The organism is Campylobacter sp. BCW_6460 (assembly GCF_001762705.1).
Classification (GTDB): Bacteria; Campylobacterota; Campylobacteria; order Campylobacterales; family Campylobacteraceae; genus Campylobacter_D; species Campylobacter_D jejuni.
The window spans coordinates 169,768-227,438 of sequence record NZ_MJXI01000002.1; the positions used below are offsets into that span (position 1 = coordinate 169,768).

The 57,671-nt window shown below is 29.0% G+C and carries 54 protein-coding genes and 1 pseudogene (2 of these 55 only partly in view); 19 read left to right on the forward strand and 36 right to left on the reverse strand.

What is annotated here, in order from left to right; genetic code table 11:
- The 10 genes in view from AJ881_RS01570 to yajC are tightly spaced (at most 11 nt apart) and all read right to left on the reverse strand, a layout consistent with a single transcriptional unit that may run on beyond the window.
- On the reverse strand, positions 1 to 669 hold the beginning of the coding sequence (locus AJ881_RS01570; protein ID WP_070282342.1) for a DEAD/DEAH box helicase. 2,268 nt of this gene lie to the left of the window's left edge; the window shows 669 of its 2,937 coding nt (coding positions 1–669); it begins with the start codon at positions 667 to 669; the stop codon falls past the left edge of the window.
- Positions 669 to 1,064 carry a polymer-forming cytoskeletal protein gene (locus AJ881_RS01575; RefSeq protein WP_002868630.1) on the reverse strand — a complete coding sequence of 132 codons (396 nt, stop codon included), beginning with the start codon at positions 1,062 to 1,064 and terminating at the stop codon, positions 669 to 671. The genes AJ881_RS01570 and AJ881_RS01575 overlap by 1 nt, the downstream gene beginning before the upstream one ends.
- A complete protein-coding gene (locus AJ881_RS01580) occupies positions 1,001 to 1,903 on the reverse strand; it encodes a M23 family metallopeptidase (RefSeq protein ID WP_044780205.1) in 903 nt (300 codons plus the stop codon). The genes AJ881_RS01575 and AJ881_RS01580 overlap by 64 nt, the downstream gene beginning before the upstream one ends.
- Complete coding sequence (locus AJ881_RS01585) at positions 1,890 to 3,074, reverse strand: folylpolyglutamate synthase/dihydrofolate synthase family protein (RefSeq protein ID WP_079396817.1); 1,185 nt, start codon at positions 3,072 to 3,074, stop codon at positions 1,890 to 1,892. Before AJ881_RS01585 ends, AJ881_RS01580 begins: the two co-directional genes overlap by 14 nt.
- Entirely contained in the window at positions 3,040 to 4,437 is a 1,398-nt protein-coding gene (locus AJ881_RS01590; RefSeq protein WP_070282340.1) for a hypothetical protein, read from the reverse strand. The genes AJ881_RS01585 and AJ881_RS01590 overlap by 35 nt, the downstream gene beginning before the upstream one ends.
- Positions 4,421 to 4,933: an LPS assembly lipoprotein LptE gene (gene lptE, locus AJ881_RS01595; protein ID WP_002860199.1), complete on the reverse strand. Its 513-nt coding sequence runs from the start codon at positions 4,931 to 4,933 to the stop codon at positions 4,421 to 4,423. Before lptE ends, AJ881_RS01590 begins: the two co-directional genes overlap by 17 nt.
- Positions 4,930 to 7,359 carry a leucine--tRNA ligase gene (leuS, locus tag AJ881_RS01600; RefSeq protein WP_070282339.1) on the reverse strand — a complete coding sequence of 810 codons (2,430 nt, stop codon included), beginning with the start codon at positions 7,357 to 7,359 and terminating at the stop codon, positions 4,930 to 4,932. The genes lptE and leuS overlap by 4 nt, the downstream gene beginning before the upstream one ends.
- Before the next feature lie 11 nt (positions 7,360 to 7,370).
- Positions 7,371 to 8,342, reverse strand: coding sequence for a protein translocase subunit SecF (gene secF, locus AJ881_RS01605; protein WP_070282338.1), 972 nt, complete (start codon positions 8,340 to 8,342; stop codon positions 7,371 to 7,373).
- Positions 8,342 to 9,922, reverse strand: a complete 1,581-nt coding sequence (gene secD / locus AJ881_RS01610; protein WP_070282337.1) for a protein translocase subunit SecD — start codon at positions 9,920 to 9,922, stop codon at positions 8,342 to 8,344. Before secD ends, secF begins: the two co-directional genes overlap by 1 nt.
- Complete coding sequence (yajC, locus tag AJ881_RS01615; protein WP_070282336.1) at positions 9,915 to 10,187, reverse strand: preprotein translocase subunit YajC; 273 nt, start codon at positions 10,185 to 10,187, stop codon at positions 9,915 to 9,917. The genes secD and yajC overlap by 8 nt, the downstream gene beginning before the upstream one ends.
- On the opposite strand from yajC, the pseudogene AJ881_RS01620 reads away from it, so the two are divergent.
- A pseudogene (locus tag AJ881_RS01620) lies at positions 10,160 to 11,486 on the forward strand (apolipoprotein N-acyltransferase). The gene yajC and the pseudogene AJ881_RS01620 overlap by 28 nt on opposite strands.
- Positions 11,487 to 11,722: 236 nt before the next feature.
- Here AJ881_RS01620 and metK read toward each other — a convergent pair.
- Positions 11,723 to 12,919, reverse strand: a complete 1,197-nt coding sequence (gene metK, locus AJ881_RS01625; RefSeq protein WP_070282332.1) for a methionine adenosyltransferase — start codon at positions 12,917 to 12,919, stop codon at positions 11,723 to 11,725.
- Positions 12,920 to 13,058: 139 nt separating this feature from the next.
- Between metK and sstT the strand changes: the two genes are divergently transcribed.
- From sstT to aat, 13 genes are read left to right on the forward strand one after another with little or no spacing between them, the layout of a single operon-like run.
- The gene (gene sstT / locus AJ881_RS01630) at positions 13,059 to 14,282 is read left to right on the forward strand and encodes a serine/threonine transporter SstT (RefSeq protein ID WP_070285332.1); all 1,224 of its coding nucleotides are present in this window, start codon (positions 13,059 to 13,061) and stop codon (positions 14,280 to 14,282) included.
- 9 nt (positions 14,283 to 14,291) lie between these two features.
- Entirely contained in the window at positions 14,292 to 15,179 is an 888-nt protein-coding gene (locus tag AJ881_RS01635; protein ID WP_052857573.1) for an aspartate carbamoyltransferase catalytic subunit, read from the forward strand.
- Between the two features lie 3 nt (positions 15,180 to 15,182).
- The gene (locus tag AJ881_RS01640) at positions 15,183 to 16,904 is read left to right on the forward strand and encodes a M3 family oligoendopeptidase (RefSeq protein ID WP_070210257.1); all 1,722 of its coding nucleotides are present in this window, start codon (positions 15,183 to 15,185) and stop codon (positions 16,902 to 16,904) included.
- The gene (locus AJ881_RS01645; RefSeq protein ID WP_070282329.1) at positions 16,898 to 17,335 is read left to right on the forward strand and encodes a hypothetical protein; all 438 of its coding nucleotides are present in this window, start codon (positions 16,898 to 16,900) and stop codon (positions 17,333 to 17,335) included. The genes AJ881_RS01640 and AJ881_RS01645 overlap by 7 nt, the downstream gene beginning before the upstream one ends.
- Positions 17,332 to 19,407, forward strand: coding sequence for an ATP-dependent helicase (locus AJ881_RS01650; RefSeq protein ID WP_070282327.1), 2,076 nt, complete (start codon positions 17,332 to 17,334; stop codon positions 19,405 to 19,407). The genes AJ881_RS01645 and AJ881_RS01650 overlap by 4 nt, the downstream gene beginning before the upstream one ends.
- Positions 19,404 to 20,222 carry a tRNA pseudouridine(55) synthase TruB gene (gene truB / locus AJ881_RS01655; RefSeq protein WP_070282325.1) on the forward strand — a complete coding sequence of 273 codons (819 nt, stop codon included), beginning with the start codon at positions 19,404 to 19,406 and terminating at the stop codon, positions 20,220 to 20,222. The genes AJ881_RS01650 and truB overlap by 4 nt, the downstream gene beginning before the upstream one ends.
- Entirely contained in the window at positions 20,216 to 20,443 is a 228-nt protein-coding gene (gene csrA / locus AJ881_RS01660) for a carbon storage regulator CsrA (RefSeq protein ID WP_002852854.1), read from the forward strand. The genes truB and csrA overlap by 7 nt, the downstream gene beginning before the upstream one ends.
- Positions 20,440 to 21,207: a 4-(cytidine 5'-diphospho)-2-C-methyl-D-erythritol kinase gene (locus AJ881_RS01665; RefSeq protein ID WP_070282323.1), complete on the forward strand. Its 768-nt coding sequence runs from the start codon at positions 20,440 to 20,442 to the stop codon at positions 21,205 to 21,207. Before csrA ends, AJ881_RS01665 begins: the two co-directional genes overlap by 4 nt.
- Positions 21,204 to 21,656, forward strand: a complete 453-nt coding sequence (smpB, locus tag AJ881_RS01670) for an SsrA-binding protein SmpB (RefSeq protein WP_070282321.1) — start codon at positions 21,204 to 21,206, stop codon at positions 21,654 to 21,656. Before AJ881_RS01665 ends, smpB begins: the two co-directional genes overlap by 4 nt.
- 10 nt (positions 21,657 to 21,666) lie before the next feature.
- Positions 21,667 to 22,269, forward strand: coding sequence for a TlpA disulfide reductase family protein (locus AJ881_RS01675; RefSeq protein ID WP_070282318.1), 603 nt, complete (start codon positions 21,667 to 21,669; stop codon positions 22,267 to 22,269).
- Positions 22,269 to 22,559 (forward strand): ATP-dependent Clp protease adaptor ClpS, encoded by a 291-nt coding sequence (locus AJ881_RS01680; RefSeq protein ID WP_002856038.1) that lies wholly within the window; start codon positions 22,269 to 22,271, stop codon positions 22,557 to 22,559. The genes AJ881_RS01675 and AJ881_RS01680 overlap by 1 nt, the downstream gene beginning before the upstream one ends.
- Positions 22,556 to 24,685, forward strand: coding sequence for an AAA family ATPase (locus AJ881_RS01685; RefSeq protein WP_070282316.1), 2,130 nt, complete (start codon positions 22,556 to 22,558; stop codon positions 24,683 to 24,685). Before AJ881_RS01680 ends, AJ881_RS01685 begins: the two co-directional genes overlap by 4 nt.
- Positions 24,660 to 25,307 carry a leucyl/phenylalanyl-tRNA--protein transferase gene (aat, locus tag AJ881_RS01690; protein WP_002826100.1) on the forward strand — a complete coding sequence of 216 codons (648 nt, stop codon included), beginning with the start codon at positions 24,660 to 24,662 and terminating at the stop codon, positions 25,305 to 25,307. Before AJ881_RS01685 ends, aat begins: the two co-directional genes overlap by 26 nt.
- A gap of 22 nt (positions 25,308 to 25,329) precedes the next feature.
- On the opposite strand, the gene cetZ is transcribed toward aat, so the two are convergent.
- From cetZ to AJ881_RS01705, 3 genes are all read right to left on the reverse strand, one after another.
- A complete protein-coding gene (gene cetZ / locus AJ881_RS01695; protein WP_002861827.1) occupies positions 25,330 to 26,619 on the reverse strand; it encodes an energy taxis response protein CetZ in 1,290 nt (429 codons plus the stop codon).
- Positions 26,620 to 26,699: 80 nt separating this feature from the next.
- Complete coding sequence (locus AJ881_RS01700) at positions 26,700 to 27,326, reverse strand: MarC family protein (protein WP_074486966.1); 627 nt, start codon at positions 27,324 to 27,326, stop codon at positions 26,700 to 26,702.
- A 14-nt stretch (positions 27,327 to 27,340) separates the two neighbouring features.
- Positions 27,341 to 27,700: a methionine-R-sulfoxide reductase gene (locus AJ881_RS01705; protein ID WP_002861829.1), complete on the reverse strand. Its 360-nt coding sequence runs from the start codon at positions 27,698 to 27,700 to the stop codon at positions 27,341 to 27,343.
- Between the two features lie 89 nt (positions 27,701 to 27,789).
- Between AJ881_RS01705 and AJ881_RS01710 the strand changes: the two genes are divergently transcribed.
- On the forward strand, positions 27,790 to 28,587 hold the full coding sequence (locus tag AJ881_RS01710; RefSeq protein WP_070210262.1) for a ferritin-like domain-containing protein: 798 nt from the start codon (positions 27,790 to 27,792) through the stop codon (positions 28,585 to 28,587).
- On the opposite strand, the gene pssA is transcribed toward AJ881_RS01710, so the two are convergent.
- The 18 genes from pssA to AJ881_RS01800 form a co-directional block, all read right to left on the reverse strand.
- Positions 28,578 to 29,306 carry a CDP-diacylglycerol--serine O-phosphatidyltransferase gene (gene pssA / locus AJ881_RS01715; protein WP_002859122.1) on the reverse strand — a complete coding sequence of 243 codons (729 nt, stop codon included), beginning with the start codon at positions 29,304 to 29,306 and terminating at the stop codon, positions 28,578 to 28,580. The genes AJ881_RS01710 and pssA overlap by 10 nt on opposite strands.
- Before the next feature lie 9 nt (positions 29,307 to 29,315).
- Positions 29,316 to 29,933, reverse strand: a complete 618-nt coding sequence (locus AJ881_RS01720; RefSeq protein ID WP_070282314.1) for a phosphatidylserine decarboxylase — start codon at positions 29,931 to 29,933, stop codon at positions 29,316 to 29,318.
- A complete protein-coding gene (gene ftsH / locus AJ881_RS01725; RefSeq protein WP_070282313.1) occupies positions 29,930 to 31,867 on the reverse strand; it encodes an ATP-dependent zinc metalloprotease FtsH in 1,938 nt (645 codons plus the stop codon). The genes AJ881_RS01720 and ftsH overlap by 4 nt, the downstream gene beginning before the upstream one ends.
- Entirely contained in the window at positions 31,867 to 32,715 is an 849-nt protein-coding gene (locus tag AJ881_RS01730; protein WP_002861833.1) for a 50S ribosomal protein L11 methyltransferase, read from the reverse strand. The genes ftsH and AJ881_RS01730 overlap by 1 nt, the downstream gene beginning before the upstream one ends.
- Before the next feature lie 21 nt (positions 32,716 to 32,736).
- On the reverse strand, positions 32,737 to 33,129 hold the full coding sequence (locus tag AJ881_RS01735) for a chemotaxis response regulator CheY (RefSeq protein ID WP_032603349.1): 393 nt from the start codon (positions 33,127 to 33,129) through the stop codon (positions 32,737 to 32,739).
- Between the two features lie 112 nt (positions 33,130 to 33,241).
- On the reverse strand, positions 33,242 to 34,135 hold the full coding sequence (locus tag AJ881_RS01740; protein WP_044793933.1) for a PDC sensor domain-containing protein: 894 nt from the start codon (positions 34,133 to 34,135) through the stop codon (positions 33,242 to 33,244).
- Positions 34,135 to 35,907 (reverse strand): UDP-N-acetylglucosamine 4,6-dehydratase (configuration-retaining), encoded by a 1,773-nt coding sequence (gene pglF, locus AJ881_RS01745; protein WP_070282310.1) that lies wholly within the window; start codon positions 35,905 to 35,907, stop codon positions 34,135 to 34,137. Before pglF ends, AJ881_RS01740 begins: the two co-directional genes overlap by 1 nt.
- Before the next feature lies 1 nt (position 35,908).
- Positions 35,909 to 37,069, reverse strand: coding sequence for a UDP-N-acetylbacillosamine transaminase (gene pglE / locus AJ881_RS01750; protein ID WP_070282308.1), 1,161 nt, complete (start codon positions 37,067 to 37,069; stop codon positions 35,909 to 35,911).
- Between the two features lie 97 nt (positions 37,070 to 37,166).
- The gene (pglD, locus tag AJ881_RS01755) at positions 37,167 to 37,757 is read right to left on the reverse strand and encodes a UDP-N-acetylbacillosamine N-acetyltransferase (RefSeq protein WP_070282527.1); all 591 of its coding nucleotides are present in this window, start codon (positions 37,755 to 37,757) and stop codon (positions 37,167 to 37,169) included.
- Positions 37,744 to 38,346, reverse strand: coding sequence for an undecaprenyl phosphate N,N'-diacetylbacillosamine 1-phosphate transferase (gene pglC, locus AJ881_RS01760; protein WP_002861839.1), 603 nt, complete (start codon positions 38,344 to 38,346; stop codon positions 37,744 to 37,746). The genes pglD and pglC overlap by 14 nt, the downstream gene beginning before the upstream one ends.
- Positions 38,339 to 39,469, reverse strand: a complete 1,131-nt coding sequence (gene pglA / locus AJ881_RS01765) for a N,N'-diacetylbacillosaminyl-diphospho-undecaprenol alpha-1,3-N-acetylgalactosaminyltransferase (protein WP_070282306.1) — start codon at positions 39,467 to 39,469, stop codon at positions 38,339 to 38,341. The genes pglC and pglA overlap by 8 nt, the downstream gene beginning before the upstream one ends.
- A 9-nt stretch (positions 39,470 to 39,478) precedes the next feature.
- The gene (pglB, locus tag AJ881_RS01770; protein ID WP_070282304.1) at positions 39,479 to 41,620 is read right to left on the reverse strand and encodes an undecaprenyl-diphosphooligosaccharide--protein glycotransferase; all 2,142 of its coding nucleotides are present in this window, start codon (positions 41,618 to 41,620) and stop codon (positions 39,479 to 39,481) included.
- A 3-nt stretch (positions 41,621 to 41,623) separates the two neighbouring features.
- Positions 41,624 to 42,721, reverse strand: coding sequence for an N-acetylgalactosamine-N,N'-diacetylbacillosaminyl-diphospho-undecaprenol 4-alpha-N-acetylgalactosaminyltransferase (gene pglJ, locus AJ881_RS01775; RefSeq protein ID WP_070278149.1), 1,098 nt, complete (start codon positions 42,719 to 42,721; stop codon positions 41,624 to 41,626).
- Positions 42,709 to 43,638 carry a GalNAc(5)-diNAcBac-PP-undecaprenol beta-1,3-glucosyltransferase gene (gene pglI, locus AJ881_RS01780; protein WP_002852770.1) on the reverse strand — a complete coding sequence of 310 codons (930 nt, stop codon included), beginning with the start codon at positions 43,636 to 43,638 and terminating at the stop codon, positions 42,709 to 42,711. The genes pglJ and pglI overlap by 13 nt, the downstream gene beginning before the upstream one ends.
- The gene (gene pglH / locus AJ881_RS01785; RefSeq protein WP_083259440.1) at positions 43,631 to 44,710 is read right to left on the reverse strand and encodes a GalNAc-alpha-(1->4)-GalNAc-alpha-(1->3)-diNAcBac-PP-undecaprenol alpha-1,4-N-acetyl-D-galactosaminyltransferase; all 1,080 of its coding nucleotides are present in this window, start codon (positions 44,708 to 44,710) and stop codon (positions 43,631 to 43,633) included. The genes pglI and pglH overlap by 8 nt, the downstream gene beginning before the upstream one ends.
- Positions 44,707 to 46,401 carry an ABC-type lipopolysaccharide transporter PglK gene (gene pglK, locus AJ881_RS01790; protein ID WP_070282300.1) on the reverse strand — a complete coding sequence of 565 codons (1,695 nt, stop codon included), beginning with the start codon at positions 46,399 to 46,401 and terminating at the stop codon, positions 44,707 to 44,709. Before pglK ends, pglH begins: the two co-directional genes overlap by 4 nt.
- On the reverse strand, positions 46,395 to 47,381 hold the full coding sequence (galE, locus tag AJ881_RS01795) for a UDP-glucose 4-epimerase GalE (RefSeq protein WP_070282298.1): 987 nt from the start codon (positions 47,379 to 47,381) through the stop codon (positions 46,395 to 46,397). The genes pglK and galE overlap by 7 nt, the downstream gene beginning before the upstream one ends.
- Before the next feature lie 57 nt (positions 47,382 to 47,438).
- Positions 47,439 to 48,233, reverse strand: coding sequence for a 3'-5' exonuclease (locus tag AJ881_RS01800; RefSeq protein ID WP_070282296.1), 795 nt, complete (start codon positions 48,231 to 48,233; stop codon positions 47,439 to 47,441).
- Positions 48,234 to 48,298: 65 nt separating this feature from the next.
- Between AJ881_RS01800 and waaC the strand changes: the two genes are divergently transcribed.
- From waaC to AJ881_RS01815, 3 genes are read left to right on the forward strand one after another with little or no spacing between them, the layout of a single operon-like run.
- Complete coding sequence (waaC, locus tag AJ881_RS01805) at positions 48,299 to 49,327, forward strand: lipopolysaccharide heptosyltransferase I (RefSeq protein ID WP_070282294.1); 1,029 nt, start codon at positions 48,299 to 48,301, stop codon at positions 49,325 to 49,327.
- Complete coding sequence (gene htrB / locus AJ881_RS01810; protein ID WP_070282292.1) at positions 49,317 to 50,204, forward strand: lipid A biosynthesis lauroyl acyltransferase HtrB; 888 nt, start codon at positions 49,317 to 49,319, stop codon at positions 50,202 to 50,204. Before waaC ends, htrB begins: the two co-directional genes overlap by 11 nt.
- Positions 50,201 to 51,751: a glycosyltransferase family 2 protein gene (locus AJ881_RS01815; RefSeq protein ID WP_070282288.1), complete on the forward strand. Its 1,551-nt coding sequence runs from the start codon at positions 50,201 to 50,203 to the stop codon at positions 51,749 to 51,751. Before htrB ends, AJ881_RS01815 begins: the two co-directional genes overlap by 4 nt.
- Here AJ881_RS01815 and AJ881_RS01820 read toward each other — a convergent pair.
- From AJ881_RS01820 to AJ881_RS01830, 3 genes are read right to left on the reverse strand one after another with little or no spacing between them, the layout of a single operon-like run.
- On the reverse strand, positions 51,720 to 52,607 hold the full coding sequence (locus AJ881_RS01820; protein WP_070282286.1) for a glycosyltransferase family 2 protein: 888 nt from the start codon (positions 52,605 to 52,607) through the stop codon (positions 51,720 to 51,722). The genes AJ881_RS01815 and AJ881_RS01820 overlap by 32 nt on opposite strands.
- A complete protein-coding gene (locus tag AJ881_RS01825) occupies positions 52,600 to 53,814 on the reverse strand; it encodes a glycosyltransferase family 2 protein (protein ID WP_070282284.1) in 1,215 nt (404 codons plus the stop codon). The genes AJ881_RS01820 and AJ881_RS01825 overlap by 8 nt, the downstream gene beginning before the upstream one ends.
- Positions 53,807 to 55,750, reverse strand: coding sequence for a hypothetical protein (locus AJ881_RS01830; protein WP_070282282.1), 1,944 nt, complete (start codon positions 55,748 to 55,750; stop codon positions 53,807 to 53,809). The genes AJ881_RS01825 and AJ881_RS01830 overlap by 8 nt, the downstream gene beginning before the upstream one ends.
- Positions 55,751 to 55,856: 106 nt before the next feature.
- On the opposite strand from AJ881_RS01830, the gene AJ881_RS01835 reads away from it, so the two are divergent.
- Positions 55,857 to 56,879: a hypothetical protein gene (locus AJ881_RS01835; RefSeq protein WP_070282280.1), complete on the forward strand. Its 1,023-nt coding sequence runs from the start codon at positions 55,857 to 55,859 to the stop codon at positions 56,877 to 56,879.
- On the opposite strand, the gene AJ881_RS01840 is transcribed toward AJ881_RS01835, so the two are convergent.
- Positions 56,869 to 57,671, reverse strand: partial view of a glycosyltransferase gene (locus tag AJ881_RS01840; RefSeq protein ID WP_070285333.1) — the 3' portion only. Its footprint extends 79 nt past the window's final position; the window shows 803 of its 882 coding nt (coding positions 80–882); its start codon lies off the right edge, out of view — the gene reads right to left on this strand; it ends in the stop codon at positions 56,869 to 56,871. The two genes, AJ881_RS01835 and AJ881_RS01840, sit on opposite strands and share 11 nt — an antisense overlap.

Genomic DNA, 57,671 nt, shown 5'->3' on the forward strand with positions numbered 1-57,671 from the left:
AATACACCAAAACCCTAAAGAATTGATATCATGTATTAAAGTATCACTTTGAAAATCTTCTAATTTTTCTTTAAAAATTTCATAATTTTCTTTGTCAAAATATTTTAAAAAAGGACAAATTTCAAAATGTTCTAGTTCATTAGGAATAGACTTTTGACTTTGCAAATCAAAATATCTTATGCTTTCAATCTCTTCGCCAAAAAGTAAAATTCTAATAGGATTTTCTTCATTGATACAAAAAATATCAATAATATCCGCACGAATTGAAATTTCACCTTTATCCTGAACTATATCTACAAATTCATATCCTAATCTTGAAATTTCATCTTCAAAACATTTCAAATCAAAATTTTGTTTTTTATCGATATGATAATTTTGTAAATGTTTTTTTGAAGGAAGTTTTTTTAAGACAGTATTTAAAGGAGAAATAAGGATTTTTTTTTCTTCTTCTTTATGATAAGCATTTAAAATCTTGCAAAGATCAAAAAGTTCTTTGGAAAAAGCCCTTAAATCATCTCCAAACTGCGCTCTAAAATCAGGTAAAACAAAGGTTTTTAAACCCTTAAATCGTGAAACTTGAGCAAGTAAATCTGCTTGTTTTTCATCTTTACAAAGCAAAAGTTCACAAATTTTTGGATTTTGTAGGTATTCATAAAATGAAGCTTGCATTATTCTTCGTTGTTATTTTCAATAAGTTTGATAGTATCTTCTTTAATTTTACTAGTTCCATTAAAGCGACCGCCATTTTCTATAGAAATTTTTTGCGTTGAAATATCGCCATTAACAACTCCGCCCGCTAAAATTTCTAAACTATTAGCCTCAAGCTGCCCTTCAAAATATCCATTTACTACAATTTTATCTGCTTGTAACTCACCTTTTAAATTTCCATTTTTTCCGATAACTACAATACTTTCAGAATGAATAATACCACTTAACTCTCCATCAACATGAAGCATAGAAGCAAAATAAAATTTACCCTCAATTCTCGCACCTGAAGAAATTACTGTTGTTTCTGAGCTAGAGCTGGATGTTGGGCTGATACCGCCTTTATTAAAGATTGCCATGGAACTCTCCTTTCTTGATTAAAAAAATCATTCATATTTTTTCTTTGCAAATTTAAAAAGTACAAAGGTTCTAAAGTTTTATTAATAAACCTTACCTCATAGTGCAAATGCGGTCCCGTAGAAAGACCTGTGTTGCCACTATAACCTATCAACTGCCCTTTATTAACAAATTGACCCGCTTTGACTACTTCTTTGCGCATCATATGAGCAAATACTGTTTTAAAACCAAAATTATGCAATAAAATTACATTATAACCATAGCCATTATCATTATAACCTGAAAATTCCACCACTCCACTTGCTGGTGCATAAATAGGAGTACCAATTTCTGCTCTTAAATCAATGCCGGGATGAAATTCCCTTCTTTTTAAAAGCGGATGCTCTCTCCAGCCAAAATTTCCCGTAATGCCTTTATTTTCAATAGGCCATCCATTAGGAATTTGTCCCAAAATTCCAAGTTGCTGCTCATTGGTAAGCTGAAGATTATCAAGTCTTGCACTAATTGTAAGATTATTTTCTGCTTCTAAGCCTAAAGCCTCTTCAAAAGAAGCTATTTTATCTTCTATAGCCGCATACTGCTGAGTTTTTTCTTCTATGCTTTTTTGCATTTGCGAATTAGATAATTCCAATTCTTTGCTTTTTTTCAAAAGCTCCTCACGCTTTTCGCTGATATCACTAAGTTTGCTATCGAGATATTTGATATAAAAACCACTAAAAACTAAAAATAAAACAATAAAAGCAATAGTATAAAAAACTATTTTTTTGATTATTTGATTTAAATAAAAATGTCTTGAACCGTTAATATCTGTAATGGTAATAGTGAATTTATTTTTTACCACACCACTCCTTTAAAAAATTTTCTACCAGCATAAAAGAGCCAAAAACTAGATTTTTTTTATTTTCTTCTAATTTTACAAATTCTTTACATTGTATGCCTAGCTTTGATGCAATACTATAAATTTCATCATCAGCCAGCTTTCGTTCTGAACTTTTATATTTATATATTTGTATTGTATCAATAATAGGCTTTAATACATTTAAAATTTGAAAAATATCCTTATCCAAATAAGTATTATAAATAAGATTTATTTTTTCTCCTTGAAATTTATCAAGCATAGCCTTAGCAGCCATGGGATTGTGACCCACATCAACAAAAAAATTTGGAGAAATTTCTTGGCATCTTCCTTGTAAATTTAACTCTTGTAACTTTTTTAAAGCTTCTAAGGTTTTTTCTTGCGAAGTTAAAATTTCACAAGCCTTTAATGCAAGCTTTAAATTATGCTTTAAAAAACAAGGTAAAACAAACTTTTTACAATAAATCTCAAAATTTTCTTTCAAAAAAGGATTTAAGGAAGAAACTTGCAAATCAGCTTTTTTTAAAAAAGCAATTTTTTTTGCTAAGTTTAAAACATTTTGCTCTTGCTCATCACTTATAAGTGCTATAGGTGCCATAATTTTAAGCTTGGTTCTTGCAATATCTTCTAAAGAATTGCCCAAAATTTGAATATGGTCAAATCCAATTCTTGTAAAAATATTCATTCTTCTTTCAAAAACAGAAGTAGCATCATATTCTCCACCCACTCCTGCTTCTAAAACAATGAAATCGCATTTTTGAAATAAAATCATAGCTAAAAAAGTAGCATATTCGAAATAACTTAATTTTTGCAAGTCTTGTTTAAAAATTTCTTCAAGTCTTATATGAGCTTGTTCTAATTCTTCATCATTTGCAATCTTACCATCAAGATAAAATCTTTCATTAAAACTGAAAATGTGGGGGCTAGTATAATGCCCTATTTTATAATTTAAATTTTCTAAAAGTTGGGTTAAATATCTACCTGTACTACCTTTACCATTTGTGCCTATAAGTTGAATTATAGGAATATTTTTAAAATATTTCTTATATTTTTCATACATTCTAAACATCAAAAAACGATCAATTTTATCGTAATTTATACTTTTTTGGGCTAAAAAATTCTCAACTTTCATTATATTGTTCATTAACCGCTGCAATTTGCTTTATTAACTCATCTAAAATATTAATACTTGGTTTACTTTGCTTATCAAGATAAGCCACGTGAATTTTAGGGGTTATAATATCTTGCTTATAAATAAATCTAAAATTTTCTATAGTTTTAAGATTTGTATTTACAAGCTGTGTAATTTCATCTTTGCTTTTTCCTGGCGAAACAATCAAATAACTCTTTTCATCTATCATCCACAGTTCATCAAATTCGCTACAAGAATCTTTTAAAATTTTTTTAAATCGAACAAAAATTTCATTCAAACTTCCCATACCATATTTTTCCATAATGAAACGGTAATTTACTATAGAAAATAAAGCTAAAGAATAATTAACTTTATACTTATTAAAATTTTCATCCATTTTATCAAGCTCTTTAAGAACACTCCAAGCCTCTCTCTCCTCCAAATTTTGCGTGAATTCAATTTGATTATTTAAAGATGTAATTTTTTCTCCAAGTTGTTTAAATTTTAGTTTTAAATCCTCAAAACTAAGTTTTACTTCCCCATTTTCATCTGGTTTTAAGGTATTAATAAAATCCATGTTTTGTTCATTCGATTTATTAAGCAAAACAAGTAATTCATAGATTTTTTTTAGATTATCATTAAAAAAATTTAAATTTTTTTGGACATACATATTATCAACCATTATGCGATGATTGATAAATTCCATTAATTCGTTCTTAAAATTTTCTTCGCCTATTACAAAAGGCTTTTGTGTTAAATTTTGTATAAAACCTTGAATTTTTAAATCTTCTACCAATGAAGGATTTAAACCCAAGCATAATAATTCACTAAAGTGCTCATAACTACGCTCTTCAAGTTTAACTAAGAGTTTTTTAATCACGCTATCATAATCATCATATTTACTAATGCCATATTTACGAGCTTGTTCTTCTAAATTATTTTCATCATAATTTCTTTCAAGCTCTTTCCATTTTTTGGTAAGCAAATAAATACTTTCACTATCCATAGTTTTAGAAATTCTAATCGAAGTCACCTTAGCCAAATCTCTTATCTTTTTATCCTTACTTATTTGCAAAGTTTTAGATATGGTATATAAAAAATCAAAAAATTCACTAAATTGTTTTCCGCTTTGTCTATTTAAAACAGAAATTAAAAAACTAATTAGTTCTTCTAAACTTCTTATAGTTTTAGAATTTAATTCTTGTTGATAAATCGGTAAAAGTAAGGTTTTGTATTTGTCAAGTTTAGCTTTATTTGAGCTTGTGATACCATATTTTAAAGATAGTTCTTCAAAAATTTCCGTATAATTTTCAGGAGTTGGTTTTAGTTTTCTTTCTTTTAATGCAATTAAAGTTTGCTTTGCTATTTCATTAGTATTTGGAATCACGTTTTTGCCCTTTAATAGCAATTACGGAAATAAACTCATCAAATGCCTCGCTTGAAGCTGCTCGAATAGCCTCATACCTTGCAGAATCACTAATAATACTATTTGGAGAAATTTCAAAATTATAACTTCCACTTGTACTAAAAGCCTGACTTGAACCATCTTTAAAGACAACATTAAAATCTAAATTTAATTTAGCTTTATAACTAATGACATAGCCATTTTTATCATAAGCTAAAGGAATAAATTCTAAATTATTCATTTTAACATTAATTACATCATCTGCCTCGTGTTTTAAAGCAAGCTTGCGCCCTAATTTTGAAATTACCATTTCTTTTAAAGTATCGGCAACATAGATACTATTTTTTGGGTCTTGTTGACTTAATTCAACATTAACATAAACTTTCTCATCGAAAATATTATTAGCGATTTTTGATGTAGGAACATATCCACAAGCACCTAAAAATAAACCTATGCAAAAAATTAAAATCTTTTTCATTTAATCACTAGATTAACTAGCTTTCCTTCCACATAAATTTCTTTAACTATACTCTTACCTTCAAGCCATTTAGCAGTATTTTCTTTTGCAAAAGCTAAAATTTCTTCTTTACTCGCACTACTTGAAATTTCAAATTCAGCCCTTTTTTTACCATTAATACTTACAGCTAAATTTAAAGTATCTTTTACAAAAACCTCTTCTTTAAGTTCTAATTTTTTGAAATTTTTACATTTAAAAAGCTCCTCGCTAAGCTCAAAACAAACATGAGGAATAATAGGCTCTAAAATATTTAAAATAATATAAAAAGCCTCTTGCTCCAAAGCTTCATTTTTACAAAGCGCTAAAGCATTTAAAGCCTCCATACAAGCTGCAATTAAAGTATTGAAAGCAAAACTTTGATGATAAACTTCAAAAGATTTTTTCAAAGCTTCATATACCTTTAATCTTGCATATTTTTCTTCTTTATTTAAATTTTCTTGTTTTAATTCTACAAGCTCACCTTTTTTAATATTTTGCGCCCTATCATAGAGTTTACAAATAAATCTATAAGCCCCTTCAACCGCATCATCATTCCATTCAAGCTCTTTAGCCGGAGGCGCAGTAAAAAGTATAAAAAGTCTTGCGGTATCAGCACCGTATTTTTCTATAATCTCATCAGGATCTACAACATTGCCTTTTGATTTTGACATTTTAGCTCCATCTTTTAACACCATACCCTGAGTTAAAAGTCTATCAAAAGGTTCATTTTGTGTTAAATAACCCAAGTCTCTTAAAGCTTTTTGGAAAAATCTCGCATAAAGTAAATGCAAGATTGCATGTTCAATACCACCTATATATTGATCCACACTCATCCAATACTTTACACTTTTTTCATCTAAAGCTTTTTCCTGCCAAGTTCTCTCATCACTTGCAAAACGTGCAAAATACCAAGAACTTTCAAAAAAAGTATCTAAAGTATCACTTTCTTTTTGAGCCTCTTTGCCACATTTGGGACAAATACAATTTTTCCAAGTTGGATGTTTATCAAGTGGATTACCCTCACCTGTAATTTGCACATCTTCAGGTAGGGTAATAGGTAAATTTTCTAGTTTTTGAGGCACTATACCACAAATTTGACATTTAATCATAGGAATAGGCGCACCCCAATATCTTTGGCGTGAAACACCCCAATCACGAATTTTAAAATTTACAACCCTTTTTCCTATATTTTTAGCTTCAAACTGAGAAATGATTTTTAATCTTGCCTCATTACAATCAAGATTATCAAACTCTTGGCTATGGATTAATTTTCCTGATTTTTGCGTATAAGGTAAATTTTCTTGAGTTTGAATAACTTGTTTGATGGCAAGATTATATTTTATTGCAAATTCAAAATCTCTTTCATCATGAGCTGGAACAGCCATAACCGCTCCACTACCATAATCAGCCAAGACAAAATTAGCCACCCACAAAGGAATTTTTTCTCCGCTTAAAGGATGAATGGCATAAATTCCTAGAAAATAACCTTCTTTTTCAGAACTTTGTCTTTCTCTTGGGCTTTGATTTTGAATAGCTTTGATTTTATTTAATACATCTTGATTTAATAAATTTTGCGAAAGCAAATTTTGAACGATCTTATGTTCTGGAGCTAAAGCGATATACGAAACTCCATAAATTGTATCTGCTCTTGTAGTAAAAACTTCTAAAGAACTTTCTTTGGCTTTTTGCTTGCTTTCTTCGTCTAAATTTAAAGAAAATTCTAAACCTTCACTTTTACCAATCCAATTTTCTTGCATAGTTAAAACTTGATTAGGCCATTTATCTTTTAATTTTTCTAAATCTTTTAAAAGTTCCTCAGCATAAGAAGTGATTTTTACATAATAACCTGGCATTTTTTTCTGCACCACTTCATGACCACAACGCCAACATTTTCCATCTTCAACTTGCTCATTAGCCAAAACCGTTTGATCTTGTTCACACCAATTTACATTTGCTTCTTTAGTGTAAATCAAACCTTTTTCAAACATCTTAATAAAAAATTCTTGCTCAAATTTTGTATAAAGTGGATCTGAAGTAGCAAGCATTCTTTTTTTAGAAAAAGAAAAACCTAAAGAAAAAAGCTCTTTTTTCATATAAGCTATATTTTCATAAGTCCATGACTTAGGATGAATTTTATGTTTAATAGCTGCATTTTCAGCAGGCATACCAAAACTATCAAAACCTATAGGATGTAAAACATTAAAACCTATCTTGCGATAATATCTTGCCAAAGCATCACCTATAGTATAATTTCTTACATGCCCCATATGAATGCGCCCGCTAGGATAAGGAAACATCGATAAAATATATTTTTTAGGCAAATTTAAATCATCTTTTGGCTCAAAATATTCATTTTCATCCCAAATTTTTTGCCATTTTTTTTCTATTAAACTTGCTTCATAAGCCATAAAAATTCTCCTTACACTGTTCCTTTTTCATACATTGCACGATTGCGTTCTTTATCTTGTTTTCTTTTTGCTTTTTCAATTTCTTTATTTCTAAACTCAAGCACACAAAATTTAAACCATAATAATGTCGGACTTGCTACAAAAATAGAGCTTAAAGTTCCCGCTATAATACCTACAATCAAAGCCAAAGAAAATCCTTGTATCATTTCCCCGCCAAAGAAATAAAGTATCACAACAGTTGCTAAAGTTAACCCTGAAGTTAAAACCGTTCTTGATAAAGTTGCTGAAACACTTTCATTGATAATAGGTGCAAGTTCGGTTTTTTTACTTGTTTTAATACCTTCTCTGATTCTATCAAAAATAATAATTGTATCATTCAAAGAGTACCCAAGTACAGTTAAAACAGCAGCCAAGGTATCTAGATTGACATCAATTTTAAATAAAGAAATTGCCCCTAAAGTAATCACAACATCATGAATTTCACTGATTATAGCCGCAAGAGCAAAACGCCACTCAAAACGCAACGCTATATAAATTAAAATTGCTATCAAAGATACAGCTATGGCCATAAGTCCTTTATTTCTAAGTTCATCACCTACTTTTGGACCCACCACATCGGCACGACGCACTTCAAATTTTCCCGTATCTTTTAAAAGAGTACTTATATGCTCGCCTATATCATTGCTTACATTATCATTACTTCCTAAAAAGCGTATGGTTACTTCCTTATTGCTTCCAAATTCGGTTACAGATAAATTTTGAAAAGTTCCTTGATTTTCTAAAATTTCTCGAATTTGTGTTATAGGAGCTGCATTTTCATATTTAAGCTGAACTAAAGTTCCTCCGCTAAAATCAATGCCATATTGCAAACCCCTATCCCAAAGCAAATAAATAGAACCAAAAAACAAAATAAAAGAAAGAGAAATAGCAGTAAAACGCATTCTCATAAAATCATAAATTTTCTTTTCGCTAAAAAACTGCATTATCTTCTCCTATAACCAAACCAAAATCTTGTATTATTACTTTTTTCTATGCGTTGCATAAAATAATCAAACATTCCGTGAGTTCCTAAAATAGCTGTAATCATAGAAACAACGATACCAATTCCCAAAGTCACAGCAAAACCTTTAACCGCTCCTGTTCCATAAGCATAAAGTGCTACCGAAGTAACTAAAGAAGTGATATTTGAATCTATAATCGCACTCATAGCATTTTTATAACCTTGCTCTATACTAGCTCTTATATTTACTCCATCTCGCAAGAGTTCTCGTATGCGCTCATTGATAATCACATTTGCATCTACTGCCATACCCACAGTTAAAACAAGTCCTGCCATCCCTGGTAAAGTTAAAGTTGCTCCAAACATAGCCATAACAGCCACTACTACCAAAACATTAACTAACATTGCAATATTTGCAAAAATTCCTGCCACACCGTAATACATCATCATAAATATTACAATAAAAACCGATGCACCAATTAAGGCTATCATACTCATTTTAATACTATCAGCACCTAAAGATGGTCCTATACTTCTTTGTTCAAGTAATTTTACAGGCGCAAGCAAAGCTCCACTTCTTAAAGCTACCGCCACATCACGCGCTTCTTCTTGGGTAAAAGCTCCACTGATTTGCCCACTACCTCCACCTATGCGTTCATTGATAGATGGGGCAGAATACACTTTATTATCAAGTACAATAGCAAGACGCTTTCCAACATTTGCTCCTGTATAATCAGCAAATTTTTTAGAACCCTCGGCATTTAAAGTAAAATTAATCACAGGATAATTACTCTTATCACTAATCCCTACTCTAGCATCAGTAAGCATAGATCCATCTAAAATAGGTATACTTTTTAAGGTATATTTTAAATTTGGATTTCTAGAATCAGGCACTAAAATCAGTCCATAACTCGCAGCCTCAGCGTCGCTCATTGTGGAAGCTTGACCCATTTTAGAATCATCAACTTCCATAAGTTGTAAATGTGCTGCTTTTGTGATGCGTTCTTTTGCTCTTAGTTCATCTTCTTTGGTTTTAATCCCTGCAAGTTCAACCAAAATCTTATCATTACCTTGTTTAGCAACTGTTGGCTCTGCTAAACCAAATTGATCAAGCCTATTTCTTATGGTTTCAACTGCTTGCAAAAGTGCAAAATTTTCTATATTTTTTACTTCTTCTGAGGTAAAAGAAATTTTATAGTGCATATTTTCACTTTGTATATTAATTCCTTTTATTTCTTTAAGCAAATTTTCAACTTTTGCAATATCCGCATTATCAAGCAAAGTAAATTCTAAAATATCATCATGGGTATTTAAGCCATCATTTAAAATATTTTCTTTATTAAAAGAATAACTCAATGAAGATGCAATTGATTTTATTTTAGATTTTACAGCTTCTTCATTATCTACACCTAAGAGCATATAAAGCCCACCTTGCAAATCAAGCCCTAAATTAATCTTCGCACCACGTTCTGACTGCAAAAAAGAAGGGAGTGAAAAAGCTACTCCAAAAATAAATACCGCTATAAAAATAATCAAGCGATAATTGATTTTAGAATTACGCATCAATTTTCTTTGCTATAAATTCTCTTGAAATTTTTGCAGTAAAATTGTCTTCATTAAGCTTAACTTTGATAAAATCCTCCTCTGGTTTTACGACTTCACAAATAAGTCCGCCATTAGTGATGATTTTATCTCCCTTTTGCAAAGACTCGAGCATTTGTTTATGTGCTTTTGCTTGTTTTTGTTGCGGTCTGATCACCAAGAAATAAAAAATTGCAAATAACACTACAAGAGGTAACAATGAAGTTAAAATTGAATTTTCTGCCATATTTTTCCTTTATTCCAAAAAAATTAAACACTAATTCTATCATTTTTAAAATAATAAAAGTCTTTTTTATTGCAATTTTACTTTCAAATTCTATTTATCTATCATTTTTTGAAAATATTTTTACACAAACCATTAGCCCATTTTTAGCTATTTACGGGTTAGTTTTACTTCTAAAAAGTAAAAATTCTAAACAATATTTTTGGATAGGTTTTTTTGTAGGGATTCTTTGGTTTTGGTGGATTGGCTTATCTTCAATTTATTTTAATCTAAACTATTTAGTACCAATTATACCAATTATCATTGGTTTTATTTATGGACTACTTTTTAGATTATGTTATTTATTAAAATTTGATTTTTTAAGACTTTGTGGAATTTTTTGCATAAGTTTTATCCATCCTTTAGGATTTGATTGGCTTAATTGGGGAATTTTTACAGTTTATGGTTTTTTTGACCCAAGTTATCGTGGTATTATTTGCATATTTTTAATAGCATATTTCATCTATGAGGGTTATATATCAAGATATTATAAAATAGCAATTGTTCTTGTTTTATTCTTTAGTGGATTTCAATATAATGAAAAACAAGCTCAAACTCTTAATTTAAACTACAAACTCATCAATACTAATATCTCTCAAGATCAAAAATTTTTACAAGAAAATTTAAAATCAAATTCTGATATCTTAATTCACGATATACTTCAAGCTATAAATGAAAACAAAGAACTTGTAATCTTGCCTGAAACCGCTTTTGCTTTTGATTTAAAAAATACCAAATATGAACTTATACTTAAAGAATTATCTTATAAAATTACCATTATTACGGGAGCATTTTATACTGAAAAAGAGCATACTTACAATAGCACGTATATCTTTAAAAAAGGCAATGTCTATATTTTAAATAAGCATTTTTTAGTTCCCTTTGGTGAAGAAATTCCATTTTTTAAAGACTTAATAAAAAAATATTTTCTTAAAAATATTGAAGAATTTTCCCAAGGTCCTATACAAAGCAAATATAAATTAGACAATCAAATTATTACAAATGCAATTTGTTATGAAGCTACCAAAGAACAAAACTATCAAAATTCACAAATTATTATAGCTCTAAGCAACAATGCTTGGTTTAATAATAGCAGCGAATACAAACTCCAACAACTCTTAATGAAATTTTATGCAAGTAAATATGGGGTTAGTGTTTATCATGCTACAAATGGTAAAGAGAATATAGTTATACTCCCTAAAAAGCTTTTAAGTAAAGATTGGAAAAAATTTATCCAAAGAAATATTTAATGATAAAAAATAATATTAAAATTTTAATTTTAAAGTAATTTAAGTTATTTTATATTATAATTCTGTCAAATAATATTTTGACTTAGAGGGGTTTTTACCCCAAAGCTAAATTAATTTAGCTTCCTTCCTAACTTTTATATTTATGGGGGATATTGAAAAATATCCCTCTAAGTCAAAAATTAATACAACTTCATTAATTCTTTATAATTATACAAGCCTTATTTAAGCTTGTATAATATTGTTAATTTTTTAAAGCAGCTTTTTAAACTGTTCTAGAGCATCAAGTTGTTCCCAAGGATAGTCCTTTTGCCCTACTTGCCCACGAGCCGCTACATCCGCATAAAGAAAAGTTTCTTTACTTGGTTTATCCAGATGAAATTTATCACGGATCCAATTTGGCGTTAAAGAGAAGTTTTGCATAACAAAATCACTTAAAACATCATCATTTACACTGGTATTTGTGCCCATACAATCCACACTTACCGAAGTAGGTTTTGCAACACCTATAGCATAACTAAGTTGAACAATACATTTTTTAGCAAGCCCTGCTGCAACTATATTTTTAGCTAGCCATCTACCTGCATAAAGTCCACTTCTATCAACTTTAGTATAATCTTTGCTTGATTGTGCGCCACCACCTATTGGAGAATAACCTCCAAAACTATCTACTATAAGCTTTCTTCCTGTTAAACCACTATCATGCAAAGAAGAATGATTGATATATTTACCAGTTGGATTGATTAAAATTCTAGTCTTATTAGGATCAAAAAGTTCTTTTGGTAAATTACTATCTAAGATAAGTTTCATCACCAAAGATCTTAAATCTTCTATTTTCATACTTTCAACACAAGGTGCAGAAACTACTATAGTATGGATACTTTGCGGTTCGCAATTTTCAAAATTCGCCTTAGTACCATAATCAATAGTTACTTGAGTTTTAATATCCACTCCAAGTTCATGTGGATTTGCTTTTGCATAAGCATAAACTCTATCGCATAGCATTCTTGCATAACTAATAGCTGCTGGCATGTATTCTTCAGCCTCGCAACTTGCAAAACCAAACATAATGCCTTGATCACCTGCCCCTGTTTCGCCATCTTCTTGATCGACACCTTGATTGATATCAGGGCTTTGTTCATTTAAAAACACCATAACATCAACTTCATCAGGATGCAAACACTGCTCTTTGTTAAAATGCCCTGCCCCGTCATAACCAATGTTTTTTAAAACATCTTTAACTAAATTATCGTAATCAGCCTTACTAAGTTTGTGATTTGACTTAACTTCGCCTCCTATCACAACCTTATTTCCTGCGACAAAAACCTCACTCGCCACCCTTGAATTTTTGTCATTTTTCAAGAGTATATCCACTATCGTATCAGCGATTATATCAGCGCACTTGTCTGGATGACCTGCACTTACGACTTCTGAAGTGAATAGATACATAAAAAGTCCTTTCATTTAAAATGAACCACAATTGTATCCAAATAAACTTATCAAAGCTTGATAAATTAAAAATTCTCTAAAATTAAGCAAAAGTTAGTTAAAATCAACTTCTGATATAAAAAATATTTAAAAGGTTTTTATGTTTTCTAAAATCATTCAAAGCTACGCTAAAGGCAACCTCATAGTTCAAATTTGCATAGGTATAGTACTAGGAATACTTATAGGCATTAGTTCTAAAGAAATATCTGAAATTGCAAATTTACTCGGAATACTTTTTACAAGCGCCTTAAAAGCTATCGCTCCTATGCTTGTTTTTATTTTAATTTTAACCTCAATTTGCACTAAAGATTTTTCTCAAAGTGGTGCTAAGATCAAAAATATTATTATTTTGTATATAGTAGGTACCTTTCTTGCTTCAGCTTGTGCGGTTCTTGCTAATTTTTTCTTCCCTATAAAGCTTGTTTTAGATGGAGTTCAAACTGCTACAAACTCATCTCCAACCCACATGAGTGAGATTTTTAAAGATCTTTTATTTAAAATTGTCGATAATCCCATAAATGCTCTTTCAAGCGGGAATTATTTAGGAATTTTAACCTGGGCAATAGCTGGAGGTATAGCATTAAAACACTGTTCTAACGAAGCAAAACAAGTTTTTATAGATATTAATGAAGGGGTTTTGAAAATTGTTAAATTTGTAGTAAAACTTGCTCCTTTTGGAATTTTTGGACTTGTGGCTAATTCTGTAGCACAAACAGGAGCACAAGGCTTACTAAGCTATGTAAAACTCTTAATTTTACTTGTAGCTACTATGCTTTTTGTTACTTTTGTTATCAATGCTTTAATAGTCTTTTTTTATACAAGAAAAAATCCTTTTCCTTTGATTTTTATCTGCTTAAGACACAGTGCATTTCTTGCTTTTTTCACAAGAAGTTCAGCGGCAAATATCCCTGTTAATATGGCACTTTGCGCCAAACTTGGCATAGATAAAGAATTTTATGGCATTTCTATACCTTTAGGAGCTACTATCAACATGGCAGGAGCGGCAGTTACTATAGCTATTTTAAGTCTTACTACAGCCAATACCGTTGGTATAGAAATCAGTCTTTTGCAAGCCCTTTTATTAAGCATTATTGCCACCTTTGCAGCTTGCGGGGCTAGCGGAGTTGCGGGTGGATCCTTACTGCTTATACCTTTGGCTTGTTCTTTATTTAATATAGACTATAATATTGCTATGAAGGTAGTTGCCATAGGTTTTATTATAGGGGTTATTCAAGATAGTGTTGAAACTGCTTTAAATAGTTCTACAGATGTTCTTTTTACAGCAATTTGTTCTAAAAATGAATTAAATTATAATATCAAATAAGGTAAAAGTATGCGTCATCTCATCACTACAAAGGATTTTAATAAAGTCGAAATTATGGAGCTTTTTAAAGAAGCAAGTGATTTCTTAGATGAAAAACCTAGAACTTTTCTTAAAGGAAAAAGTATCACGACAATTTTTTTTGAAAACTCTACACGCACCCTTTCATCTTTTGAAAGCGCTGCAAGAAGATTAGGTGCTAGGGTTTTACGCCTTGATGTTTCAAGATCAAGCTCTAGCAAAGGAGAAACTCTTTATGATACTGCTGCTAATTTAGATGCGATGAGTCCTAATGCTATTGTTATAAGACACGCAAACTCAGGAGTTCCTTTGATATTAGCAAAGCATATGCATTGTCCAGTTGTTAATGGAGGAGATGGAAAACACGCCCATCCTACCCAAGCTTTGCTAGATTTATTCACTATTTATAATCATTTTCAAGGCGATGTCGAAGGTAAGAAAATTTGCATCGTAGGTGATATTAAAAATTCCCGCGTTGCAGCGTCCAATATAGAACTTTTAAGCAGATTTAATCTTGATATTACCCTAGTAGCTCCACCACATTTTATGCCTAATACCCATCTTAAAAAACATTATAAGCTTGATGAGAATATCATAGCAAATTCAGATATTATCATGAGTCTTAGAACACAAACAGAAAGACATAATAAAACCGTTTATGCTTCACTTAAAGACTATGCAAATGATTTTTGCATTCAAAAAAGCTTAGTAAAAGATAAAAAGCTTATTTTACTACATCCAGGCCCTGTAAATCGCAATATTGACATAAGCGATGAAATGATGAGCGATGAAAGGACTTTAGTTTTAAAACAAGTTAAAAATGGAGTGGCCATTAGAATGGCTGTTCTTAAAAAACTCATATTAGAAAATGAAGGATAAAAAATGTTAGAATGGGATTTAAGTGCTTTATTTCACGATAAAGAAGCGTTGCAAAATTTTACACAAGATCAAATCCAACAAAGTTTAAATTTCAAAAAAAACTATGAAAATAAACTTTATACATTAAATGCTAATGAGTTTTTACAAGCTTTAAAAGATTATGAAATTTTAAATCAAGCTCTTGGCAAAATCATGACTTATACTTATTTGCTTTTTGCTAAAAACACTCAAAATGGTTCTTTTTACGCACAATACGAAGAAGAATGCAAAAAAATAGAAGAAAATTTACTCTTTTTCGAGCTTGAATTTTGCGAGTTAGCTCCTGAGAAAAGTCAAAAATTTACAACTTTTTGTAAAGATTATGATTTTTATCTTTCTAATTTATTGCAAAACAAACGCTATAATCTTAGCAAAAACGAAGAACGCATTATGCTCTATCTTTCAAATACAGGTGCAAATGCTTTTAGTAGGCTTTTTGATGAAAGTATGAGTGCTTTAAAAATCCCTTTTGAAGGTAAAAAACTTAGCGAAGAAGAAATTCTAAGCAAAATGTATGACGAAGATAGAAAGATACGCAAAAAAGCTGCTAAAAAATTCAGTAAAGTTTTGCAAAAAAATAGCAGACTTTTAAGTTTTATTATCAATATGATAAAAACAGAAAGAAAAAATATAAGCTTATTAAGAGGTTATGAAAATGCTGAAATTTCAAGACATATCAGCAATCAAATTTCACAAAAAAGCGTTGATTCTTTGATAGCAAGTGCGCAAAAACATTTTAACTTAGTATCGCAATTTTACAAAAGAAAAAAACAAATTTTAGGCTATGATGAGCTTAAAGACTACGACAGATATGCACCCATAGGAAAAGAAGCAAGTTTTGATTTTAAAACAAGTAAAAATATTGTTTTAGAGGCATTTCAAGCTTTTTCTCCTCAATTTTATGATATAGCAAAAAATGCTTTTAATCAAGGCTGGATTGATGTTTATCCACAAGAAAATAAACAAGGGGGTGCTTTTTCACATTCTGCAACTTCTGATGCACATCCTTTTGTTTTATTAAACTACACCGATAAAAGGCGTGATCTTTTTACACTTGCACATGAATTAGGACACACTATCCATCAAAAACTTTCTTATAATGTAAGCTATTTAAATCAAAATACACCTTTAACCACCGCAGAAACAGCTTCAGTTTTTGCTGAAATGCTAGTATTTGATTTTATTAAGGATAAGTTAAAAAAAGAAGAACTCCTATCTTTATATGCAAATAAAATCGAAGATATTTTTGCAACTTTTTATAGACAGATTAATTTTACTTGTTTTGAAAGACGCTTACATGCTCAAGAAAATGAATTAAGCACTGAAGAAATCAATAAAATTTGGATGGAAGAATCACAAAAAATGTTTCAAGATAGTGTAAAACTTACAAAAAATTATGCTTCTTGGTGGAGTTATATTCCTCATTTTATCCATTCTCCTTTTTACTGCTATGCTTATGCTTATGCACAACTTTTAGTTTTAGCTCTTTATGGACTTTACAAAAGTAAAAAATGTGAAAATTTTAAAGAACTTTATATCAAAATGCTTTCTTTAGGTGGAAGCGTGAGTCCAAAAGAACTAGTAGGAATGTTTGGATTTGATATAGAAGATGAAAATTTTTGGGAAATAGGCATAAAAGAAATTCAAAAACTCATCAATGAATTTATGGAGTTACAATCATGCTAGAAACAATCTTAAAAAATGAAAATTTTATCCATACCATGCAAAAGCATTGTTATGAAGTTATTTCACACCTTATAGAAGAAAATATAGAATTTTCTATAGTTGCAAATACAAATTTCATAGATTTTAACCCTGAACTTCCCAAAGAGCTTGATGTTAAACAAAATCCTTATGCTCTTTTTGCTCTTGGAGGATACACCTTTGAATCCATACAGCTAAATAAAGATTTCATTCAATTTCACGCAGGTTTTGGCAATGATGATTTTGATAGTTTTGTAAAGGTTGATTTAGGTGCTATCACACAAATTCAAATAGAAAATAGCATTTTATTTGTTAATTTTAGCCTTTATAAACGTGAAAATAGTAAAAATTTACAAAAATCTAAAAATATATTTTTAAATAATCCAAAAAATAAAGATATTTTCAAAAAATGAATCTATTTGAAGATTTAAATGATAGTCAAAAACAAGCGGTAAGCCACATTGATGGAGCCATGCTTATCCTAGCGGGCGCAGGTAGCGGAAAAACCAAAACTATCACCACTCGTCTTGCTTATCTTATCGGTGAAGTAGGCATCCCCTCGCATAACACTCTTACTCTTACTTTTACAAATAAAGCAGCTAGCGTTATGCGTCATAGAGCATTAAATTTTCTACAAGGCAATCACAATCCTTTGCTTTGCACCTTTCACAAATTTGGACTTTTATTTTTAAAACTACACTTTGAAAGATTGGAGCGTAAAAATAGTTTTATTGTTATCGATACAGATGATACAAAAAAAATAATTAAAGACTTAATCCATGATAAAAACAAAGATAATGTCTATGATATTATCAAATACATATCTTATTGTAAAAATGAAGGCAAAAGAGTAAGCAATGTCTTTGAAGATTTAAATTTACTAAAAGAACATAATTTTGAAAAATATCAAAATGAATACAAATTTGCCAACTATTACCGTGCTTATGAAGAATACTTATTAAAGCAAAATTTTGTAGATTTTGATGATCTTTTATTGCTAAGCAATCTCATTTTAGAAAATGATATAAATTTTGCCAAAGAACAAAGCTTACTTTATAATTACATTACAGTTGATGAGTATCAAGATACTAATGCCTTGCAATATAAAATTCTAAAAAATCTATGTTGTATGCATGAAAATATCACAGTTGTTGGTGATGATGATCAAAGTATTTATAGTTGGCGTGGAGCAAAAATTGAAAATATTTTAAATTTTCAAAATGATTTTAAAAATGTTAAACTTGTAAAACTTGAACACAACTATCGTTCAGTAGGGACTATTTTACAAGCGGCAAATAATCTCATATCTCACAATGAACAACGACTTGGAAAAACTTTAATCTGCACTAAAGATACTGGGGAAAATATTAAAATATTAAAAAACGAAAACGAAAAAGATGAAGGTTTACATATCGCTCAAGAAGTGAAAAAATTGCTAAATTCTGGAGTAGAAGCTAAAGAGATCGCCGTTTTATTTCGAGTTAATGCACTATCAAGAGCAATAGAAGAAGCATTTATGAAGGAAAAAATTTCTTATAAACTGCTTAGCGGTATGCGTTTTTATGAGAGATTAGAAATAAAAGATTTAATCTCGTATCTTAGACTTATCTCAAATCCAAACGATGATTTGTCGTTTAAACGTATTATTAATCGCCCTAAAAGATCCATAGGAGAAAAAGCCCTAAAAAATTTAGAAGAATATGCAAAAAAACGTCAAATTTCACTTTTTGATGCCCTATACGAAAGCGATGGTGGTATAGGAATTTTAACAACAAAAAAAGCACAAAATGAAGCAAATATTTTTATACAAAATATTCACACTCTAAAAAGCTACGATAATGCAAAAAAGGTTTTTGATAATATAGAAGAATTATTTAAAATCAAAGATTATTTTTCAGAGCAAGATGATGGAGATGAAAGAATCAGAAATCTTGATGAGTTTTATGCTAATCTAAGAGAAAAACTCAAAGAAGATCCCGAAGCTTCTTTAGAAGATCTACTTAGTGAAATTTCTTTATTAAGTGATCAAGATAATTTAGATGAAGAATGTGTTTGTTTGATGAGTATTCACGCTAGCAAAGGTTTGGAATTTGATTATGTTTTTATAATAGGCTTTGATGAAGGATTTTTTCCTTTAAATAGCGAAGAAAATCTCGAAGAAGAACGCCGTCTTGCTTATGTTGCCATCACTCGCGCCAAAAAATTTCTCACAATAAGTGTTGCAAATTCTCGTTTTTATCATGGTTCAAGAGCAAACATCAATCCTAGCCGCTTCTTAGAAGAAAGTCAATTAATCAATGAAAAATCAAAAAATCAAAATATACAAAAAACTAGTTTTTGCAAAGGAGATCTAGTTAAACATAAAATTTTTGGCATTGGTAGGGTTGTTGAAGTTAATAAAAGCGGAAAAGAGGAAAAGCTTAATATTAATTTTGGTGGTATAATGCGTGTAATCATGGCAAGTTTTGTGGAAAAAGCAGTATGAATAAGATCTTTGTAGCCTTTAAACCAAGGGGTTTGAGTTCTAATGCCTTTTTAAGTACTTTAAAGAGAAAATATAAAAATAAAAAAGCAGGATATTCTGGCACTCTTGATCCTTTCGCCAAAGGGGTTTTAATCGTTGCATTTGGACAATACACAAAACTTTTCCGTTTTTTAAAAAAAACTCCAAAAACCTACAAAGCTACTTTATGGCTTGGAGTTTACTCCTTAAGTCTTGATGATCAAAATATAAAAGAAATTCAAAATATAAAAGAATTTAATCTTGCAAATTTAAAACAAATCATTGATCAAATGCAAGGAATTATCTCCTATACACCACCGCAATTTAGTGCCAAAAGAATCAATGGAACTCGCGCCTATGAATTTGCAAAAAAAGGTATAGAAGCAAATTTAAAACCTTGCCAAATGGAAGTATTTGATTGCAAGATCTTAAGCTACAATCATCCTTTTTTAAATATCGAAATCACAGTCAGTGAAGGTGCTTATATAAGATCTTATTGTGAACTTTTTGCTAGAAAACTAGGTATTAATGCGACTTTAAGCTCTTTAGAGCGCATTAAAGAAGGCAAATTTGTTTATAATAATGAGAAAAGCTTAAATGTGTTAAAATACATTAACCTAAAGCCAAATTTTATCAAGGATTTAAATAAACTCGAAAATGGTACTAAAATTTTTGTCGAAGAATTGGAATTTCATGATGAAGGAGATTATTATATTGAAACAGAAAAATATTTTAGCGTAATTAATATTAAAGAAAATACAGTAAAATATCTTCTAAATAAGGTTGAAAAATGTTAATATTATCAAGAAAAGAAAATGAAAGTATAATTATCGGAGAAGGTATAGAAATCAAAGTCGTTCAAACAGGGAAAGGATATGCCAAAATAGGCATAGAAGCTCCAAAATCCCTTATGATACTTAGAAAAGAACTTGTTCAACAAGTAAAGGATGAAAATTTGCATTCTGTTGTTCAGAATGATATTAAACTTGATGACTTAAGCAAAAAACTAATCAAATGAAAGCTTACGCTAAAGCAAATATTTTTTTAAAACTTACCGGTTTTGACTCAAGAAAATATCATCTTTTAGAATCACGATTCATACTTTTAAAAGATGTTTTTGATGAACTTGAGCTTGTTGATAAAGAATCAGATTCTAAAAAAGAATTTGAAATCATGAGTAATTTTAAATGCGAAAATAATATTATTCAAAAGGCTTATTTGCTACTTTCTAGAAGATATAATAATGAATTAAAAGAATTATTTAGCAAAAAAAGCCTAAAACTCACAAAAAATATCCCAGTATGTGCTGGGCTTGGTGGTGGAAGTAGTGATTGTGCGAGTTTTTTACTACTAATGAATGAAACCCTGAATCTAAAATTAAACCTGCAAGAACTTATAAATTTAAGCATGCAACTAGGAAGTGATATTGCCTTTTTTTTAAGTGGCTTTCACTCTGCTAATGTAAGTGGCTGTGGCGAAATTATAGAAGAATTTGAAGATGACATACCTAATTTAAAATGGACTTTTCCACAAATATCTTGCCAAACTAAAGCTGTTTATGATGAATTTGATAGAGAAATATTTGACTTTCAAAAAAATAATAATCAAGCGCAAATTTACAAAAAACTCAGCACAAAAGAGTTGTTACAAAACTTTAAAAACAAAGAATTAAATGATTTGTTTACTCCTTGTGCAACTTTATATCCTAAAATGAAGTCTTACTTACAAGAAGATTTTTTTCTAAGCGGTAGTGGTAGTAGTGTTTTTAAGGTTGATCGATGAAAATTATTGCGAGAAATAAAAAAGCTTTATTTGATTATAGCATTATAGAACGCTTTGAAGCCGGAATTGTCCTTAAAGGAAGTGAAGTTGCAGCTTTAAGGGCAGGAAGAGCAAATCTTAAAGACTCTTTTGTTCGCATTATAAAAAATGAGATTTTTTTACTTAATTCTCATATTTCATTGCTTCATACTACACATTCTTTCTATAAACACGAAGAAAGAGGCGCTAGAAAGCTTTTAATACATAGAAAGCAAATTGATAAATTATTAGGTAAAGTAAGTATAGAAGGATATACTATCGTTGTATTAGATCTTTATTTTAACACAAAAAATAAAGTAAAAGCTACCCTTGCTTTAGCTAAAGGGAAAAATTTGCATGACAAGCGTGAAACTTTAAAGAAAAAGCAAGCCGATTTAGAAGCTAGAGCTGCTATGAAAAATTATAAATAAAGGAAATTAAATGAAAAAATTTTTAGCCCTATTTTTAATAAGTTTAGCATTTTTTCTTAATGCTTGCTCCAAAGAAGAAGAAATTCAAAATGATTTTATGTTTGAAGAGTATCACAAAGGAGATAAAATAGTCTTAAATAGTGTAAATGGTGGAAGCAAAACTTTAATAAGAACAGATAAAGGTTTTGTGGTAGAAGGAGAGGAAGGGAAAGTTCTAATGTTTGATTTTTTTGGCACTTTTTGCACCCCATGTAAAGAAGAAGCTTTAGATCTTAGCAAACTTTGGAAAAATAATTCTAGTAAATTTATCATTATAGGACTTACACATTTTGAAGATGTTAGCGATGAAACAGTTAAAAAATTTGCGGATGATTATGGTGCTTACTATTTTCTAAGTAATGGCAGCTCTAACGATCGTATTATTGCTCAAATTTTAAAAGATATAGACTATCAAAATATGGAACAACTTCCTTTTAAGGTTGTTTTAAAAAATGGAATTTATCAAAAAATAAGCGATTACTGGAATAATAATGCTCCAACAAATTTTTATCTTGGTAAAATTCCAACAGAACTCATGCAAGAAGATTTAAATAAAATCTACAAAGGAAAATAATGCCAAAAACCCAAACTCTAGAGCAAACAAAACTTAGTGAACCAAAAATGTATAAAGTTATACTCTTAAATGATGATGTAACAACTATGGATTTTGTTATAGAAATTTTGATGAATATTTTTCATCAAAACCTTGAGAAAGCAAGTCAAACAATGTTAGAAATTCATCACAATGGTTCTGGAATTTGTGGCATTTACACCCAAGAAATAGCTCTTTCAAAACAAAAAAAAGTTATAGATGCAGCTAAACTTGCTAATTTTCCGCTACAAGCAAAGGTGGAAGAAGAATGAAATACCAAGAAAATTTACAAAAATATCTTGATAATGCTAAAAATCTAAGCTTAATAAACCACCATGAATTTGTTACCTGTGAGCATGTACTGTTTGCATTACTAAAACTAAGCACTGATTTTAAGGATATATTTGAAGAATTTTCAGATGGAGATCTTGAACTTCTAGAAACTGAATTAAAAAATTACATTTCTCAAAACAATCAAGTTATTAAACAAGAAATAGAACCTACAATATCTGTTGTTTTAGATGAAATCTTACTTTCATCTAAAAATAAAAATAATGAAATTAAAATTATAGATTTTTTAGAAAAGCTCATACAGGATTCAAGAAGTTATTCTAGTTATCTCTTAAAAAAACACAACATAAATCTTAACAAAATTCAAGAACTTCAAAATCATGAAAATATACAAAATTTAAGCAACCACACAAGTGATTTAACACTTTTAGCTCAAAATGGCAAGATTGATCCTTTAATAGGAAGAAAATTTGAACTTGAAAGAATGATGCAAATTCTTTCACGTCGCAAAAAAAATAATCCTATTTTAGTAGGAGAGGCAGGAGTTGGCAAAACGGCCATTGTAGAAGGATTAGCATTGGCTATTGCGGAAAAAAAGGTGCCTAAAAACTTACAAAATGCAAAAATTTTTAGTCTTGATATGGCTAGTATACTTGCGGGAACAAAATACCGTGGAGATTTTGAGAAAAGAATTAAAGAAATTTTAAATGAACTTGAGAAAATACCCAATGCTATTTTATTTATTGATGAAATTCACACTATAGTAGGAGCTGGAAGTACAGGAGAATCTCATGCTGATTTTTCCAATCTTTTAAAACCAGCTCTAAGTAATGGAACTTTAAAATGCATAGGTGCAACAACTTTTATGGAATATAAAAATACTTTTGATAAAAATAAACCCCTAAGTCGCCGTTTTGCTAAAATAAATGTAGATGAACCAAGCCAAGAAGAAAGCTTGCAAATTCTGAAAGGATTAAAAAACAAATATGAAGAATTTCATCATATAAAATTAAACGATGAAATTCTTCAATATGCTGTAATTTGGGGTAAAAAATTTTTTAATGATAAATTTTTACCTGATTGTGCTATAGATCTGGTCGATGAACTTGGTGCTTCTTTTGCTTTAAATCCAAAAGCTAAAAAAAATGCTAATTTAAAAGATTTAGAAAATGTTTTAGCAAAAATGACCCACCATCATAAAATGTTTGAATTTGATCAAAATAAAGCTTTAATGAATTTAAAAACAAATTTAAAAGCAAAAATTTTTGGCCAAGATGAAGTTATAGATAGCCTTGTTTCATCACTTAAGCAAAGTTTCGCAGGATTTAAAAATTCCAATACACCACGCGGAGTGTTTTTGTTTACTGGATCAAGTGGAGTTGGAAAAACAGAACTTTGCAAAGCTTTAGCTGAATTTTTAGGTTTAAATTTAGAACGCTTTGATATGAGTGAATATGCAGAAAAACATGCTATAAGTAAACTAATAGGATCTCCAGCTGGATATATAGGTTTTGAAGAGGGTGGACTTTTAAGCAATGCTATCCGCAAAAATCCTTTCAGTCTTGTTCTTTTTGACGAAATAGAAAAGGCTCATCCTGATTTAAGTAATACCTTTTTACAGATTTTTGACAATGCTGAACTCACCGACAATAGCGGTCTTAAAGTAGATTTTAAAAATACAATCATTATTATGACATCTAATCTAGGACTTAAAGAAAGCAATGAGCTTGGTTTTTTAAGTAAAAATGAAGAAAAAAGTAATCGTGCTATCAAAGACTTTTTTGCTCCAGAATTTATTAATCGCATTGATAAAATTTTACATTTTAATGATTTAAACGATGCTATACTTGTTAAAATTATCGAAAAAGAACTTGATGAAATTTCTAAAAATTTAAATAATATAAAATTATCAGTGGATGATAAAGCTAAAATTTATTTAGCTAAAAAAGCCTATAATAAAGAATTTGGAGTAAGGCTTTTAAAACGCATAATTTCTGAGGAGATAGGAGAAAAAATCAGTGATGAAATTTTATTCGGAAAGCTTAAAAAAGGCGGTATAGCTAAAATCAAACTTGGTAAAAATGGAAAGCTCGAATTTATATTCTAAATTACTCAATGCACCTAAAAATGCTCCTGTATTTTTAAGTCAAAATTTAGAAGCTGATTTTATTGTAAAAGCTTATACTTTTGGTCTATTCCCATGGACAAGTAAACCTGTAACTTGGTGGTGTCCAGATCCTAGATGCATTTTAATTCCAAATCAAATTCACATCCAAAAAAATATGAAAAAATTTATTAATCTCTATCAAATTAAACTTGATTATGATTTTTTAAAATTAATTACATTATGTCGCGATACACGCTCTCAAAGCTGGATAGATGATGAATTTATTACCACTTATTATAAGTTATTTACCCAAGGCTATGCGCATAGCCTTGAACTTTATGAAAATAATGAACTTATAGGTGGAATTTATGGTTTAATTTTAGGCAAGGTTTTCTTTGGTGAAAGCATGGTAAGCATTAAAAAAAACGCATCTAAAGTTGCCATGATTAAACTTTGTGATTTATTAAAACCTTATGATTTTATCATAGATTGTCAAGTTTATAACCAACATTTAGAATTTATGGGTGCTCATAATATTTCTAGGAAAGAATTTTTAAATATTTTAAAAGAAAAATGCAATCAAGAAAGTGGTTTTAAAAATTTTAAAGATTTAATTACTTGAAAAATAAGCGTGAAAATCACGCTTATGACATCGCTTTAGCAACTTCAGCAGAGCTTTCACGAATTTTTTCCATACATTCTCTTGCTTCTTTTGCAAGTTCAACACTCTGATTAACATCCTCTAAACCGCTTTTAATACTCTCAACCACTTGTGATGTAACATTACGAATAGAATTAATCGTAGTGGTAATTTCATTAACTGAATGCCCTGTTCTTTCAGCTAAATTTCTTACTTCATCAGCAACAACAGCAAAACCTCTACCATGTTCACCAGCACGCGCTGCCTCAATAGCAGCATTTAAAGCAAGCAGATTAGTCTGATCAGCAATATCACTAATAGTCTGAATAATAGATTTAATTTCATCTGATTGTTGATTTAATGAAGAAACAAGATTTGAACTTTGAGACATCATATCAGCAATATTCTGAACATTTGAAACAGTGTTTTCAATTACACGATCTCCATCTTGAGTAAGATTATCATTTTTTTCTGCAAGTTCGCTTATGAGACGAAGTTTTTCTTGATCTTTTTTAACTTGTTCGCTTATATCTGTAGCAAATTTAATAACCTTGTAAATTTTTCCATCATCATTTTTAACCGGATTATAACTTGCTTCAAGGTATACTTTTTTATTATTTCTTCCGTATCTTATATATTTACCTGATTGAAATTTGCCCTCTCTTAAATCTTCCCAAAATTGAACATAGTCCTTAGAGTGTCTATAATTAGAATCACAGAACATACTATGATGCTTTCCTTTAATCTCATCAATATTAAAATCCATAGTTCTTAAAAAATTTTCATTAGCCGTAATAATAGTCCCATCAGGTTTAAATTCAATAATAGCCATAGAACGATTAGCAGCAGCAATAGTATTTCTAAGATCAAGCATTTCATAATGTCTTTGAGTTATATCATTGGCAAATTTAATAATTTTATAAACATGACCATTATTATCACTAATTGGAAGATAATTTGCTTCTAAATAAACATCTATCCCTCCCTTAGCTATACGTCTAAAAAGACCACTTCTAGCTTTTCCATCTCTTAAATCTTTCCAAAAATCACTATATGCTGAAGAATTAACAACTTCAGGCAAACAAAACATACTATGATGCTTGCCCTTGATCTCTGAAAGGGAGTATTTCATAGTTGTTAAAAAATTTTGATTTGCCTCTAAAATAACGCCATCGGTGGTAAATTCAATTACTGCCATGGTATTCCCAATAGATCTTAAAATATCTCCTAAACCATTACACTTTTTTTCAAGTTGTTCAATTATTTCAGTATTATTTTTCTTAGCACCAAACATAAAACTCACCTTTTTAATAATAAATTATTTTAAAATTATATCATATTTATATAGTATTATTTACTTAAAATTATATTAATTTATAAGTTAAATATATCCTTTAAACCTACAATAATCATCTTAAACCCCATAGCAGCAATAAACACTTGTGCTATGCGAGAAAAAACATGTAAAATCAATTTTCCAACTATTTTTTCTATAGTAGCCGCAAAATGAAAAAGTACAAACATAAATATAAAAGCTATCATTACTCCGCCAAGAGCAACATCAAGCCCACCATCTTCGGCTATAACGACAATACTAGCTAAAGTTCCAGGTCCAACAAGCATAGGAAATGCCATAGGTATTAAACTCTGTCTTAAAATTTCCTTATCATCCATATCCTGATAAGAACTAAAATCCTTAGTTACAATTTTTGTTGAAAAAAGTAAATTTTTAATAGCCATTACAATAAGAACCAAACCACCAGAAACCCTTAAATCATCTAATGAAACTCTAAAAATATAGTTCATAAATAAAGGTCCTGATAATAAAAATACCAAAACTATAGTAAAAGCTGTATAGACAATAGTTCTAAAAAGTTTTTTCCGAAGCATTAAAGGCAATCCATCACTCATAGCCAAAAATTGAGTTAAATTACCAAAAGGATTTAAGATGGCAAGTAAAGTAATTGCAGCAAAAAATATCAAATAAAGCTCAGAACCCATACTAGAAAACATTATCAATCCTTAGTTTTTACAAATTCCAAAGAAATAGAATTTACACAATGTCTTACATTTTTAGCAGAAAACCCCTCTCCTTCAAAAACATGACCTAAATGTCCATTGCAGTTTGCACACACAATCTCGGTTCTAATCCCATCTTTATCAGGAATTCTTTTAATAGCTCCTCTTATTTCATCATCAAAGCTAGGCCATCCACAACCTGATTTAAATTTATCTTCGGATTTATAAAGCGAAGCTCCACATTGCTTGCATTGATAAATTCCTTTTTCATAAAAATCATTATATTTCCCACTAAAAGGAGCTTCTGTTCCTTTATTTAAAATTACTTTTTTTTCTTCTTCATTTAATTCTTTCATGATCTACCCTTGTAAAATAATTTTTATATTATATAATTAAAATTTCAATTTTAAATGATAAATTTTTATAATTTTCAAGAAAGTTTTAAATGCAAAAAGAATTTTTTCAAGAGCTTCAAAATATTTTATATGAAAAAAATACAAATATAAAATTTCACTCTTTTCAAAATTTTTATGAAGACTTTAAAAGCCACAAATTTATTTTTAATCACGAGAATCAAAGCATTTTCAAAAAAAATACATCACAACAAATTACCTTACTTCATCCTACGCGTATAAGAAGACCTAAATTTGTCAATTCAACTCATGCGCTTGCTAAAATAATTCATTCAGTCACTCATATAGAATTTAATGCAATTAACCTAGCTTTAGATGCTAGTTATCGCTTTAAAAATCTACCTTTGCAATTTTATTACGATTGGCTGGAGGTAGCAGATGAGGAAATTAAACATTTCAAACTTTTAAATTCAGTACTTGAAGAACTTGGTTACAAATATGGAGATTTTCCAGTGCATGATAATTTAGAATCTGCTCTAGAAGCTACAAAAGACTCTTTAAGCTTTAGAATGGGAGTAGTTCATAGAGGTTTAGAAGCTAAAGGGCTTGATGCCAACCCATTTGTTGTTCAAAAACTTGAAAGCTCCAATCACTCCATTAAAAATCTTTTAATGGAATATCTTGAAATTATACTTAATGATGAAATAAAACACGTTAAAAAAGGAGATACTTGGTGGAAATTTTCAAATCAAAACAAGTATGATTTTATCGAGCTTTGCAAAACATTTAAACAATTCTCTCTTGCAGGAAAAAAACTTAACATTCAGGCAAGAATCAAAGCTGGTTTTACTCAAGAAGAATGCGAAGTCATTGAAAAATTTTACTCTTGATTTCTTATCTTAAATTTTGAAACAATAATGGTATATAAAACCCGAATAATTCCATAAAGCACATACAAGCTTGCTAAAATTACTAAACTTTCAAGGGGGTAAAGATATAAAAATGAAAATATTATAATTAAAATAATCAAAACTTTTAAAACGCTAGAACGATTAAAATCAAGCTTTTTAAAGCTGGGATAGCGTATATTACTTACCATTAAAAGCCCTAAAATTGCTTGAAGCACCAAAAAAACTACACCATAAGGCTTTAAAAAATCATAACTGATAAACGCATAAGTCCATATAGCACTCACAACTGCTGCAGTAGGTATAGGAAGACCTATAAAAACAGAAGGTTCATAAGTACCCGTGGTAACATTAAATCTCGCCAAACGAATGGCTCCAAAAACCACAAAAAAAGCCGTAATCAAAGATCCAAGTTTTCCAAAATCATAACCTATAGCCATATAAAAAAGAACCGCTGGAGCAACTCCAAAAGCTACTAGATCGGCTAAAGAATCAAATTCTACTCCAAATTTTGAAGTAGAATTTGTAAGTCTTGCAACACGGCCATCAAGCCCATCGCAAATCAAAGATAAAATAATATAAATCAAAGCTGTATAATAATTTCCATGTATTGAAGCTATAATAGAAATAACCCCTAAAAAAGCTGAAGCAGCTGTAAAAAGATTGGGTAAAATATAAATTAATTGCGGTCTGTTATTCATTATTTTTCCTTACGCAAAATAGCCTAACAATGAACCTGCTTTAATTTCATCATTTAAGCCTATATGAATTCTAGTATCTTTTGGTAAAAGTAAACTTATAGAGCCATTAATTAAAAAACCCATTCTATCTCCTGCTTTTAAATCATGAGAAATATTATCGAGCTTTAATTTTCTATCAAAAGAACCTGCATAGATTCGCAAAGCTATCGTTTTATTCTCTTTAACTTTTGCCAAAATAAAAACTCTTTGATTCATCATTTTTGCAGATTTTAATTCACTGCACAAAAAAAGGCCATGTCGTAAACGAATATCTGTTATAGACATTGCAAAAGGTGTATTAAAATTTCCAGCATCATAAAGAGCATTTTTAATAGTAATTTCAACACATTCACCCAAATCTTTATGATGAATATTTTCTATTTTAGTAACCCTACCATCTATAGGTGCAAAAATAGCTTTTTCATCACTACAAACAAGTTCTCTTTTAGGCACTCTAAAAAGAAAAATACAAATTACAATTAATGCTAATAGTAGGATGGAAAAAGAATAAAAAATCCACACAAAAATAAAAATCAAGCTTAAAATAATAAGACTTAAATATCCATCTTTTGCAATAAAATCTTTCATTCTTCTACTTTAACTTCAGTTTTAACTTCTTCAAGTTCTTGTAAACGACTTGGTAGACTATTTTGATCCTCAAACTCTTTAATAATCTCGCGCACTTTAGTACCTTCAATAGTTTCTTCTTCATAAAGGGCTGCAACCATAGTCTCAATCGCTCCTTTATAAGTATTTAAAGTATCTTTAACATCTTTATAGCGTTCATCTAAGGTTTTCTTTACATAATCATCTAAAGATTCTGCCATCTTTTCAGAATAATCTTTTATGGTTTGTCCACCACTTAAGAAAGTATTTCTTTGTTTTTCAAGCACCATAAGTCCTGCAATTTCACTCATACCATACATAGAAATCATAGCTTTTATGATATCGGTTGCTCTTTCTAAATCATTACTTGCACCCGTTGAAATTTCACCTATAAACACTTCTTCAGCTGCACGACCACCCAAAAGTACATCTACTTCAGCGATAAGTTCATGTTTTTGCATTAAAAATTTATTTTCCTCAGGAGTATTTAAAGTATAACCTAAAGCCGCAAGACCACGCGGAATCACAGAAACCTTACTTACACGTTTTGCACCTTTGGTAGTTTCAGCGATTAAAGCATGACCGCATTCATGATAAGTAACAATTTTCTTTTCTTTTTCATTAATACGACGTGATTTCTTCTCAAGTCCTGCTATAGCTCTTTCAACAGCTTCAACTAAATCATTTTGTTCTACATATTTTTTAGAATCCCTACCTGCTAAAAGTGCCGCTTCATTAATAATATTTGCAAGATCAGCTCCTGCAAGCCCTGCGGTTAAGCGTGCTATGTCTTCTACCTTAACTTTTGGGGAAATTTTGACATCTTTCATGTGCACTTTTAAAATATCACACCTACCTTTAAAATCAGGTTTATCAACTAAAACTTGTCTATCAAACCTTCCTGGTCTTAAAAGCGCTGCATCTAAAACTTCTGGGCGATTTGTTGCTGCTAAAACAATAACTGGGGAACTTTCTGTCCCAAAGCCATCCATTTCAGCCAAAAGCTGATTTAAAGTTTGTTCTCTTTCATCGTTTCCACCCATCATGCCACTTGCTGCACGACTTTTACCAATAGCATCTATTTCATCTATAAAAACAATAGCAGGAGCTTCTTTTTTTGCATTTTCAAACAAATCTCTCACACGAGAAGCACCTACACCCACAAACATTTCTATAAAAGAAGAACCTGAAACACTAAAAAACGGCACATCAGCTTCACCTGCAACTGCTTTTGCAAGCAAAGTTTTTCCTGTACCTGGAGGCCCAACAAGTAAAAGCCCTTTTGGAATTTTAGCTCCCAATTTAATATATCTTTCAGGATACTTTAAAAAATCTACAATTTCTTTTACTTCTTCTTTAGCTTCTTCAACACCAGCTACATCGCTAAATTTTACTTTAGGTTTTTCTGAATTTACAAGCTTCTTAGAACTTCCTATACCCAATATAGAACTTCCCATATTTTTTTGCATACGACTTGCCAAAAACATCCAAATACCAAAGAAAATAAATACTGGCAAAACCCATGAAAAAAGTATATCTGTAAACCAATTTGTTTCAGAATAGGCACCATAAGCGATATTTTTACTATCTAGTAAACTCACAAGCTCAGGATCGTTAACTTTTTTTGCTGTATAAACAGTATTGTGAGAGCTTGAAATTGCTTTGATTGTTGTTTGTCCTATACTAACTTGATTGATTTGTCCACTTTCAATAAGCTTTTTTAACTCAGAATAAGGGACATTTTTATTTACTTCATTACCATTCAATGCCCCACCAAAAGAACCATTGCCATCAAAAAATCCCTTAAAAATAATTATCATTATAATTGCAAAAATCGCAAAAATAAAAATGGGATTTTTGTTAAAAAAATTATTACCCTGCGGATTACCCTTATTATTTGGGGTATTATTATTCATTACTTATCCTTTTTATTATTTTTATATACAAAACTACACCACTCATTGATTTGCATTTCATCAATGAGTTCTAAATCTTGAAATTTTTCTTTAATTCTTGTTGAATATTTATCTAAAATTCCTGACAAAATAAGTATAGCATTATCTTCTAAATGGTTTTTAATATCTTTTTCTAAAATTAAAATCACATCTGCAATGATATTTGCAACAATTAGGTTATATAAACCATTTGCTTTATCTATAGATCCACACCAAGTCTTATGAAAATCGACATCATTTAATCTTGCATTTTCCAAAGAACTATCGATAGCCAACTCATCAGTATCACAAATTTCAACATTACAGCCAAACTTTGCCATGATAATACCTAAAATTCCACTACCGCAACCAAGATCTAAGGCTCTTAATTTACTTTTAGAAAATTTTTGTAAAAATTTTACACAAGAATATGTACTTTCATGATGTCCTGAGCCAAAGGCTAAGGCTGGATTAATCTTTATATTTATATAATTCTTTTTTTCTTCTTGCCAAGTGGTATGGATATAAACATTATCCACTAAAATAGGTTTTATGCCGTTTTTATATTCTTGTATCCAGTCCTTGTTTTCTTTCTCTACAAGACTTAAATTAGAAATAATTTTATGGTTTAAATTGAAAGTAGTTGTAAGTTTTTGAGCAAATATTTCAAGTGCCCATGAAAGCTCTTCTAAACTCTCATGGGATCTAATATAAACACCATTATCTTTCTCTTCTATAGCTTCTATACCTAAATCAAAAGCAAAATCAAGAAATAAATTTTTATACTGCTCTTCTACGATAAAGAACAATTCGTAATATTTTTTTTGCATTTAGAATTTTAAAATCAGCCTTTACTCAGCTGCACCTTCTCCACTTCCTATTCCTAAAACATCTTCAAGCTTTTCTTTTAAAACTTGTGGAGTAAAAGGTTTTACAATATAGTTATTTACGCCAGCTTTTAAAGCAGTAATCACTTCAGCTTTTCCGCCCTCAGTTGTAACCATAATAATAGGCATATCTTCATATTTTTTCTCTGCTCTTACTTTTTTTACCAACTCCAAGCCATTCATTTCTGGCATATTCCAATCTGTAATTAAAACTTTTACATCTTCATTTTTAGTTAATAAATCCCAAGCTTCAACGCCATGCTCGGCTTCTAAAACATCATCGTGTCCAAGTCTTGTTAGGGTATTTTTAATAATCCTTCTCATAGTAGAACTGTCATCAACAACTAACAATTTCACAATTTCGTCCTTTCAAAGTTTTTATAGTTTTATTTTACCCTTTTTAGCCTTATTAATCAAGCTAAAAAATTTTAAAAAATAGCATTATATCATCTTTTATTTAAAATTTTACTCAAATATTATTATTTTTATACTTAACCGTAAATAAATATACACTTAAACCTAAAAGAAGCAAGCTCACTCCACCGATAAGATAAATTGCATAAATCATCTGAGAAAAATCACCAATAGCAAGTTTAAATACCAACATCAAAGCTTCTATAGCTAAAGCAATGATAATAGAACCTAAAAATCTCACCATAGTTTTTTGAATTCCGCCTTCTTCTTTTTTTGTCCTTCCTAATACTTCTTGTTCGATCAAAGTTTTTGCCAAATCAAAAATAGCTAAAGCCAAAGTTATAGCAATGGTACTTTCAAACATATGTTCTATACCTATAGCTTGATTATCAAAAAGACTAAAAAAACCTTTTTGAAATAAAAAACAAGTAATCACAAATAAAACCAGTGCGAAGCAAAAATATACCAAACGACTAAATTGAGTAAAAACAAACTCAAATTTTCCTGCTTGAATAATCTTTAAAATATCTTCAAGCTTGATATCGATACAAACAACAAAAAGCAAGTTATTTTTATCATCGTAAATTGGCATAGAAGCTGTCACGCAAAGCTCATTATTTAAAACCGAAGGATAAGGATCGCTCAAAACACATCGTCTTAATTTTACAGCTCTATAAAAATAAGAACGAGTACTTCTATCCTCACCCTGCCCTATTTCATGAGCCTTATTTAAGGAAATCGCATTTTCTATTTGCATGCCTGAAATATCTAAAATATACAAAGCATCAAAAACAACAACTTCATGAGCTATTTTATCTAAAGCTGTTTTAATCGTTTTAAGGTGAATGTCAGGAAGTTTATTAGGTAAATTTCTTGTTAAAATATAACTCATATAAGCTCTAGCGCGATAGCGATTATCTTCAAATCTTTGTATATCTTTTATATACATTATACACCTTCTTTATTGTGTTTAAATTCAGGCACAATCTTTAATAAAGCTTCTGAAATATCTTCACATATTTGTAAATTTTCTATCTCTTTATTAAGCCAATCAAGATCAACCTTTTCATTCTTTGCTACAAAAATACTCTCATATTGCGTTTTAGCATCATTTTCATCAATCAAAAGCTCTTCATAAAGCTTCTCGCCTTTTCTTAAGCCTGTGATTTTAATTTCTAAATCATTACGATTAGAAAGTAAAAGCATTTTTTTAGCTAAATCTATGATTTTTACAGGCTTACCCATATCCAAAACAAAAAGTTCTCCCCCTTTTGCAATAGCTCCAGCTTGTAAAACAAGTTGCACTGCCTCAGCCACAAGCATAAAATAACGCACTATATCAGGGTGTGTTAAAGTTAAAGGCTCATTATTGGCAATTTGTGCTTTAAATTTCGGTATCACACTACCGCTAGAACCTAAAACATTACCAAAACGCACACAAGCAACTTCAAAATTTTCATCACTCATACTTAAAGTATAAAGCTCGCAAACTCTCTTAGTACAACCCATAATATTTGTTGGTCGCACTGCTTTATCTGTACTTATCATCACAAATTTAGCTACTTTATTTTCTTTAGCACTGTCGCATAAAATTTTAGTTCCTAAAATATTATTAATTACTGCTGAATGTGGATTTTGTTCGCAAAGAGGCACATGTTTATAGGCGGCTGCATGTAAAATAAGCTCAGGTTTATAAGTTTTTAATACCTCATCTAAACTTTGCTTATCTAAAATACTCAGTAAAATAGGAGTAATTTTTTCTTTATATAAATTTAAATCATCATTAATCTTATAAAGATTATACTCACTATGATCAACCATAATAAGATGCTTAGCACCAAATTTAATACATTGCTTACAAAGTTCACTGCCTATAGTTCCACCTGCTCCACTTACCAAAACTACCTTGTCTTTTAAAAAATCCGCCACAGCACTATCGTCTAAATCTTTTGGTTTTCTAGCAAGCAAGTCTTCTATACTGATATCTCTTGCTTCATTTCTTGTAAAAGAAAATATTTTTACATCGCAAATACCATAAACTACAAGTTCTTCAAAAAGTTTTTTAAGCTCTTCTTGTTCAAGTCTTAAAGCAATAATGGCAGTTTTTACCCCTTGTTCTACATAAGATTTTATTTTTTCTTTTTCTTCTACAATAAATTTATCACAATAAGTCCCTATAAGCTCTTTCCTCGCATCAACTACACCCACAGGAAAAAGCCCTAAAGAACCTTCTTTTGCGCCTTTTAACAAATGCAAAGCCTTAGAAGTTGCCCCTACTACAATACAAGGAGTTTCTTCTTCTTTCATTTTAGAAGGTTTAAAATCCACAAGCATTCTTTTGCTAATTCTTAAAGTACCTATAAACATATAAGAAAGAACAAAATCTATCACAATAGCACTTCTTGGAAAAGGATTAAAAAAATCACTAAAAAAATAAAAAATAAGAAAAAAACAAAACTCAGCTAAAAGCAAAGCAATAAAAATTTTTCTTGCTTCATTGAGAGAAAAAAATCTCCAAGCTACTTTATAAATTCTAAAAACAAACAAAAATGAAAGTTTTAAAACAAGCAAAATAATAGCAGAAATCATCATACCATGATAAAAAATACTCGGAATATCTCCACTAAATCTCAAAGAAAAAGCCAGATAAACGCTAAGTAAAATTAAAACAATATCTAAAGTTAAAAAAAATGCTAATCTTTTGCTTTTATAAAAAATCATTTTAAACCTTTATGCTCTTTAAGAACAGTTTTGAAATTTCATAAACATCATCTTTACTCATCGCCGTGCCACTTGGCAAACAAATTCCTTTTTGGAAAAATAACTCACTATTGCCATTAAGATAAGCCTTAGCTCCTTTAAATACTTCTTGAGTGTGCATAGCTTTCCATAATGGTCTTGTTTCTATTTGTTCATTTTTCAAATCTTCTATGAGTTTTGAAATTTTTGGATGCAAAGCGATATTTTTTTGACTGATATTTATATCTTTTTGACAAGCATTAAGTTCATTTTTATCAAAATCAATCAAAGCTGTACTTAACCAGCGATTGCTTCTTGAATTTTCTAATTCATCTAAAAAGCTAAAATGCTCTCCTAAAAATTCTTTATACCACTCATAAATTTCTCTTTTTTTAAGCACTCTTTGTTCTAAAACCTCCATTTGTGCTACACCAATAGCTCCTAAAACATTGCTTAAACGGTAATTATAACCATAATCTAAATGTTCATAATGCAAACAATTTTCCCTTGCTTGAGTGCTATAAAATCTTGCTTTTTCAATCTTTTCTTTATTTTTTCCTATAAGCATACCTCCACCTGAAGTGGTGATGATTTTATTGCCATTATAAGAATAAGCTCCAAATTCTCCAAAAGTTCCTAAAGCTTTATTCTTATAAAAACTTCCTAAAGCTTCGGCAGCATCTTCGATTAAAACAATTTCATTTTCTTTGCAAATTTTAACAATCTCATCCATTTTTGCAGCATTGCCATAAAGATGAGTTAAAATCAATGCTTTTGGTTTTTTTTCACATTCTTTAATGGCGAGTTTTAACAAATCTACATCAATATTATAAGTTTCATCACAATCTATAAATACAGGCTTTGCTTTAAGATAACAAATAGGTGCTACTGAAGCGATAAAAGTAAAAGAAGAAGCTAAAACGATATCATCTTGTTTTACCCCTGCCACCCTTAAAGCTAAATGCAAAGCCGCTGTGGCTGAATTTAAAGCTAAGACATTTTCACTTTTGCTATAATCTTTTACACTTTGCTCAAAGCGATTTACAAATTCACCCAAAGGTGCTATATAATTGCTTTTGAAAACTTCTTCTATGTATTTTAATTCATTACCACCCATATGCGGAGGAGAAAGAAAAAATCTCATGATTTATCCTTTGTATAAAACAAAATTTTTATAAATTGACTCTATTTTACCTAAAAAAATTTACAAAGAATCAAACAAAAATCTTTTTATAATCATTTCATATTTTTCTTTTTGCAGGCACTCCCACAAAAACACCTTTTTTATCTTGACTTTTAACCAAAGTTGCTCCACCACCTAAAATACTATCATCTGCTAAGCTTAAATTAGGCAAAACACAAGAATTAATCCCTAAAAAACAATTTTTACCGATTTTTACATTGCCCGCACATTTAGCCCCTACACTCACATGAGAAAATTCCCCTATCACGCATTCATGTTCAATCACACTTGAAGTATTTAAAATCACGCCTTTTTCTATTTTGGCTTTAGCATTAACTACTACATAAGGCATGATTAAAATTCCTGCACTTTCTTCCACGATTGCGCTAGGACTTATAAGTGCACTTTTATGGATAAGATTGACAATTTTAAAGCCATTTTCTGAAATTTTTTGATAAATCTTTTTTCGAATTTCATTGTTTCCTATGGCTATAAAAAAATCATATTTAGGCAAGGTGCTTTCAAATTTCATTCCTTTAAAATCATCTAAAAAAATACATTCTTTATAGCCCATATTTTTAGCCACATCTTCACAAACAAGCCCATGACCACTAGCACCATAAATATAAATTTTTTCAGTTCTTGCCATTAAATTTCTCTGTTGTAACATGGCCTTCTTTGCTTACCCCGCTTCGTTTTAAAACCTTTAAAGCTGTTAAAAACATGATTTTTAAATCAAGCAAAAAAGAAATATTTTTCACATAATACACATCAAGTTCGAATTTTTTCTGCCAAGAAATAGCATTTCTACCATTTACCTGCGCCCACCCTGTTATACCTGGACGCACTTTATGACGTAATTTTTGCTCTTCATTGTAAAGAGGTAAATACTCAACCAAAAGAGGTCTAGGTCCAACAAAACTCATATCCCCTTTTAAAACATTAAAAAGTTGTAAAAGCTCATCCAAACTTAAGCTTCTAACGATTTTTCCAAAAGCTTTCAAACGCAATTCATCGCTTAATAACTCACCCTTTTCATCTCTTTCATCGCTCATGGTTTTAAATTTATAAATTTTAAAAATTTTTTCATCTAACCCTGGGCGATTTTGGGTAAAAATCACACTTCCTTGAGTGATTTTTAAAAGTAAAGCAGTGATTAAAATCACCGGAGAAAAAAGCACCAAAAGCACTAAAGCTAAAATAAAATCAAAAATTCTTTTAAAAACTTTTTCATACATTCTTAATTACCCTATCATAAAGTTTTAAATAACGCTGTGCGATATTATTTTCATCGTATTGTAAAGCATCTTGGGCGGCATTTTTAGCTAAATTTAATCTTAATTTTTCATCTTCTAATAAAAGTGAAATTTTTTCGCTTAAATCTTTAGCATTTTTTGTTTTTGCCCAAAGTCCATCATAAGCATTAGAAATAGCCTCCACACAACCTTCACAATCACTTACCACTATAGCCTTACCGCAAGCTTTTGCCTCCAAAACACTTACAGGAAAGCCTTCTTTATAGCTTGGTAAAACAAAAATATCACAATTTTGCAAAAGCTCGACTATATCACTTCTAGCACCCAAATAATGCACCACGCCAGAGTTTAAAAACTCCAAACTTGCACAAGAAGGATTTTCATCTCTTCCACCAACTAAAACAAAATTTGCTTTGTCTTTTAGCATAGTAGCACTTTCATAAAATTCTTTTACACCCTTATGCCATAAAGCTCTTGCTATCATAAGCACAATGGGTTTTTTATCTATGTTTAAATTTTTCCAAAAAAGCTCTTTTTTTTCCGATTCTACATAAATAGGAAAAAATTTTTTTAAATTGATCCCTACAGATTTTATCACGCAAATTTTATTTTCTTTAAGTCCTAAATTCCGCATAAACTCAGCATTACTTTCATTGACAAAAATAAACTGGTGTGCAAATTTAAAACTTAATTTATAAAGATTATTAATAACAAAACGCACTAAATTTGCCTTAAAACCTTGATCTATATAAAAAGATCCCAAGCCTTCTACCAAAGCAAAACGATAAGGAATTTTTGCCCATTTTGCTGCTAAAATTCCAAAGGTATTGCTTTTATGTGCTGCACTTTGAATAAAATCAAGATTTAAATTTTTCAAAACCTTAGCAAGATAAAAAAAATTCTTTAAAACCACAAAAGGATTTAAACTAGCTCTTGAAAACTCATAAACAATTACTTTTAAGCCAAGATCTCTAAGTTTTTGCGTGTATTCATCTTGCGGCACTATAACAAAAACTTCGTCTTTTCTATCTTTTAACGCTTTTATAATAGGCATTCTAAAATGATAAATACTCGCTCCTGCATGTGATAAAAATCCTATTCTCATTTTCAACCCTTAAATTTTAAGTTTAAAAACCTTAGCATCTCTAGAATTAATCACCAAGTCAAATAAATTCTTATCATAATTTCCCAAAAAAAACATTTGCACATAAGCACTATTAAACATGGTTTTATCCATTAAAATAAATTGTGCATAAGGAATAGCACTATCCTTTAAATAAAAAATATAAAACTGAGCCTTATCATCAATTGGAGTGATTTTGTATTCACCTTGTTTAATAGAATTAATCTCTACGATACTATTTACAGAAACCACATTATCACCTATTTTAAAACTTCTAAAATCATCGCTTAAAACCACTCCATTGCTAAGATAAATTTCTCCATTTTTAACATCAAGTGGATAAGCTGTGCTAAAGGTAAAAGGTTTATCCAAAACTCCTGTATCTAAATTAATAAAAGAAAAACTAGCCACCGTAGAAAAAATCAAAGACATTCTAGCAGGCATATAAAGATAAATATCACGAGTTTTTGGCGTATCGATTTTAAAATCAGGTTTTGATAATGAAGCTAGAAACAAATCCACATTGCTTTGATTATAATCTTTCATCATGGCTTGTAAAATGTCTGTTTTTAAAATATCATTTTGCGGAGCATAAAAGCTTTTTTCTGTATATTCTACACTAAGTCTTGCCATATTAACTGCAGCTTGTTCATCTTTGCTTAAAACAAAAGAAGGGAAAAAATTATCCTTACCTAAATGCTTTCCACCATCTACTAAAGTTTTCACATCGCTATAATAACGCACAGGATAACCATAATCCCACCAAGTTACCACATAATCTTCTCTATTGGCTATATTTTTTAATTGATTTAATAATGATGCTTCATTTTGAGAAAAAACTGTTGGTGCTTTATAGTTGTAAATATGAATAAATACTGGAGCTAAAGTCAAAATAGTTGCAAAAACAATACAAATATTTGAAGTTAATTGGCTATATTTTTTAACCAATATAGCCTTAAACTCGCTCAATAAAAAACCAAATCCTAAAGCCATTACAGGTACAGAATAAATGGTAAATCTAAGCCCCCCTTTTAAGGCTAAAAACCCAAGCACCAATATAGGTAAAGCCATAATCATACTTTTATGTTTTCTCAAAAGCCATACAAAACCAAACAAAGAAAACAAAAAAACAATTTCACTACCACTAATTCTTCGCATAAATTCGCTAAGATCTACATTTTCAACTTCTTGTATGGTTTGATTGACATTAAAATACATAAAGCCCTGTGTTAAATTCGCACTTTCATCACTTCTAAAAATATAAAATTTAAGCTGATAAAGTATAGGATCAACCCCACCGCTTAAAATCAAAAATATCAAAGTTGCACTACCTAAAATTCCTATAATCATAAAATTTAAGCGTTTTTGCTCTAAGGCGAATAAAGCAAAAAGTATTACTATAATGGCACTTTGATAAAACCATGCTATATTTGAAAGAGTAAGAGAAGACAAAATCACAGCTATATAAAAAATCTTTTCTTTTCTATGAAAAATAAGTGTATAAATTAAAAAAAGTCCAATTAAAGCTACATTTAAAGTATAACTTGAAGGATACCACCAAAGATAAATTCCTATAAATAACGGCAAAGCAATCAATGAAAAAAAGTCTTTTTTTAAAATCATTCTTACCATAAAAAATAAAATAAACATAGGTAAAACAATTACCAGCATATCCGTATCATAATACCCACTCATAGTGCGATTATAATAACTGTTTGCTATACTTGCTAAAAGAGCAGCTACAAAGCCCATTAAAGGACGTTTGTATTCATTAGCTAGTAAAATAATAGGAATCACCACCAAAGAAGATAAAAAAGTACTCATATATAAAATGATACTTTCAAAAGAAAAAGGTGTGACTTTATAAAGCCAATAAGTAAGCGTAGATAAAGAAGATCCATAATAACTCAAATCATTAGGCTGATGAAAACCTGCTATCATATCTCTTGCGCCTTCAGCAAAGGCATAGCCATCGTTTGAAATGATCATTAATTGATTATTGAAAAAATACTCATTAAACTCACTTGCCCACCAAACCCAATAAAACCTGCAAAATACACTAAAAACATAAGCTAATATAATCATTGCAAACAAAACTAAATAAGGGTTTTTTAAATACTCTTTTTTCAACATCTTTTATCCTAATAAATATCTCAAAGCATCGCGTGCAATTTTTACTTTATCAAAGGCCTTAGCCCTAGTTTTAGCCTTATTTTTATACGCTTTTCTTAATTTATCGTCTTCAAGCATAGTTTTTAAACCCTGAAACATGGAGTTTTCATTATCTACTTCTACTAAAAGTCCAAATTCATCATCGCCAAAAAGCTCTCTTGCGCCACTTTTATGATCAGTGCAAACCACCGCACAAGAACAAGCTAAGCTTTCAATTAAAACATTTGAAAAGCCTTCAAATACAGAAGCAAAAGCAAAAAATTCGCATTTAGCCATGTATTTATAAGGATTATTATCAAATCCTAAAAGCAAAACCTTTTCTTCTAAATTTAACTCTTTAATCAAAGCTAAAAGCTCATCTTTAAGCACACCTTCACCTAAAATCACAAGCTTTAAATCTGTTTTCAATCTCGCATAAGCACGAATTAATAAAGCATGATTTTTACCTTTATCAAGTCTGCCTACACTTAAAATAAATTTATCTTTTAAAGCTATGTCTTCAAGGGCTTTTTGCTCTATGTTTTCTAAATCGATGGCATTGTACAAAATTTCACATTTTTTTGGATTTATACTAAAATTTTGCACTAAATCTTCTAAATTTCCCTTAGAATTAGGCAAGATTAAATCAGCTTTTGGGTAAAGCAAAGAAATTAAAAATTTATTTGCCAAAGAATTAAAATTATTTTTCGCATACATCACACTTGGCGTAGTGCATTCATTGATCACAAGGCGAGTTTTATTTCCAAACATTCTTGCCATTAAAGCTATATAATTAGGTCGATTTAAAAAAACAAATTCTGTATCAATGCCTAAATTTCTGCAAAGTTTTTTGTATTTTAAAGCCAAAAAAGGTAATTTTAAAAATTTCAAAATAGGATTTTCACTAGGTTTTGAATATTCTAAAAAATGAATTTGACACTCTGGAATTTCATAAGAAATTTTATCATTCATCAAGATCAAATGCACTTCAAATTTCAAACTTAAAATAGGCAATAAAGTCGCCACAACTCTTTCAGCACCACCACTTCCTAAAGAATAAATAAAAATTCCTAATTTTTGCATAAAGCCACCCGAATTTTCGATAATTTTTCAATCATATTATTTGGAATTATACTTAAAATGAGTAATATCAAAGCAGGAGCGTTGATTTTTATACTCAGGCTTTTAAACAAACATTTATAAAGAGCTTTATAATTTTTTGCAAGTTTTGCATAATAAGCTGCCATTTTATAATAACTCGCACAAGTTTTTTTATAATCTTTATCCTTACTCATTCTAAGTTCATTTTCTAAAATTTTAGCAAGCTCTAAATATCCCAAATACACCCTATAAGCATTTTTACTCGCCCCTAAAGTCACGCTATCTTGCCTAAAAATCCTATAAATCCTAAAAGCCTTATGAATATAAAAACTTTTTTCCTTGTATAAATTTACCCAAAGCGTGGCTTCATTGCCATAAAATTCTTCATTAAAACGCTTGTTTTCAAGTAGAGATTTTTTAAAAACAGAAAAAAACTCTCCGCTAAATTTAGCCATTAAAAAATCTTTTTTAGAAATTTCGCTATCTTTTTCCAAACCCTTGCCGCTAAATTCCTTGCTTAAATTTCCTTCTTTTTCTATCAAACAATTTCCAAAAACATGAGCATAACCCTCATTTGCTTTTTGCATCAAGGTACTTAAAGCCCCAGATAAAAGCTCATCATCATCATCTAAAAAAGTTACAAACTCGCCACTTGCTTGATCTAAGCCATTGTTTTTATTGCCATTTGGGCCTTGTTTGTAATTTTGATTTAAAAAATACTTAATACGATCATCATCTTTTTGTAAATTTTGCACCACACTTTTAGTATCATCGCTAGAATTATCATCGCTTACAATAATTTCTAAATCTTTAAAATCTTGATTTTGTATGCTTTTAATAGCCTTTTCTAACAAAACTTGACGATTAAAAGTTGGTACTATAACAGAAAGTTTAGGCATTTTTAACCTCGACTATAAGCTTAAGCCATTCTTCTTTGATATGAGAAATTTCAAAATCTTTACACCTTTGTTTGGCATTATTTACAAGTTCTTTTCTAAAATTTTCATCATTTAAAACAAGTTCGAGTTTTTTAGCAAGTGCTATTTCATCATCACAACCTACCAAAAGTCCATCATGATTATCTTTGATCAAATCCTTAGCACCATTATAATAAGAACTTGAAATTCTACAAACCTCAAAATACAAACTTTCAATTAAAACCGTTGGCAAACCCTCTACAAAAGAACAAAGGCAAAGCGCTTTTGCTTTTTCATAAAGAGCCTTGACATTTTCAACGCGTCCTAAAAAATCAACTTTTATTCCTAAAGATTTTACCTTGTATTCAAGTTCTTGCCTTAACTCTCCATCTCCTGCTATAACAAATTTATAATTTTCTTGCAAATTTTTATCCAAATGCGCTATAGCTTTTAAAAACATTGCAGGGTTTTTGTTGTAATCTAAACGCCCTATAAAAAGAACCAAATTTTCCTTTTTAAAACTAGAATCAAAAGGAATTTCATCGCTAAAATGACAAGGGTTTAATAAAAGTTTAACCCTTTTTACAAATCTTTCATAATACACCTTATCACTGCTTCCAAGCACACTTAAAGCATCACAAAAAGGATAGCTTACCCTTCTTAAAAAACGCCAAATTTTAGGTTTTAAATACGCCTCACTGCTATGCTCACTTATAATGAGTGGAGTTTTAAGCCCTATTTTCGCAATAATACAAGCAATATTAGTCGTATCCAAAAAAGAAATAAAAACATCAGCCTTGCTTTCTTTTAAAGCCTTTCTTAAAGCAAAAAATTTCTTAAAACGACTTGCGATTTTATGATAAAGCGTGTCAAATCTAAATTGTTCTAAACTTGTAATTTTAACTTCATTTTCAAGCTTATAAAAAGATTCTCCTGCATGAAATTTAATAATACTTACCTCATGCTCTTTGCAAAGCACATTAGCTAAGGTTACTAAAACACGCTCAGCACCTCCTGAATTTAAAGTTGCGATAATAAAGCTTATTTTCATCATTTCTCCTCTTTAAGCTTACCGTGTTCTAAACGATAAACCTTATCACATTGTGTTATCGTAGAAAGGCGATGTGCGATAATAATCATGGTTTTATCTTTAGAAATTTTATAAATTTCATCCATGATTTTTGCTTCACTTTGAGTATCAAGCGCAGAAGTTGCTTCATCAAGCACTAAAATTTCAGGCTCTAGATATAAAGCTCTTGCTATAGCTATGCGTTGTTTTTGTCCCCCGCTTAAATTACTCCCCCCATCACCTACTTTTGTTTGCACTCCTTGAGGTAAATTTTTTATAAAATGCTCTAAATTTGCTTGTTTAATAACCCTGTTAAGTTTTTCTTCATCAACCGCATCTCCAAAAGTAATATTTTTAGCTATGCTGTCATTAAAAAGATAGATATTTTGTGGGATATAGCCTATTTTTTGGCGATAATTTTTTGCATTACTTGCATTTAACTCTTGCTTATCAATTAAAATTTGCCCTTCTTTTGGTTTTAAAAGTCCTATGATAAGATCTACTAAGGTACTTTTTCCGCAACCACTCTCCCCTATAAAAGCGATTTTTTCGCCTTTTTTAATGTTTAAGTTAAGATTTTTAAATAAATGTTTTTTTCCCTCATAACCAAAGCTAAGATTGCAAATTTTAAGCTCTTGATTAAAGCTTAATTTTTCCTCGCCCAAATTTTCTTCTTCTTGTCTTAAATTTTGGTAAATAATATCCAAAGAAGAATGATAATAAAGCAAATCATGATAACTTGTGATAATACGATTTGCGCTTGGCATTAAGCGATAAAGTGCTAAAACAAAAATAGAAATCGTGGATAAAATACCTGAAATATCACTTTCATTTTTCAAAACCAAAAATACCACGATAAAAACAAGTACACAAAAACCTATTCCTTCAAGATAAATTCTAGGCACTGCAGCTACGCTTTCATTGGTAATATTCGCTTTAGAAAAAGCTTCACTTTGTGCTTTAAACAAGCTTAATACTCCATCTTCTTTGGTTTTAAGCTTGATAAATTTGAAATTATTTAAATTTGTATTTAAAATTTCAAAGAAATTTTTCATCGCTTCTTCGCGTCTTACTCCTGCTTTTTTAATGATAGGGCTTAAAATTTTCACTAAAATAAAGGCATTTAACACCATAAAAATACTTAAAAATAAAGTGATTTTATAATTAATCAAAAGCATTAAAGCATAAAGTAAAAGCACTACAAAAATTTCACTCATCAAAAGTAAAAATGATGAAATCATAGTGCTTAGATTATAAACTTCCCCTGTAATGGACTTTAAAATTTCAGATTGATTTTTTTGAGTAAATTTTTCATAATTAATATTTAAAAATTTAGAAAAAACCTTATAAGCAATCGCGTGATAACGCCCTTTAGAAAATCTCGCCAAAAGATGAAAATAATACGCATTTAACAAAGCTCTAAACACATAAAAAACAATAAGCCCCACTCCAAAATAAACAATGATTTCAAAAACAGGGATATTAAGATATTCTTTTAGGCTGATTAAATATTTATTACGATCAAAATAAGAAAAATCACTAGCCAAAGTGATAAAAGGCATTACCAAAGAAATTGCAAAAGTTTCCATAAAAGAAACAAATACTGAAAAAACAAGCAAGAAAAATAAAAAATTTTTATCTTCCTTGCTTAAAATAAAAAAAAGTTTTTTTAACACTGTTTTTCCCAATCAAAAGCAGATTTACAAATAAGCTCTAAATCATCATATTTAGGCTGCCAAGAAGTAAGATTTCTGATTTTACTTGCATCAGAAATCAACACACTAGGATCGCCCGCACGGCGTGGGGCAAGTTCTACTTTAAAATCCGCTCCGCTAACTTTTTTCATCGCTTCAATCACTTCTTTTACACTAAAACCATGTCCATAACCTACATTAAAAACATTACTTTCATTCTCTTTTAAATAATCCAAAGCTGCTAAATGCGCGCTTGAAATATCATCTACATGGATAAAATCTCTTATGCAAGTACCATCTTTTGTATCATAATCATCGCCAAATATGAAAAGTTTTTCACGTTTTCCTGCGGCACATTCAGCTGCAACTTTTATAAGCAAAGTCGCTTTTGGATAGCGTTGTCCTAAAGTATAATCCATACAAGCACCTGCAACATTAAAATATCTTAAAATACAATGCTTAAATTCAGGATTTGCCATACTTGCATCACGCAAAACCTCTTCGCTCATAAGCTTACTGCGACCATAAGGATTAATAGGTGCTAAAGAGCTTGTTTCACTCACAACAGGAGTTTGTGGTTCGCCATAAGTGGCTGCCGTTGAAGAAAATATAAATTTATTCACTCCAGTTTGCAAACAAGTTTCGATGAGATTTGTTGTATTAACAGTGTTGTTCATATAATATTTTAAAGGGTTTTGCATACTTTCAAAAACTTCAATGCTCGCTGCAAAATGCACAATAGCGTCAAATTTTTCTCTCTCAAACAATGCTTTTACGCCTTGAAAATCACTTAAATCTTGTTCGAAAAATTGAAAAGCTCTTATTTTTTGCAAATCTTCTATTGCAATTTTAGAGCCCTTAGAAAGATTATCTAAAACACAAATTTCATGATCTGTTTTTAAAAATTGCCTTAAAGTATGAGAACCTATATAACCTGCGCCACCGCTAATAAGAATTTTCATCATCATTCCTTTTTTTAAAAATGTCAAAAATAAATTTTAATATATTTTCTTAAATACTTAAGATTGAACTTTTGAAATTTCACTCTCGCAAGCTTTTGCGAAAACTTCTGTATAAGAACGATCTGATTTTTTCGCACGCAAAAAATCTCTCATATAAGAAAGAAAATCAACATAATCTTCTTCACTAACATTACCTTTAATAAATTCATATTTTAAAAAAAGCATATAGGTGTTTAAAACATCACTTTCACAATATTTGTGAATTTTTTCAAGTTCATTTTCATAAAAAAGCTTCATTACCTCATCGCCATGCACATCATATTTTCCTGGCAAACCCACCATAGAGCAAAGTGTATCAAGCTTTATTCCACGCCCATTAGATCCTAAGGATTCTAATAAATCACAATGTTTTAATTCTGAAAATCTTGTTTTATAATTATTCCATTTATCGCTTTGAGTATCCAAATAAGTTGCTGCTTTTAAATTGTATTTTAAAGCCCTTAAAACAAGAACAGGCATATCGAAATTTTTACCATTAAAGCTGACTAATTTTGGCTCATAATTTTCTATAAAATTGAAAAAATTCTCAATCATTTCTTTTTCATTTTGCCCATCAATTTTATTTACTTTGATAAATTTTCCAAAATTATCACTTAAAACCGCGCAAATACTGATGATTTTATGATAAGGCAAAGGCAAAAACTCACTCCCACTTTGTTCTTTTTGCCACTGAAGTGCTTTCAAACTTACTTCTAAATCACTTCCTTCAAAACCTAAAGTTTTGCGGATAAGCTCAACATCTGGCACACTCTCACAATCAAAAACACAAATATAACCTTCATTTTTTGCCATTTTTAACCTTTTTTTAAATAATTTCGCTAAAATCATAGCAAAAATTTTAAAATATTAGGCTTTTAATGAAAATAGCAATTGTTCGTTTGTCAGCACTTGGCGATATTATCCAAAGTGCCGTGGTTTTGCAATTTATCAAAAATTTTAAAAAAGATATAGAAATTCATTGGTTTGTAGATGAAAAATTTGAAGGCATACTTAAAAACCATCCTTTAATAGACAAACTCTATGCTCTACCCTTAAAAGACAAAAAAATTTTAAAAAGCCTAAAAATTCTTCTTAAAGCAAGAAAAAACAACTATAATGCAGTAATAGATCTACAAGGGCTTATAAAATCTGCTATTGTAAGTCGAATTTTAAGTAGAAATAATTTTGGTTTTGATAAAAATAGCCTTAAAGAAAGTTTTGCTCATAATTTCTATAACCAAAAACTTGAGTTAGATTACAATGAAAATGTATTTGTAAGATACTTAAGTCTTACCTCCTTTATGTTAAATACTGATTTTAATGTCAAAAATTTAGCCTTTAAACAAGATATTTTTAGCGTAGATGAAAATTTAAAACAACTCTTAAATAATAAACTCAAACTCGATAAAAACGAAAAAAACATACTCATACATGTAGGTTCAAGCGTAGAAAATAAAATCTATCCTAAAACCAAACTTGCTATACTTTGCAAACTTTTAATCAATGAATTTCAACAAGCAAAAATTTGGCTCGCTTGGGGAAATGTAAAAGAATATGAATTTGCTAAAGAGGTTTTAAATCTTAGTGGTATTGATGAAACACATATAGAATTAGCGCCAAAATTCAGTCTTGAAGAGCTAATGGCTTTTACAAAAATGATGAATTTAACCATAGGAAATGATAGCGGTCCAACACATTTAGCTTTTGCTTTAAACAAAGCATCTATTACGATTTTTGGAGCAACACCAAGCTACCGCAATGCTTTTCAAACTCATATCAATAAAATCATTGACGCAGGTAAAAAAATCCAAAATGCCAAGCATATCGATAAAAGTGATTTTTGTATCACGCGCATAGAAGAAGAAGATATCTTCAAACTTGCCAAAGGCTTACTTAATGAAAAATAGCGATAGAATATATCTTAGTCTTTATTATATTTTGAAATTTTTTGTTACTTTTATGCCTGAGTGCATCTTGCATTTTTTAGCTTTGATTGTAGCAAGAATCACTTTTTATCTTAATAAAAAACATCGCAAGATCATCGATACAAATTTGCAAATCTGCTTCCCTCAATACACTCAAAAAGAACGCTATAAACTATCTTTGAAAATTTATGAAAATTTTGCTCAATTTGGAATTGATTGTTTGCAAAATCAAAACACCACCAAAGAAAAAATTCTCAATAAGGTAAATTTTATCAATGAAAATTTACTTATAGACGCTCTAGCTTTAAAGCGTCCTATTATCTTCACAACTGCACACTATGGAAACTGGGAAATTTTAAGCCTTGCTTATGCAGCTAAATATGGTGCGATTTCCATAGTAGGAAAAAAGTTAAAAAGCGAAGTTATGTATGAAATTTTAAGCCAAAGTCGTACTCAATTTGACATAGAGCTTATCGACAAAAAAGGCGGTATAAGACAAATGCTAAGTGCCCTAAAAAAGGGGCGAACTTTAGGAATTTTAACCGATCAAGACTGCGCAGAAAAAGAAAGTGTAAGATTAAAATTTTTTAACAAAGAAGTGAATTATCAAATGGGAGCAAGCCTTATCGCACAAAGAAGCAATGCTTTGATCATCCCTGTTTATGCCTATAAAGAAGATGGTAAATTTTGCATAGAGTTTTTTAAAGCAAAAGATTCTCAAAATGCAAGCTTAGAAGAACTGACACTTTATCAAGCACAAAGTTGCGAAGAAATGATTAAAAAAAGACCTTGGGAATACTTTTTTTTCCATAGACGCTTTGCAAGTTATAATAAGGAAATTTACAAGGATGCAAAATGAATCTAAAGCAAATAAGCGTTATTATCATCGTAAAAAATGCAGAGCAAACCTTGCTTGAGTGTTTAAATTCTTTAAAAGATTTTGATGAAATTATTTTACTTAACAATGAAAGTAGCGATAATACCCTAAAAATAGCTAATGAATTTAAAAAAAATTTTGCTAATTTGCACATTTATTACAGTGCTTTTATAGGCTTTGGAGCTTTAAAAAACCTTGCTTTAAGTTATGCAAAAAATGATTGGATTTTAAGCATTGATGCTGATGAAGTGCTTGAAAATGAGTGCATTAAAGAGCTTAAAAATTTAGAACTTCAAGAAGATAATATCATCGCACTTAGTCGTAAAAATCTCTATAAAGGCGAATGGATAAAGGCATGTGGTTGGTGGCCTGATTATGTTTTAAGGATTTTTAATAAAAATTTTACTCATTTTAATGATAATTTAGTGCATGAAAGCCTTGTTTTACCAAGTAATGTTAAAAAAATTCATCTTAAAAATGGATTAAGGCATTATGCTTTTAGAGATATTTCTCACTTAATCAATAAAATGCAGTACTACTCAAACCTTTGGGCAAAACAAAATATACACAAAAAAAGTGGTGTTTTAAAAGCAAATTTAAGAGCTTTTTGGACTTTTTTTAGAAATTATTTTTTAAAAAATGGCTTTTTGTATGGTTATGAAGGCTTTACGATCAGCGTTTGCAATGCCTTAGGGACTTTTTTTAAATATATGAAATTATATGAACTTCAAAAGCAAAAGCCAAAAACTTGTGCTTTAATAATAACAACCTATAATCAAAAAGAACGCCTTAAATTAGTGCTTGATAGTGTTAAAAATCTAACCTTTTTACCCAATGAAGTTTTAATCGCAGATGATGGTAGCAAAGAAGATACAGCAAGGCTTATTGAAGAATATCAAAAAGATTTTCCTTGCTCTTTAAAACACATTTGGCAAGAAGATGAAGGATTTAGACTTAGTAAAAGTCGCAACAAAACTATAAAAAACGCTGATAGTGAATATATAATAGTTATTGATGGTGATATGATTTTGGAAAAAGATTTCATAAAAGAACATTTAGAATTTGCACAAAGAAGACTTTTTTTACAAGCCTCAAGAGTAATTTTAAATGAAAAAGAAAGCGAAGAAATTTTAAACAAAGATGATTATCGCATAGCTTTTAATAAAAAAGATTTTAAAAGTTCTAAAAATTCTTTTTTAGCTAAAATACTTTACAATCTTTCAAAAAAAGATGAAAAAATCTTTAAAAAAAACACTCTTATTAAAGGTATTAGAGGTTGCAATATGAGTTTTTTTAAGACTGATTTTGACGAACTTGATGGTTTTAATGAAAATTTTATTGGTTGGGGTAGAGAAGATAGTGAATTTGTGGCTAGATTTTTATTTAATAAAGGCATTTTTAGACGCTTAAAATTTAAAGCTATTGCTTATCATATTTATCACAAAGAAAATAGCAAAAAAATGCTCGAAAACAATCATCAAATTTATTTAGATACCATCAAAAATAAAAAGATTTCTTGGAAAAATTAAGTTTTAAAAATAGCATTTTACATTTATAAATTTTTTTTAATAATTTATATTTAAAATAATTTATTTCTTTATTTTTAAATAAAAATTTTAAAATATCAATTTGTAAATAGATCAAGGCATATGACTTTAAATTTTCTTTAAGAATTTTATTTTCTTTTATATATTTTAAAATATAAAAATAATCATCTAAACAATCCTGAATTTTCTCTTTATTTTTTCGTCGCTTAGTAATCGAAAAAGAATTATCTACATAATTATACAAATACAAATCAACTTGCAAATATTCATCATCATTTAAATTATTTATCAAGAAAAAAAACGCAAGCATATCTTCAGCTACAAGGAGTTTTTTATCTATTGCAAAAAGCTCTTTTAGTGAATCCAAATAAAAATCCTTTTTTACAAACAGAGTACAGATATTCCAATAAATTCCTTTAAATTCTTCTAAATTTTTAAGTGTATCCTTAAATACTGATTTTAATTTAACGCCATTACTAATCTGGGTAAAAGAAAATTGACATATTTTATAAGTATGTATTAAGAGTATTAATTTTTCGCAAGCATCAAGCTCTAAATAATCATCAGGATCTAAAAATATCAAATACTCACCATTTGAATGATTAACACCGTTATTTCTTGCTGCAAAACTACCTAAGTTTTTTTCATTGTGAATTATTTTTATTCTTTCATCTTTTTTAGCATATTCTTTAGCTATATTTATACTTTTATCACTCCCACAATCATCCACTATAATTATTTCTATATCTTTAAAACTTTGATTAACACAGCTTTCTATTGCTCTTGCTATATACTTTTCTACATTAAAAGTTGGCATAATTATTGAAATTTTAGGCATTTTTTTTCCTCAAAATTTGTTTTGGGTGGCGAAAATATAATCTTGACATAAATTTAAATCTAAAAAGTTTTAAATTGATACCCAATAAAGTAAATAAATCCTTTATATTGAGATAATTTAAGGGATAGTATTGCTCAAGATAATAATGAATATAGTGTAAAAATATTTTATTTTGGAGTTTTTTATCTAAAATGCTACTTTCTTTACAAAAAAGCAAAATATTAACCCCAATTACACACATACAATAAGCCTTAAAATAAGCTCTAAGCTTAGAATAATCATCAAAATAATGTCTTAAAGGCTCTAAATAAAAAGGTATGTTTTGTGGTATTATCTTTTCTTTTTCACTTTTTATTATAGAATTAACTCGAATTCTATAAATTAATAATTCTTCTTTAACACAAGTTATTTTTTTAGCACTTAAAAATAATATAGTTCCAAAATCATGATCTTCGTGATAAATCCCATAAGTAAAACGAAGCTTATAAATATTTAACAACTTTGCTCTAAAAGCTCCTTGCCAAGCAAAATAAAACTCACAAATATTATTTTTTTTAAAAAAATCAATCCCACTGATATTTTTAGTGTATTTACAATTTAAATAAATATCGCACTCTGCTTTTTGTCTAAAAACTTGCTCTTCTTCAAGAAATTCTTTAATATTATGTGTGCAAATATCTATATCATTTTTACTCATCTCATTTACGCATTTTTCAATGCAATCAAGCTCTAAATAATCATCAGAATCTAAAAAATGAATAATATTATCAGGTAAATCTTGAATGATAAAATCATTAATGTTTTTTAATTTCGTTTGGATTATATTTTTACTAAGTTTTGTGAAGTTTTTATTTGTATCTTCTTTTATAAGCTCTTTTGTGCTATTTTTAAAAGTATTTGATTTTTCATAACTAATAATATTTTCTTCATTTTCAAAAAAATCTCTTAATTTAGTGCCTTTTATAAACTCTAAACCAGCATTTCTAGCTGAACTTAAGCCACCATTTTCTTTTACTACAATAAAAATTCTTTCATCTTTTTTGGCATATTCTTTAGCTATATTTAAGCTATTATCAGTACTACCATCATCTACTAAAATAATATCTAGATCTTTATAAGTTTGATTTATAATACTTTTTAAACATTCATCTAAATATTTTTCTACATTATAAATTGGAACAATAATACTTATCAAGGGATTATTCATTATAGATAGCCTTGCATTTTTTCTTCATTTTCTTTAAAACATATATATTATTTTTTATATATTTAAAATTATTTTTTTTAAATAAATTAAAAAACATTTTTCCAATTTCAATAACATAATATTCCTTGCAATCGTTAGGAATATTAATTTTATTTAATTTATTAAAACATTTTTTTAATAGCAAGATACGAAATATACTAATTATAGTTTTAAAAAAATTAAATGTATTACTTGTATTATATATTAATAATATACCTATTTTATAATAAATATTATTTTGTATATCATTACTATATAAATAATAATATGTTTTAAATTTATCTAAATTAAAATTCTCAAATTCATTGTTTAAATCATTTTTTTTATCTTGTATAAAATTAATATAAAAATACGATGCTTTGCTTAAATCATTCATATAATTATATATCAAAGCATACATTCTAAATAAATAATGAAATGAATAAATATTAAAATCTATAGGATGTATAATTAAATCATTTTTCCATGCTTTAATACATTCTATAAAAAAATTATCTTTATAGCATTCTTTTGCCAAATTATCTGCTTTATAATATTTTTTTTCTAAAACTAACAATTTTATTAAAAATAATTTTAATAAAACATTGTTATTATCATAAAATATTGCCTTGTTTAAAATATCAATCAAATATTTATTATCTTTATTCAACTCATAAGATAGCTTAAATAAACAAAATAAAGAATAAGCTAATTGCAAATTATCAGATTTAATTTTATTTAAATTTTTCTCAATAATATGACATATGTCTTCATAAGAAAAATATTTAAGCCATAAATTTGGTTCTTTTTTATTTTTTATCATGCTAGCTAATCTTGCAAAACCAGAATAAGAATAAATTTCCATACATTGAGACATGAATATAATTTCAAATATAGCTAATTCTGTTTGATTACTTATATATTCTGGTATGAAATTTTTACATGATTTAATATTTATATTTTCATTTTTAAAATAATCTATAATATTATTTATATCTTTTTCATCTTCTCCAAATAATAATATATTTTTATCTTTGTTTTTGTTTACTAATTCTAACAATATTTCATTTGGCATTGATTTATCTAAGTATTGATAATGAAAAAATCTATACTCACTATAAATCATATCACCCCTTCTAAGATGAATCGCTATAGTCCTATTTGTAAAATTACTATTAAAAATATATTTAGAATTATTTATTATCTTATTTATATTATCTGAAAATTGTATTTTTTTAAACAATTTATCACATTCGTTATAAAATATTTTATTATTAATAAAATGATAGTGATTAACATAAAAACCACAATAATAATCAAATGGTTGTCTTATTAATTCTGAAAACTTATTTATTTGATCTAAAGAAGACATATTACAATTGTATAAAACATCAGGCTGAGATGTAAAAGAATATCTATCAATAAAATTGGATGAAAACATATATTCTTCACTTTCTATATTCAAAAAATCGTCATTTAATTTATCCCAATAAAAACCAAACCCAGATTTTGTATATTTCGCTAAATATATAGCATTCATCATTGTTATTATTCTATCGCCAAATCCACCATTTAAAGCTGCTAAAAAATATCTTGTATGCTTTTGTATGTATATTTTAATAGTAAATTTTGATTTGGTGGTAATTTTTAATAATTTAACAACAAGTCTTTGATTCAAATACAAAATAATATGTTTTTTATTTCTATAACAAATATGCTCTTCCTCTAATTCTGATAATTTTTTATTTGTCAGATAATCCATATAATAAAATCGAAAATCATTAAGATTATTAGTCCTTATAGATAAGATTATATGATTTATAGCAGGAAGTTTTATATTATAAGAAATGCCATCGAAGGTCAACATGTCATTTTTTCTTTTAAAAGCTAATTTAAAATTGCATCTTTTATAAATCATAAATCACTCCACAATAATGATAATTATTTTGTTTTTTTAAAGTAAATTATATAAAAAAATGATAAAATCAAAATTATACTATTTTTCATTTGCTTGGATTAAGAATATGGAACTAAAAAAAATATTTATTAATTTAATACCAATAAAATATATAAAAAAACAACAAAGATATAAATTAAACAATAAGTCCGCCTTGCACAAAATTGATTCTAAATTACCTACAAACATTTTAAAGGAATTAAAAATATATGAGAACAAATATTTTTATAAAATAAATAAAACCATCGAAAGAAATAAGCATAAAGGATATTTTGATTTTGATCCTAGATCAAAAGATAAAAACTCTCCCTTAAACCCTTGGGCTTTTATAAGAGTAAAAAATGAAGCCATTACTTTAAGAGCTTCTCTTGAAAGTATATTACCTGCCATACAAAGAGGTGTTATAGGTTACAATGATTGCGATGATGGAAGTGAAGAAATAATCTTAGAATTTTGCAAGCAATACCCTTCTTTCATAGCTAAAAAATATCCTCATGAAGTTCAGATAGAAAATCCCCAAAGTGAAGCAAATAAGCTTTATACTTATTATAATTGGGTAGCTTCTTTTATACCTCAGAATGAATGGCTTATAAAGATTGATGTTGATCATATTTATGATGCTAAAAAACTTTATAAAAGTTTTTATATACCTAAAAAAGAAAATGATGTAGTTAGCATAGCAAGATTAAATATAGCCATTTATGAAAATGAAGTTTATATAGTGCCTAACTATTACATAGATGTAATTGATCACTGGCTTATAAAAAACACGCAACTAAAATGGGATGAAATTCTTATTTTAGGAGATAGTTTTAATTGGAAAGAAATTTCACAAAAAGAAAAACACAAATACACAAATCTATCTTCTTATGAAGTATTAAAACTTCATAAACATACAATATATCATACAGAATTAACCAACTATCACTTTCCTTTTGTAAAAAAACATAGAAATTTGCAAAAAAAAGATGATTGGATAAAATTAGAAGATTTTATAAACCAATCCCCAACACTCATTGATTTGCAAATAGATTTAGAAATGCTAGATAAACAAAAAATACTTTCCATATATAATGGCTTTAATTTTTAAAAATCTTTTTTGGATGTCTTAGATAAAATTTGATATTTTTAACTATTTTTTTTACAAAATTAATTTCATGATAATATATATCCTTCGGTGTAATTTGATAAGAAATTTCTAAAATTAACTCAGAAATTTGATATTTTTCTAACAAAAGTGCATAAATTCCTTCTTTATAAAAGTGATTTTTATTCATTTCATTAACCCTCCACATTTCAGAAAACAAATGCAAACAAGGTCTATTTTCATCAAAAGTTTTTTTCTTATCTATAAAATCTCTAGCATTTTTCCATGGAATTTGACAAGTATCCTTATAATCTAAGGCATATCTTTCTAAATCATATTCTTTAACCCATTTAGCCAAAAACCAAGGTCCTATGACTCCCCAAGAAATAGTTTTTTTATTATTTATAATCTTTTTTGCTTCTTCTATAAGTAATCTTCCAAATTCACTTTGTTTTGGAAATTTAAGTAATGAAGTTGTAATTCTAGCTTTGTTAGGATCATCATCAATTTCCTTGGAAAAAATATATTCTTTTTCATAATAATCATAAGGGCTTAAACACACCATATCTAAATCTACCCATACCCCCCCCCTGAGATAAAGTAGATTAAATCTAAAAAAATCCGAAAAAGCAGCTACTCCAGCTCCTTTATCATCGCTAAAATACTCACTAAAAGGCACAATCTCATTTGCATCTTTAAGTATAAAATTATTAAACAACTCTTGGAATTTTAAAAAGATTTTATCCTCTAAATTATAAGTATACAGATGGAATTTATATCCATTATCAAGCCAAG

Excerpts from the sequence above, each read along its gene's own strand:
- pglD (WP_070282527.1), bottom strand. The coding sequence starts at position 37,757 with ATGGCAAGAACTGAAAAAATTTATATTTATGGTGCTAGTGGTCATGGG.
- pglA (WP_070282306.1), bottom strand. The coding sequence starts at position 39,469 with ATGAGAATAGGATTTTTATCACATGCAGGAGCGAGTATTTATCATTTT.
- AJ881_RS01720 (WP_070282314.1), bottom strand. The coding sequence starts at position 29,933 with ATGAAAGATTTTATTGCAAAAGATGGATATTTAAGTCTTATTATTTTA.
- pglH (WP_083259440.1), bottom strand. The coding sequence starts at position 44,710 with ATGATGAAAATAAGCTTTATTATCGCAACTTTAAATTCAGGAGGTGCT.
- sstT (WP_070285332.1), top strand. The coding sequence starts at position 13,059 with ATGTTTTCTAAAATCATTCAAAGCTACGCTAAAGGCAACCTCATAGTT.
- AJ881_RS01675 (WP_070282318.1), top strand. The coding sequence starts at position 21,667 with ATGAAAAAATTTTTAGCCCTATTTTTAATAAGTTTAGCATTTTTTCTT.
- csrA (WP_002852854.1), top strand. The coding sequence starts at position 20,216 with ATGTTAATATTATCAAGAAAAGAAAATGAAAGTATAATTATCGGAGAA.
- galE (WP_070282298.1), bottom strand. The coding sequence starts at position 47,381 with ATGAAAATTCTTATTAGCGGTGGCGCAGGTTATATAGGTTCTCATACT.
- pglC (WP_002861839.1), bottom strand. The coding sequence starts at position 38,346 with ATGTATGAAAAAGTTTTTAAAAGAATTTTTGATTTTATTTTAGCTTTA.
- AJ881_RS01700 (WP_074486966.1), bottom strand. The coding sequence starts at position 27,326 with ATGGGTTCTGAGCTTTATTTGATATTTTTTGCTGCAATTACTTTACTT.
- pglI (WP_002852770.1), bottom strand. The coding sequence starts at position 43,638 with ATGCCTAAACTTTCTGTTATAGTACCAACTTTTAATCGTCAAGTTTTG.
- smpB (WP_070282321.1), top strand. The coding sequence starts at position 21,204 with ATGAAAATTATTGCGAGAAATAAAAAAGCTTTATTTGATTATAGCATT.
- cetZ (WP_002861827.1), bottom strand. The coding sequence starts at position 26,619 with ATGTTTGGTGCTAAGAAAAATAATACTGAAATAATTGAACAACTTGAA.
- AJ881_RS01740 (WP_044793933.1), bottom strand. The coding sequence starts at position 34,135 with ATGTATATAAAAGATATACAAAGATTTGAAGATAATCGCTATCGCGCT.
- AJ881_RS01635 (WP_052857573.1), top strand. The coding sequence starts at position 14,292 with ATGCGTCATCTCATCACTACAAAGGATTTTAATAAAGTCGAAATTATG.
- AJ881_RS01705 (WP_002861829.1), bottom strand. The coding sequence starts at position 27,700 with ATGAAAGAATTAAATGAAGAAGAAAAAAAAGTAATTTTAAATAAAGGA.
- pglE (WP_070282308.1), bottom strand. The coding sequence starts at position 37,069 with ATGAGATTTTTTCTTTCTCCTCCGCATATGGGTGGTAATGAATTAAAA.
- leuS (WP_070282339.1), bottom strand. The coding sequence starts at position 7,359 with ATGGCTTATGAAGCAAGTTTAATAGAAAAAAAATGGCAAAAAATTTGG.
- lptE (WP_002860199.1), bottom strand. The coding sequence starts at position 4,933 with ATGAAAAAGATTTTAATTTTTTGCATAGGTTTATTTTTAGGTGCTTGT.
- AJ881_RS01650 (WP_070282327.1), top strand. The coding sequence starts at position 17,332 with ATGAATCTATTTGAAGATTTAAATGATAGTCAAAAACAAGCGGTAAGC.
- AJ881_RS01825 (WP_070282284.1), bottom strand. The coding sequence starts at position 53,814 with ATGAATAATCCCTTGATAAGTATTATTGTTCCAATTTATAATGTAGAA.
- AJ881_RS01640 (WP_070210257.1), top strand. The coding sequence starts at position 15,183 with ATGTTAGAATGGGATTTAAGTGCTTTATTTCACGATAAAGAAGCGTTG.
- AJ881_RS01665 (WP_070282323.1), top strand. The coding sequence starts at position 20,440 with ATGAAAGCTTACGCTAAAGCAAATATTTTTTTAAAACTTACCGGTTTT.
- ftsH (WP_070282313.1), bottom strand. The coding sequence starts at position 31,867 with ATGAATAATAATACCCCAAATAATAAGGGTAATCCGCAGGGTAATAAT.
- AJ881_RS01645 (WP_070282329.1), top strand. The coding sequence starts at position 16,898 with ATGCTAGAAACAATCTTAAAAAATGAAAATTTTATCCATACCATGCAA.
- AJ881_RS01730 (WP_002861833.1), bottom strand. The coding sequence starts at position 32,715 with ATGCAAAAAAAATATTACGAATTGTTCTTTATCGTAGAAGAGCAGTAT.
- AJ881_RS01800 (WP_070282296.1), bottom strand. The coding sequence starts at position 48,233 with ATGGCAAAAAATGAAGGTTATATTTGTGTTTTTGATTGTGAGAGTGTG.
- secD (WP_070282337.1), bottom strand. The coding sequence starts at position 9,922 with ATGCGTAATTCTAAAATCAATTATCGCTTGATTATTTTTATAGCGGTA.
- pglF (WP_070282310.1), bottom strand. The coding sequence starts at position 35,907 with ATGATTTTTTATAAAAGCAAAAGATTAGCATTTTTTTTAACTTTAGAT.
- AJ881_RS01685 (WP_070282316.1), top strand. The coding sequence starts at position 22,556 with ATGAAATACCAAGAAAATTTACAAAAATATCTTGATAATGCTAAAAAT.
- pglB (WP_070282304.1), bottom strand. The coding sequence starts at position 41,620 with ATGTTGAAAAAAGAGTATTTAAAAAACCCTTATTTAGTTTTGTTTGCA.
- pssA (WP_002859122.1), bottom strand. The coding sequence starts at position 29,306 with ATGAATAACAGACCGCAATTAATTTATATTTTACCCAATCTTTTTACA.
- AJ881_RS01680 (WP_002856038.1), top strand. The coding sequence starts at position 22,269 with ATGCCAAAAACCCAAACTCTAGAGCAAACAAAACTTAGTGAACCAAAA.
- waaC (WP_070282294.1), top strand. The coding sequence starts at position 48,299 with ATGAAAATAGCAATTGTTCGTTTGTCAGCACTTGGCGATATTATCCAA.
- aat (WP_002826100.1), top strand. The coding sequence starts at position 24,660 with ATGGAAAGCTCGAATTTATATTCTAAATTACTCAATGCACCTAAAAAT.
- yajC (WP_070282336.1), bottom strand. The coding sequence starts at position 10,187 with ATGGCAGAAAATTCAATTTTAACTTCATTGTTACCTCTTGTAGTGTTA.
- metK (WP_070282332.1), bottom strand. The coding sequence starts at position 12,919 with ATGTATCTATTCACTTCAGAAGTCGTAAGTGCAGGTCATCCAGACAAG.
- pglJ (WP_070278149.1), bottom strand. The coding sequence starts at position 42,721 with ATGCAAAAATTAGGAATTTTTATTTATTCTTTAGGAAGTGGTGGTGCT.
- AJ881_RS01710 (WP_070210262.1), top strand. The coding sequence starts at position 27,790 with ATGCAAAAAGAATTTTTTCAAGAGCTTCAAAATATTTTATATGAAAAA.
- AJ881_RS01830 (WP_070282282.1), bottom strand. The coding sequence starts at position 55,750 with ATGATTTATAAAAGATGCAATTTTAAATTAGCTTTTAAAAGAAAAAAT.
- secF (WP_070282338.1), bottom strand. The coding sequence starts at position 8,342 with ATGCAGTTTTTTAGCGAAAAGAAAATTTATGATTTTATGAGAATGCGT.
- AJ881_RS01815 (WP_070282288.1), top strand. The coding sequence starts at position 50,201 with ATGAATCTAAAGCAAATAAGCGTTATTATCATCGTAAAAAATGCAGAG.
- AJ881_RS01835 (WP_070282280.1), top strand. The coding sequence starts at position 55,857 with ATGGAACTAAAAAAAATATTTATTAATTTAATACCAATAAAATATATA.
- AJ881_RS01575 (WP_002868630.1), bottom strand. The coding sequence starts at position 1,064 with ATGGCAATCTTTAATAAAGGCGGTATCAGCCCAACATCCAGCTCTAGC.
- htrB (WP_070282292.1), top strand. The coding sequence starts at position 49,317 with ATGAAAAATAGCGATAGAATATATCTTAGTCTTTATTATATTTTGAAA.
- truB (WP_070282325.1), top strand. The coding sequence starts at position 19,404 with ATGAATAAGATCTTTGTAGCCTTTAAACCAAGGGGTTTGAGTTCTAAT.
- AJ881_RS01820 (WP_070282286.1), bottom strand. The coding sequence starts at position 52,607 with ATGCCTAAAATTTCAATAATTATGCCAACTTTTAATGTAGAAAAGTAT.